Origin of the sequence: Pseudomonas sp. RIT-PI-r, assembly GCF_001297015.1 — a bacterium.
Classification (GTDB): Bacteria; Pseudomonadota; Gammaproteobacteria; order Pseudomonadales; family Pseudomonadaceae; genus Aquipseudomonas.
In genome coordinates, this window is record NZ_LIGE01000015.1 from 57672 (window position 1) to 112859 (window position 55188).

Below are 55188 nucleotides of genomic sequence, written 5' to 3' on the forward strand. Positions count from 1 at the left end.
TCGGTGTGCTGACCCGTGCCGGTCCCATGGCATTCGATCTGCAACTGCTGATGGGCGCCCTCGCCTGCCTGCTGGCGACCACTTGCTACGGCTTTGCCGGGTTCCTCGCACGGCGCTGGCTGGATCAGGTCGGCGGCCTCGACCCACGCCTGTCGGCACTGGGCAGCATGCTCGGGGCGACGTTGTTCCTGTTGCCGCTGTTCGCCTTCAGCATCATCAGCGCGCCACCGCTCAGTTGGGGTGGCTGGAATGTCTGGCTGTCGCTGCTCGGTCTGGGCCTGGGGTGCACGGCATTTGCGTACATCATTTACTTCCGCCTGCTCAGTTCGATCGGTCCGGTGAAATCAATGACCGTGACCTTCATGATTCCGCCGTTCGGCGTGTTGTGGGGGGCGTTGCTGCTGGATGAGCCGTTGTCGATGGCGCATGTGTATGGCGGGGTGCTGATTGCGGCGGCGTTGTGGCTGGTGTTGAAGCCTGCTGCGCTAAAACCTGTTGAAGTGAATACCCGGTAGGAGCTGCCGCAGGCTGCGATCTTTTGATCCTGTCTTTAAAAACAAGATCAAAAGATCGCAGTCTGCGGCAGCTCCTACCGGGGTTCGCGTTATCGGGATTTACGGAATACGAATGCCAGGCCGATGACGATCAACAGCATGCCCAGCACACTCAACGCCGCCAGGCGATTGCCGAAAATCAGATAGTCCATCACCGCCGTCACCGCCGGCACCAGATAAAACAGACTGGTGACATTCACCAGATTGCCCCGCGCGATGAGCCGATACAGCAACAGCGTTGCCAGCACAGAGACCACCAGCCCCATCCACAACACCGGCACGATAAAACCTGTGCTGTGCTCAAAGTGGAATGGCTGAAACGGCACGAAAATCCCACATAACAACAGACCGGCCAAGTACTGCACCGGCAGCGTGCCGAGGGGATTGTCGGTGATGCACTTCTGCATGATCGAGCCCAGGGTCATGCTCGCCAGCGCCAGCAGACCAAACAGCATCCCCGCCCAGGACATCCCGGCCAGACCGATGCCTTGGTAAACCACCATGATCAGCCCGGCCAGCCCCAGCGCCAGACCGAACAGGCGACTCGCCGAGCGCTGCCGCTCCATCAAGACCACGGTGAGAATCGGCTGCACGCCCATGATGGTCGCCATCACGCCCGGAGTGACCTTGGTGTTCAGCGCCAACAGATAGAAAATCTGATACGCCCCCAACAACCCCAAGCCCGTGGCAATTGCGTACAGCATCGGCTTGCCACCCTTGGGCAGCTTCAATTTGAGCAGCGGCGCCAGCAGCACCAGCCCGCACAAGGCAATCGCGAAGCGAATCAGCAGAAAGGCAAACGGCGAAGCGTGGGCCAGCCCCCATTTGGAGAAGATCGCCCCGCTGCTCCACAGCAGAACGAACAGGCTCGTGGACGTCGCCGCGAGCGCGGATTTTTTCGACAGGACAAACATGAATACCACCTGTAGTCAGGCAAGAAGCCAACTCAGCCGAAGCTGAAATTCAGTAGTTTTTTCTGGCGGGCGCAGGGGGCAGCAGAAACTGCCGATCAGCCCGAAACGCCAACGCCCGGCGGTGATACGACTGCGCACACCGGGGTGCTACTGACAGGTGGGGGGTAATGACTGATCTGCCTGGGCTGCTGATTCCCGCACGGCACGACGCCAGCGTTGACCGCTGAATCGACTACCGCGTTGATGAGGGATGCAGGCATTGGCGCAGATCTTTTTTGAAGGGGTGGAGCGTGAGCGGTACGGCTCACGAGCGCCGACTATAACCAGCGTGGGACATGTATTGCAATGAGTTGGGCAAAGCGCCAGCAGGGACAGTTGGCTGCAAGGTGAATAGGCTGGATCGCAATTGCGACACCCCACCATGGAGGACAAGGAATGCACGGGATCACATGCCAAGGGAACGGACGTATTTGCGCTACCAAGTGTATAAATCACAGGCCAGGAAACAGGCTGGGGTTACTTTCGCAAAGCTGCACAAAGACTTGTTGCAGCAAGGGATAGTGGATGTTGATCACTCCAGAGTTCGTTTCGAAGCAATCGATGCTCAAGCGCTGAGTGCCTATGAAGAATGGTTCGATCCTCATTTCTCTTGGCAAGATGTAGTCAGGTGGAAGGCCAAAGAACCACTTGGCTTCGATTTGGCAATCTGGTTTGATCAGGAGTTATGCGGACTTTGCTTTGCAAACCCTAATCAGAGCCGGTTGCGAGTGAAAATTGTGCGTCTGGAAGGAAAGCCCGATAACGACCACCCTCTCAAAAGCCGAGTTGCGACATTTGCCTTGACCGCCGTGACTCACTTCGCGCGAATCATCGGTAGTACCCAAATTGAAATACAGGAACCTCTCCCTGGAGTGATTTCCCTGTACCGGCAACTGGGTTTTGAATTCGATTCGGAGGGTAGGCTTGTGAAGCTGATTTGGTAAGACTAGTATCGAGCAACTGCTCATTTAATGATCAACGCCGGAGGCACCATGAAGGCTGCCGTTGAAAAAAAGGCGCCAGGCGCCAGATCGATAAAAGCTGATAGAAAACGCTCTTCCGGGAAGTTGTCTGAACGGGAGTTGCACCGAATCAGAGAAGCATTGGTGAATCCAGCCGCGGAAGAGCCAGGAGGCGTCCTCGCTGGCGCTTCGTTCACCTTCTCTTCATAAAAAAACCGCTCACAAGGAGCGGTTTTTTATTGTCTGATCCAGCTTCAGCCGAACAACCAATACCCCAACAACGTCAACACCAGCACCGCCAGCACCGGACGCATCACGCGGTAGGCTTTCGGATGACGGCGTTTCCACTGTTTGACCACGCCACTGAACTTGTCGCTGAAGTTCTTGCTCCAGGCGTAGGCCTGGTTGATCCCGCCGACGCGTTCGTCATCAAGGTTCTGCGGTGCGGTGGCACGGCCGAGCCAGGCGCTGATCGCGCGGTTGATGCGGGTCATGAGGCGGTTGCTCAGCGGACGCTCGACGTCGCAGAACAGAATCACGCGGGTTTGGTCGGTTTCGTTCTTGACCCAATGCACGTAGGTCTCGTCGAACATCACGTCTTCGCCATCACGCCAGGCGTACACCTGACCGTCGACGAAGATCCGGCAATCATCGGAGTTTGGCGTCGACAAACCGAGGTGATAGCGCAGTGAGCCGGCAAACGGATCGCGGTGCGGGTTCAGGTGACTGCCACCCGGCAGCAAGGCAAACATCGCGCCTTTGACATTGGGGATGGCACTGACCAGCGCCACGGTTTTCGGGCACAGGGTTTCGGCCGAGGGCAGCGGCTTGTCGTACCACTTGAGGTAGAAACGCTTCCAGCCCTTTTTGAAGAACGAGCCAAAACCGGCGTCGTTGTTCTTCTCGGCGGCGCGAATGTAGCCTTCGTCGAACAGATGCAATGCTTCGTCGCGAATGGTTTCCCAGTTATCGCGCAGCACATCCAGCTCCGGAAACTTGCTGCGATCCAGGTACGGCTTGGACGGCACGCCAGAAAACAGGTACATCAAGGCGTTGTACGGGGCAAACAACGCCGAGTGGTTGACGAACTGACGCAGTACCGGCAAACGCGCCTTGCCGCGCAAATGCACATAGAGCGTGCTGCCCAGAAACAGCAACAGCACAAACGCCTTGGCGGCAAACGAAACGGTCATCAACAACTCCTTGAATAAAGACAACGCTGCGCAATGCCCTTTACCCGGCATGGCAGCCGGCCATGATAAACACTACCGGCCTCGGGAAAAACCCGCTCAACCCAAGAATCAGTGTTAAGAATTGCGCAACAAAGCATTTATTAACATAACGATCCTGAACCCTGGCTGACCTGAATCAAATGGATCTACTGCTGAGTTTCCTGCTCGGTAAACAGATCACTGAACAGCATGCTCGATAGATAACGCTCACCGGAGTCCGGCAGAATCACCACAATGGTCTTGCCCTGCATCTCCGGGGTTTCCGCCAAACGCACCGCGACGGCCATCGCGGCGCCGCAGGAGATACCGCAGAGAATCCCTTCTTCCTGCATCAGACGCAGGGCCATGGCTTTGGATTCTTCGTCGGTGACCTGCTCAACCCGGTCCACCATCGACAGATCGAGGTTTTTGGGAACGAAACCGGCGCCAATACCCTGGATCTTGTGCGGACTTGGCTTGATCTCTTCACCGGCCAATGCCTGAGTAATCACAGGTGAAGACACCGGTTCCACGGCCACCGATAGAATAGGTTTGCCCTGGGTATTCTTGATATACCGCGAAACGCCGGTGATGGTTCCGCCGGTGCCGACACCCGCTACCAGCACATCGACCGCACCATCGGTATCGTTCCAGATTTCCGGGCCGGTAGTCTTTTCGTGAATGGCCGGGTTGGCCGGGTTATCGAACTGCGCCGGCATGAAGTATTTGTCGGCATCACTGGCGACGATCTCGGCCGCCTTCTCGATGGCGCCTTTCATGCCTTTCGCCGGTTCAGTCAATACCAGTTCTGCGCCCAACGCCTTGAGGACCTTACGCCGTTCAATGCTCATGGACGCTGGCATCGTCAGCATCAATTTGTAACCACGGGCGGCGGCGACGAACGCCAGACCGATACCGGTGTTGCCCGAGGTTGGCTCAACGATGGTCATGCCGGGCTTGAGTTTGCCGCTGCTTTCGGCATCCCAGATCATGTTTGCGCCGATCCGGCACTTGACCGAATACCCGGGGTTGCGCCCTTCGATCTTGGCCAGGATGGTCACGCCACGCGGCGCAATGCGGTTGATCTGCACCAGCGGCGTATTACCGATGGAATGGGCGTTGTCAGCGAAAATGCGGCTCATGGCTGGGTCCTTATGCAGCGTTGAATTCAGCCTTCAAAGGTATGCCTGTTGCCTGGCGCAGTCCAGTCGGGTCGAACGACTGCGCGGCGTAATAGTCAATCGCTTACATCGTCAGGGAATTGCCGTCATGAAGCGTCGCTACAGTTGGCCACTAGGGATTTTCGCCGTCGTCGTTGTGTTGCTGATAGCGCTGCACATCGCCCTGCCCTACATGGTGCGCGACTATCTGAACGGCAAACTGGCGGACATGGGTGACTATCGGGGCCAGATCACTGATGTCGACCTGGCCCTATGGCGCGGCGCCTACAAGATCAACGGTCTGAAAATCGTCAAGGTCGACGGCAAGGTGCCGGTGCCGTTCGTCAACGCGCCGCTGATCGATCTGGCGGTCAGCTGGCATTCGCTGTGGTATGACCATGCCGTGGTGGCACAGGTCCAGTTCTTCGAGCCCGAAGTCAATTTCGTCGATGGTGGCGCCAACAAACAGAACTCCCAAACCGGTCAAGGTACCGACTGGCGCGCGCAATTGGGCAAGTTGCTGCCGATTACCCTCGACGAAGTGCAGATCAATCAGGGCAAGATCAGCTTCCGCAATTTCAACTCAAAACCGCCGGTCAACATGAACGCCAGCAATGTCGACGCGAGCATCTACAACCTGACCAATGTGGTCGACCAACAGGGCAAACGCGACGCCCGCTTCGAAGGCAAAGCCCTGCTGCTCGGCCACGCACCGTTGGAAACCACCGCAACATTCGACCCTCTGAGCAATTTCGAAGACTTTGAATTCCGCCTGCGCGCCAAAGACATCGAACTCAAAAGCATGAACGACTTCGCCTCGGCCTATGGCAAATTCGATTTCAATGCCGGCCACGGTGACGTCGTAATCGAAGCCAAAGCCAAAAAAGCCCAGGTCAACGGCTACATCAAACCGCTGCTGCGCGACGTCGAAGTGTTCAACTGGCAACAGGACGTGGAAAACCAGAACAAAAGCATCTTCCGCTCAGTCTGGGAGGCACTGGTGGGCGGCACGGAAACCGTGCTGAAGAACCAGGCCAAAAACCAGTTCGCCACCAAGGTTGAGCTCAGTGGCAACGTACATCAGCAAAATATCAGCGCGTTCGAAGCGTTTTTGCAGATTTTGCGTAATGGTTTCGTACAGGCATTCAATGCGCGGTATGAGCGGCCGAAGCCTGATGCGGGTTAGGTTTTGCGGTTGACGATATAGCGACCCGACTCCTCTGCAGCCATAGTTGAGTTTTGTTGCAGTGAATCCCAGCCCAGGCAAGCCAGCGCCAGAGAACGAGGCACTGCCTCACGCCCATTGCTGTAGCGACTGATGCTGCGGGCGCTGACTCCCAGTGCCTCGGCAGCCTGATTAAGAGACAGCCCCGTTCGGGCGCGCCAATCAATAAAAATACGAGTGTTCTCATCGGTTGCGTTTTGAGCCAGCGCATCCATATAAAGCGTGTCTGAGCCAATCTGTATATCAGGTTCAAGCCATTCGACAGTCCAGCCGTCGTCGTCCATTGTCGCAGTGGCAAACACTTCGGGATCGAGCAAAGGTTGCAGACCTGGATAAGCGTGAATATCCCCGCCGAGCTCAAGTGTCAGTTCCTGACCATCAATAAAGGTCAGTGCCAATCGAAAATCTGACAGTGCTTGCACAGCCGACAGACGAGGCCTTTTCATGGGTAACATCGTTTCCAGTCCTCCAACAGTTGCACCTGATGAGCCGCAACCCACGCCAGCCCTTCCTTGATAATCAGCGGCGGCGCCTTGCCCGGCATCACCTCAACGGTTTCAAGGCTCAGCATCACTTCCACGCCGCCACCGATAAGGTGAACATGGGGCGGCGGGTGATCCTTCTCGCGCAACTGAATGCGGTATTTGTCGCAAAATCGGTATTTAGTAGTCATGCCCGAGAGGCTATCGCCAAATCGGCGATACCTGAATACTGGCCATCGGCCGAGACTGAGTCAACATGTGACGCCCCATTCAGAGACTGAATAAGCCGTCTGCGTTCACAGTCGACCGGCCTGCGCGTTATAGTCGGGCATCCGATTATTTCGCCCCCGCCCTGCCCGTTCAGGTCGGCGTCACCGTTCGAGGATTAGCAGATGAAGTTCGAAGGCACCCAGGCCTACGTCGCCACCGATGACCTGAAGCTGGCGGTCAACGCCGCCATCACCCTGGAGCGACCGCTGCTGGTCAAGGGCGAGCCGGGCACCGGCAAGACCATGCTCGCCGAGCAACTGGCCGAGTCGTTCGGCGCCAAGCTGATCACCTGGCACATCAAGTCCACCACCAAGGCTCATCAGGGCCTGTACGAGTACGATGCGGTCAGCCGTTTGCGCGACTCGCAACTGGGCAACGAAAAAGTCCACGACGTGCGCAACTACCTGAAGAAGGGCAAGCTCTGGGAGGCTTTCGAGTCTGAAGAGCGGGTCATTCTGCTGATCGACGAGATCGACAAGGCCGACATCGAGTTCCCTAACGACTTGCTGCAAGAACTCGACAAGATGGAGTTCTACGTTTACGAGATCGACGAGACCATCAAGGCCAAGAAGCGCCCGATCATCATCATTACCTCCAACAATGAAAAAGAGCTGCCGGACGCCTTCCTGCGCCGTTGCTTCTTCCATTACATCGCGTTCCCGGATCGCCCGACCCTGCAGAAAATCGTCGACGTGCATTACCCGGACATCAAAAAGGATCTGGTCAGCGAAGCGCTGGACGTGTTCTTCGACGTGCGCAAAGTGCCGGGCCTGAAGAAGAAGCCGTCGACTTCCGAGCTGGTCGACTGGCTGAAGCTGCTGATGGCCGACAACATCGGTGAAGCGGTGCTGCGCGAACGTGATCCGACCAAAGCCATCCCGCCGCTGGCCGGTGCCTTGGTGAAGAACGAACAGGACGTGCAACTGCTTGAGCGTCTGGCGTTCATGAGCCGTCGCGGTTCTCGCTAAGAGGCTGATGCCATGTTGCTCAACCTGTTCAATGAAATGCGTGCGGCCAAGGTGCCGGTGTCGGTGCGCGAGCTGCTCGACCTGATCAACGCGCTGAAACAGCGCGTGACCTTCGCCGACATGGACGAGTTCTATTACTTGTCGCGGGCGATTCTGGTGAAGGACGAACGCCATTTCGACAAGTTCGACCGTGCGTTCGGCGCCTACTTCAATGGCCTCGAAAAGCTCGACGATCACTTGCAGGCGCTGATTCCCGAAGACTGGCTGCGCAAGGAATTCGAGCGCTCGCTGACTGACGAAGAACGCGCACAGATCCAGTCCCTTGGCGGTCTGGACAAGCTGATCGAAGAATTCAAAAAGCGTCTGGAAGAACAGAAGGAACGCCACGCCGGCGGCAATAAGTGGATTGGCACCGGCGGCACCAGCCCGTTCGGTTCCGGTGGTTTCAACCCGGAAGGCATTCGGGTTGGTGATGCCGGCAAGCGCCAGGGCAAAGCGGTGAAAGTCTGGGATCAGCGCGAGTACAAAAACCTCGATGATTCGGTGGAACTGGGCACGCGCAACATCAAGGTTGCCCTGCGTCGTCTGCGTAAGTTCGCTCGCCAGGGCGCGGCGGAAGAACTCGACATCGACGGCACCATCGACCACACCGCCAAGGACGCCGGGCTACTCAACATCCAGATGCGCCCGGAGCGGCGCAATACGGTGAAGCTGTTGTTGCTGTTCGACATCGGCGGTTCGATGGACGCGCACGTGAAGATCTGCGAGGAGCTGTTCTCGGCCTGCAAGACTGAGTTCAAGCATCTGGAGTACTTCTACTTCCACAACTTCGTTTACGAATCGGTGTGGAAGAACAACATGCGCCGCACTTCGGAGCGCACTTCGACCCAGGATCTGCTGCACAAGTACGGCGCTGACTATAAGGTGATTTTCATCGGTGACGCCGCCATGGCGCCGTATGAAATCACCCAGGCCGGCGGCAGTGTCGAGCATTGGAATGAAGAGCCGGGTTATGTGTGGATGCAGCGTTTCATGGAGAAATACAAGAAGCTCATCTGGATCAATCCGTATCCGAAAGATACGTGGGGGTATACCTCTTCCACGAACATCGTCAGGGATTTGATTGAGGATCAGATGTATCCGTTAACGTTGCGCGGGCTTGAGGAAGGGATGCGGTTTTTGTCCAAATAAAAGCAAAAGATCGCAGCCTTCGGCAGCTCCTACAGTGAAATTCGCATTCCCCTGTAGGAGCTGCCGCAGGCTGCGATCTTTTGATCTTCAGCCAAATCTCTGCAGATATTTGATGTGCTCACGGTGCGCGACGTCCTGCACTACAGGCCGCAATCGCACCTGCGCCCCCGGCAAGCACTGCGCCAACCGAGCCAACGCCAACGGCGTCAATGCGCCCAATCGCGGATAGCCGCCAATCGTCTGCCGATCATTGAGCAATACAATCGGCTGGCCGTCCGGCGGTACTTGCACCGCGCCCAACGGAATGCCCTCGGAAATCATCGGCTGGCCCTGATATTCCAACGCCTTGCCCAGCAAACGAATGCCCATGCGATCCGCGCGACTGTCCAGTGTCCAGGCACTGTTGAACACATCGAACACGCTCTGCCCGCTGAACTGGCCGATCTGTGCGCCAAGCACCAGATCCAGAGGTGCTGTCGATTTCAAATCCGGCCGCAGCGCCAAGGGCAGTTCCCGCACCCACTGCGATCCCCCGTGATAACTCAGCGCCGAACCCTTGGCCAACGGCAACCCCATGCCATCCAGGCCACCGAGTTGTTCGCGCACCACCGTGGCGCTACTGCCCAGCACCTTCGGCGCCACAAAGCCACCGGGCGCCGCCAGGTAGGCCCGAGCCCCAAGCAACGGCTGCTTGAACTGCAATGTCTGCCCTTTGCCCAACTTGAAACTGCGCCACGGCGCCAACGGCTGACCGTCGACCTGCGCACCGAGATCCGCCCCGGCCAGTGCCAGCAAACAATCCTCGTCAGCCACCACAGCAAACCCACCCAGGGTGATTTCGACGACCGGCACATCCAGACCATTGCCCAACAGCCAGTTGGCCCAACTCATCGCGTTCCAATCCGCCGCGCCGCCCTGGGTCACGCCCAGATGCCGCACGCCAAATCGCCCGGCGTCCTGCAACAGGCACAGCGGCGTACTTGCCTCAATCGTCAGTCGGCTCATGCCTGCGCCTCCAGTGGCGTGTCGTCGCCGCCCAGTCGGATGAATTCGGCGTGGCTGACTGCTTCAAAACGCACGGTATCGCCGGGTTGCATCAGGCTGTAGCCATCGCGATGACGATCAAACAGTTTCGCCGACGTGCGACCGATCAGGTTCCAGCCACCGGGGGACACGACGGGATAGGCAGCGGTCTGGCGTTCAGCAATGCCGACGCTGCCGGCCGCGACTTTCTTGCGCGGCGTGTTCAAACGAGGCGCCGCCAGCATCTCTTCGACCAAACCCATAAAGGCAAAACCAGGCGCGAAACCCAGGGCGAACACCTGATATTCGCGACCACTGTGGCGACGAATCACCTCCTCGATCGCCAGCCCGCTGCGCTCGGCCAGCAAGCTCAATTCAGGCCCGACACTGAGGTCATACCAGACCGGCAGTACATGACATTGGCCAGCGGTTCGCGCATTCGGCGACAAGTCGATCAACGCTTCAGCGATCAATGCCCGCGCCTGGTTCGGGTTCAACACCGTCAGATCGTAATGCACCATCAACGTCGTATACGACGGCACCAGATCGATCAGTTGCCCGCCAAATACCGCACGCAAGCGCTCACTGGCGGCGAGCATCCACGGCATGTTGGTTTCGGCGATTTCATCGAACAAACGCAACATCAGGCAATCCAGTGCCACCACTTCAATCCTTGGGTTCATGACGCGCTCTGCTGATTCAAGGCTTCGCGAATGCGTTGCACGGCGGCCACCGAACTGGCGTTGTCGCCGTGCACACAGAGCGTATTGGCTTGCAGATGCAAGGCGCTACCATCGTTGGCGGTCAGGTTGTCGCCACGGGCGATGGTCAATGCTTGCTCGATGATGATCTCGGGATCGTGATGCACCGCGCCCGGCAATTGTCGCGAGACCAGTTTGCCGGCGCTGTCGTAGGCACGGTCGGCGAAGGCTTCGAACCACAGGGTCACGCCGTACTCATCGCCGATTTGCTGCGCGGCAGAATTGTCGCGAGTGGCCATCAGCATCAGCGGCAAGCTGCGGTCGTAAGCGGCCACAGCCTGGATCACCGCACGCAATTGCGCCGGGTTGGCCATCATGTCGTTGTACATCGCGCCGTGGGGTTTGACATAACTGACCCGTCCGCCCTGCGCCTTGCAAATACCGTCGAGGGCGCCGATCTGGTAATGCAGGATGTCTTGCAGCTCTTGCGCGGAATACGCCATGGAGCGGCGACCGAAACCGACCAGATCCTGATAGGCCGGATGCGCACCAATTTTTACGCCGTGGCTCAAGGCCAGGCTGACGGTCTTGCGCATGATGCTCGGGTCACCGGCATGGAAGCCGCAGGCGACGTTGGCGCAATCGATGAAGGGCATGACCTCGGCATCCAGACCCATGGTCCAGCTGCCGAAGCTCTCGCCGATGTCGCAATTCAATAGCAGGCGGCTCACGGTGAACACTCCTGTAGGGCTTGTCTTTTTATCTGTAGGACTTTACGACGCAGGTTATCAGTTACTGCGCATCGAGTTGCTTGCCACGGGTTTCCGGCAGGCTCAACGCCGCGATGATCACCACGCCGTAAGACACCGCCGCAAATGCGCCAATGCCGACGCTCAACGGTACTTTCTGGCTAAGCAGACCGATCAGCAGTGGAAACAATGCCGCCAGCGCCCGACCGATGTTGTAGCAAAAGCCCTGCCCGGAACCGCGAATCCGCGTGGGGAACAGCTCAGTGAGAAACGCGCCCATGCCGCTGAAAATCCCCGAAGCGAAGAAACCCAGCGGGAAGCCCAGCCACAACATCACGCCGTTGCTCACCGGCAGTTGCGTATAGAGCAGAACGATGGTGAAGGAGCCGACCGCGAAGAGAATGAAGTTCTTTTTGCGGCCGAGCAGATCGGTCAGGTAGGCGCTGATCACATAGCCGACGTAAGAGCCGACAATCACCATCGCCAGATAACCGCCGGTGCCGAGTACGCTCAAACCGCGCTCGTTTTTCAGGAAGGTTGGCAGCCAGGAAGTAATTGCGTAGTAACCACCCAGCGCACCCGTGGTCAGCAGCGAAGCGCGGAACGTAGTGAAGAGCATGCCGGGCGCGAAGATTTCGTAGAACTTTGATTGGTTCTCTGGCGTTTGCTGAGCCTTGGCCTCGCGATAAATCTCTGGATCCTTCACCAGTCGACGCACGAAAATCACGAAAATCGCCGGCACGATGCCGAGGATGAACAGCGCGCGCCAGGCATCTTCCGGCGGCAACACCGAGAACAGCAGCGCATACAGAATCGCCGTCAGCCCCCACCCCAGCGCCCACCCGGATTGCACCCTGCCCGCCGCCTTGCCACGGCCCTTGGCACGAACCCCCCCGCCGATCAGCACCGCGCCAGCCGTCCATTCACCGCCGAAACCGAAGCCCATCAAGGTGCGGGCGATCAGCAGTTGTTCGTAGTTTTGCGCGAAGCCGCAGAGGAAGGTGAAGAAGGCAAACCACAACACCGTGAGTTGCAGGGTGCGCACGCGACCGATACGGTCAGAGAGAATCCCGGCGACCCAACCGCCAATCGCTGAAGCGATCAACGTGCTGGTGTGAATCAGCCCCGCTTCGCCGGTGGTGATGCCCCACATCGCGATCAGTGTCGGCACGACGAAGCTGAGCATCTGCGTGTCCATGCCGTCCAGACCGTAGCCGATCTTGCAGCTCCAGAACGTGCGACGCTCCTGCTGGTTGATGTTGCGATACCAGTCGAACGGCCCCGGACGCGCCGTTGCCGTGGATGCTTCTAGGGTTTCGGGAGCACTCATGGCCTATCTCCGCAGGTTCTTATTGGTCTTGTTCGTAGCCCCGCCGACGCCTATCGTGGGGACCGGATGCGTCGATTTTTCGTCGCGCGGCCCTGCCGCGTCCAACGAATAAAAACCCGCCTTAGCCATAAGAAAAATTTGTCACCCGAGCCTTGCCCATGAACCTGAAGTTTCTCGAGACCTTTGTCTGGGTCGCCCGCCTGAAGAGCTTTCGCCTGACCGCTGACAAGCTGTTCACCACTCAGGCATCGATTTCCAGCCGCATTGCGGTGCTGGAGGGCGAGTTGGGGGTGAAGCTGTTTCTGCGCGATTCGCGCGGTGTCAGCCTGACGCCCGAAGGTCTCAAAGTGCTGGAATATGCCGAACAGATGCTCGACACCATGTCGGCACTCAGGCAGTCGATCGAGACCCGTTCGAGCAAGGTCGGTCGGGTGCGCATTGGCGTGATGGACACGGTGATCCACACCTGGCTAAGCCCGCTGGTGGCGCAGATGACCGATCTGTATCCACGGGTGGAAATCGAACTGGTGGCGGATACCTCGCTGAACCTCTGCGATCAGCTGCAAAAAGGCTTTCTCGATATCGTTCTGCAAACCGATCTGGTGCGCCATGAAAGCGTACGCAGTCTGGAGCTGGCCAGCCATCCGCTGGGCTGGATTGTCGCCAGTAATTCGATCTACAACCGCGACTACGCCGACCTCACCGAACTGGCGCAGGAACGCATCATCACCTACTCGAAAAACTCCCGACCGCATCAGGATCTGCTGGCGTTGATGCAGGCGAATGGCGTGTTGGCGCCGCGCTTGAACTGCGTGAATTCGGTGTCGGCGATTACCCGGTTATTGCGTGATGGATTCGGGATTGGTGTGCTGCCACCGGTGCTGGTAGCGGAGGAATTGGCGCGGGGGGAATTGACCTTGCTGGCGATTGATCAACGGCCACCGAACTTGCAGGTGGTGGTGTCGTGGCGGGTGGGCGTTGAGTGGGTCGAGGAGATTGTGACGTTGTGTCAGCAGGTGCTGGAAGGGTATGCGCACAAGGTGGGCAAGGACTACATCGCGTTAAGTTGATCGTTCCTACGCTCCGCGTGGGAATGCAGCCCGGGACGCTCCGCGTCCCTCGAAAGCCGAACGCGGAGCGTCCGATGAGGCATTCCCACGCAGAGCGTGGGAACGATCCTTACTGCGCTGATCTTAGAGGCCGCGCACGTCGCGGTCTTCGATCGGCCGGCTCTGACGCAACCGCTTGCCACCGAGTACCACCCAGTCGATCAGGCGGAACAGGCATTCAATGCCGAACGACAGCAGCAACGCACCGCTCATGCCCCAGATCATCGCTTCCGGGGTCAGCAGAATCTGATAGCTGTATCCGTTCCAGGTTTCCTTGCGGATATCCGGATCAGCCGCCAGCACCACTTGCAGGAAGCGGATGTACCACGGGCCCTGCATCGCCTGGAACTGCTTGTCCAACGCGATCTGCCGATCGAGCAAAGTGCTCAGGCTATCGGCATCACTGCGAAAAACCGGGTCTTCGCTGGCGCGGTAATGCGCCACCAGTGCCTGGATGTCGCCTTTGAAGAACTGCTCGGCGGTGCCCTGAAACCCGCGCAAACCGGTCTGCGCTTCGATCAGGTGCGCCTCGACCCGTTTCGCGTAATCGTTGATGAAACCCGGCACCTGGACACCGATCAACAGGCCCGCCGCAAACAACACCAGCCGTAGATAACTGAGCAACATGGGGTGCAAATCCTTATTCGGTCTTGCCTTGACTTACGCATTCGCCGCGTCGCCACAGGCTCCATTGGCCCGGTTCGTAGCGGGTCCAGGTTTCATTTTCGGTCAACGGTTCGGTAGCGATCACCGTCACCACGTCGTTGGGGGTGGTTTCGGCCTGGAAATCGACAATCACATCGACATCCTTCAGCCGCGCCGGGCCGAACGGTGCACGCCGGGTGATCTGTGCGAGTTTGGTCGAGCAATAGCAGAACAGCCAGTCGCCATCGCTGAGCAGGCAGTTGAACACGCCTTTGCTGCGGTATTCGGCGCACGCGGCGACCAGATCCGGCAGCAGTTCCTCTATTTCGACCGGCTCCGGGAATGCTGCACGCACGCGGTTGAGCAAATCGCAGAACGCCGCCTCGCTGTCGGTATCGCCGACCGGGCGGTAGAAGCTTTTGATCGGGGTGAAATCGGCGAGCTGGCCGTTGTGCGCGAAGCACCAGTTGCGGCCCCACAGTTCGCGCACGAACGGGTGGGTGTTGGACAGGCAGACCTTGCCGACGTTGGCCTGACGGATGTGGCCGATGACCACTTCGCTCTTGATCGGATAACGCTGCACCAGATTGGCGACTTCCGACTCACTGCTCGCTGCCGGGTCCTGAAACAGACGCAAACCACGGCCTTCATAGAAGGCGATGCCCCAACCGTCGCGGTGCGGGCCGGTGCGGCCGCCGCGCTGCATCAGACCGGTGAAGCTGAAGACGATATCGGTCGGCACGTTGGCACTCATGCCCAGTAATTCACACATGTGCGGACTCTCGGGATTACAGACGCGGCTCGACCCGCATGCGCTGCGGATTGTTCGGAACCGGTGGGCGCCCGTAGCGGTCATCACCAGCAGCGCCGAACGGTTGATCGTCGTTGCGGTCATCGGCACGGGCTGCGGCTTTGGCAGCCTCGGCCTGCTCTCGGCGCGCACGCGATGCACGTTCAATCGGGAAGCGGATCAGCACGAAGATCAGATAGAGGCCAAAAGCGATCATGCCGTACATGAACAGGTCGGAGACCGCGCGCCAGGCGTTGTTGCCGACCTTGAAGGCCAGATCCAGTGCAGTGATGGCAATGGACGGCGCAACCTTGGCCTTCACCGGATCAATGATGGTCGGGCTGAACAGCAACACGGCCATCAGTACGCGCAACGGCTCGCGCAACCAGCGCCACATCCAGGTAGTCAGGCGCATCCATACCAACAGGCAGCCCACAGCGGCAAAGGCGTAGAGGCCCCAGGCGATCAGATAGTCGTTCTCGGTCATGGTGTCCATGGCAAGGCAGGCAAAGAGGCGCTTATAGTAACGACTTTTCGCCCGCCAGGCTTGTCCCAATAGACATGCGACCTGTGGGAGTGAGCTTGCTCGCGATGACGGACAGCCTGACAACATTGATGTTGAATGTGCCGGCCTTATCGCGAGCAGGCTCACTCCTACACGGTCTGCGGCGGTTTCAAGCGCTGCGAAAAACCCTATTCCGAACATTGTCCGAGAGCCTTTCATGCCCGAATCCGCCAACGTCATCAGTGCCCCGATTGCCCGCAAGGCCGCCGGTGCCGACCCGTATGCCTGGCTGCAGGAGCGCGACACCGACGCGGTGCTCGATTACCTCAAGGCCGAAAACTCATACCAAGAGGCGCAAACCGCCGATCAGGCCGAGTTGCGCGAAACGCTGTTCGAAGAGATCAAGGGCCGGATTCTTGAAACCGACCTGTCCCTGCCCTCGCCTTGGGGCCCGTACCTGTATTACACGCGCACTACCGCCGGTGACGAATACGCCCGGCATTACCGCTGCCCGCGTCCGGCCGATGACAGCCTGACCCTCGACGAAAGCCGCGAACAACTGCTGCTTGACCCGAACGTGCTGGCCAACGGCGGGTTCTTCTCGCTGGGTGCGTTCAGCATCAGCCCGGACCATCAACGTCTGGCCTACAGCGTCGACGCCTCGGGCGATGAGATTTACACGCTGTTCGTCAAGGAACTGTCCAACGACAAGGTCAGCGAACTGGAATTCGAAGACTGCGACGGCAGCATGACCTGGGCCAATGACAGCCTGACCCTGTTTTTCGGCGTACTCGACGACACGCACCGCCCACACAAGCTGTTGCGCTATCGCCTCGACGGCACCGCTGCCGAAGAAGTTTTCCATGAGCCGGACGGGCGCTTCTTCCTGCATTGCTACCGTTCAAGTTCCGAACAGCAACTGCTGCTGTCGCTGGGCAGCAAGACCACCAGCGAAGTCTGGGCGCTCGACGCCAATCAACCGCACCAGCCCTTCACCTGCCTGGCGCCACGGGTCGAAGATCACGAATACGACGTCGATCACGGCCTGCTCGATGGCGTGTGGACGTGGTTTATCCGTACCAATCGCGACGGCATCAACTACGCCCTGTATCAGGCCCCGGACACCGGCACCGCGCCGACCGAAGCCGACTGGCAAAATCTGATCCCGCACAGCGACACGGTGATGCTCGATGGCGTCAGCCTCAACACCGAGGCCATGACCCTGAGCCTGCGCGAAGGTGGCCTGCCGATCATCGAAGTTCATCCCCATGGCCTGGCGCCGTATCGCGTGCAATTGCCGGACGCGGCCTACAGTCTCTATGTGCAAAACAGCCTGGAGTTCGAGAGCGATCGCATTCGTCTGCGCTATGAAGCGTTGAACCGCCCGGCGCAGGTGCGCCAGTTGATCCTCGCCACCGGCGAGCAGACGATACTCAAAGAAACCCCGGTGCTCGGTCCGTTCGACGCCGACGCTTACGTCAGCCAGCGTCTGTGGGCCACTGCGCCAGACGGCACGCAAGTGCCGATCAGCCTGGTGATGAAACGCGAAATGGTCGGCCAAGCGGTGCCGCTGTATCTGTATGGTTACGGCGCTTACGGCTCGAGCCTTGATCCGTGGTTCTCCCACGCCCGTCTGAGCCTCTTGGATCGCGGCATGGCCTTCGCCATCGCCCATGTGCGCGGCGGCGGTGAACTGGGCGAAGCCTGGTATCGCGCCGGCAAGCAGGAACACAAACACAACACCTTCAGCGACTTCATTGCCTGCGCCGAGTTCTTGATCCTCAACGGCATCACTACTGCCGATAAACTGGCAATCAGCGGTGGCAGCGCCGGTGGTTTGTTGATCGGTGCCGTGCTCAACCAGCGTCCGGATCTGTTCGGTGTGGCGATTGCCGAAGTGCCGTTCGTCGACGTGCTCAACACCATGCTCGACCCCGACCTGCCGCTGACCGTCACCGAATATGACGAATGGGGCAACCCTGAAGAGCCGGACGTTTACGAGCGGATCAAGGCGTATGCACCGTACGAAAACGTCACCGCGCAGGATTATCCGGCGACGCTGGTAATCGCCGGCTACAACGACAGCCGCGTGCAGTACTGGGAAGCGGCCAAATGGGTGGCGAAACTGCGCGCGACCAAGACCGACAACAATGTGCTGCTGCTCAAGACTGAACTGGGCGCAGGGCATGGCGGGATGAGCGGGCGTTATCAGGGATTACGTGACGTAGCGCTCGAATACGCATTTGTTTTCAAGGTTTTGGGCCTGGTCTGAGGAACTCCGTCGGTCACTTGGGTCTTAATTGCAGACCCAAGAGGCCGATACCCACAGATCTCCTGTAGGAGCTGCCGAAGGCTGCGATCTTTTGATTTTGATTTTTTCAAAGGCAAGATCAACAGATCGCAGCCTGCGGCAGCTCCTACACGGGCCGTGTGAAGCCTGAAACAGTAAAAACAAAAAGACCGTGACGACATGTCAGAACCGACCTTCCTGAACAACGAAATCCGCGACTGGCTGATGGACTGTGGCCTGTTCGATCAATTGCAACTGGCCGACTTTGCGGCCGCTTCCGGCTATTTCAGCATCAGCACCGTGGCCGAAGGCGAAGCGATTTTCCGCGAGGGCGATGCCGGCAGTTTCATGTGCATCCTCCACACCGGCCAGGTCGCCGTGCAGAAAACCGGGCCCGATGGCCAGGTCATCACCATGGCCACCCTGCGCAGCGGGCGTGCCTTTGGCGAAATGGCCGTGCTCGACGGTGAGCGACGCTCGGCAACGTGCGTGGCGGCGACGAACTGTCAGCTATTGAACCTGGGCAAGGACTCGCTGGAAAAAATGCTCAACGACGCGCCGAAGATCGCCGCGAAGATCATCCGCGCCCTCGCCGTTTCGCTGTCGAAACGCCTGCGCATGGCCGACGGTCAACTGGCGGCGCAACAGGTTTAACCGCCGGGGGATTTCGCCTTGGTGCCGCTCGGTTCGATACCGGGCAGCGGTTGATCCTTGCTCGGCGGGCTGGGCATCTCGATCGGCACCAGCGGTGGGCTGCCACTGCCGGCGCCGGACTTGGGAATGTTGATCGGCGTGATCTGCGGATACGGCGTCGGTGTCGCGGTGCCGGGCGAGCCGGGTTGCGGCGCGGGGCTGAGCGGAATCGTCTGCTGCGCCTGCACTGCAGTAATCGAGAGCACGGCCAGGGCAATGACCGTTAGAATGGTGCGCTTCATCAAGGGCTCCGTTTGGCCTCTAGTCTGCGCTCAGGCTACTCCCAACGGGCCTGCTTGCCTTCCCCCTTGTAGAGATTTCCATGAAACGTTTCGTTCTGCTCGACACTACCCCGATCCCTGAAAGCGGCGGTGCCCTGTGCCTGTTCGAGTATGGCGAGGATTTTGTCATCAAGATCCAGGGCGGCGACGGCGGACAATTGATGAACACGCGCATGCACGGTTCCGAAGACGCATTGGCGGAAATTCCGTGCCGCAAAGTCGCTGGCCGGCCGGACTCGCGAGTGCTGATCGGCGGTTTGGGCATGGGCTTCACCCTCGCCTCGGCGCTCAAGCACCTGGGCAAGAGCGCTGAAGTTGTGGTCGCTGAGCTGGTGCCCGGCGTGGTCGAGTGGAACCGTGGCCCGCTCGGGGAAAAATCCGGTCGCCCGTTGCTTGATCCACGCACGGTGATCCGTCAGGAAGACGTGGCCAAGGTGCTGCAAAGCGAGCCGAACGGCTTCGACGCGATCATGCTCGACGTCGACAACGGCCCTGAAGGCCTGACCCAGAAGGCCAATAGCTGGTTGTACTCGGCCGCCGGTCTGAACGCGTGCGCCAAGGCCCTGCGGCCCAAAGGTGTGCTCGCCGTGTGGTCAGCCAGTGCTGATCGGCTGTTTTCCGACAAATTGAAGAAGGCCGGTTTCAAGGCCGAAGAAGTTCAGGTCTTTGCCCATGGCAACAAGGGCACGCGCCACACGATCTGGATTGCCGAGAAGCTCAAGGGCTGAGCTAAACTCTGCACATAACCGTCATTAGTCTTTTGCAAAGGTGAACCCATGAGTTCGTCCACCCCCACCAACACGTCGAAGCTGGATCGCATCCTCGCCGACAACCAGCGCGACAAGGAAATGGGCTACCGCGACAAGGCCCTGAAGATGTACCCGCACGTCTGTGGCCGCTGCACCCGTGAGTTTTCCGGCAAGCGCCTGAGCGAACTGACCGTGCATCACCGCGATCACAACCACGACAACAACCCGCAGGACGGCTCGAACTGGGAATTGTTGTGCCTGTATTGCCACGATAACGAACATTCGCGTTATACCGATCAGCAGTATTTCAGCGAAGGCTCGCTGAGCACGCCGAAGATTGCCAAGGCAACGCATAACCCGTTTGCCGCCCTCGCCGGGCTGATGAAAAAAGAAGATTAATGATATTCATCGCCTGAACTGGCCCCATCGCTGGCAAGCCAGCTCCCACAGTGATCAGGCTCGTTCACAAATTTTGTGTGTATCCAGGAAACCTGTGGGAGCTGGCTTGCCAGCGATGAGGCCGGGCCAGACACCGCAGATCTCGAATCTGCCCGCCCTCCCCCAATCCCCGTATAATCGCGCTCTTTTTCCCGAAGGCACCCCGCTCGTGGCAGACAAACGGTACAGCTGCATTGGTTTGTATAACCCCAAATCACCGGAGAACGTCGGTTCGGTGATGCGCGCCGCAGGCTGCTATGGCGTGGCGTCAGTGTTCTACACCGGCAAGCGCTATGAACGCGCCGCCGACTTCGTCACCGACACCAAACGCGTGCACTATGACATCCCGCTGATCGGCATCGACGATCTGAAAAAGATTCTCCCGCTCAACTGCGTACCCGTCGCCGTGGAACTGGTCGAAGGCGCCCGCCCGTTGCCGGAATACACCCACCCGGATCGCGCCCTGTACATCTTCGGTCCCGAAGACGGTTCGCTGGATAAAGAGATCCGCGACTGGTGCGAAGACGTCGTGTACATCCCGACCACCGGCTGCATGAACCTCGCCGCCACGGTCAACGTCGTGCTCTACGACCGCATGGCCAAGGGCCTGAACACCCGCTCCGGGCCGAAATTCCGCTGAAACAGCGCATATTCGATGGAACGAGCTGACCGCTCCGGCAGTCAGCTTGTTTATCGATTACTCATTGCCTGGAGAAAGATCATGACCGAGCTCAAACGTGTCGAACGCATCGAATCCACCCCGTTCCAGAGCCATTCCGAGCAGAACGTCGAAGGCTGGGAGCGCATCGGCTCACTCGCGGGCGGCGTGATCATGGTCGGCAAAGGCCTGCGCCGTGGCGGTGTGTTTGGTTTGATTCAGGTGGCGATTGGCGGCGTGGCCATGGCGCGCGGGATTACCGGGCACAGCTCGATGAAAAGCCTGATCGAGAAGAGTCGTCAGGACATGAACAACGTGCGCGCGAAGATCGAGCGGGCCGGGGAAGAGTTGAGCAAGCTGAAGGCGAATGCCGAGGCGGCGACCAGCACCGCCACGGTGACCGGCAATGATTCGGTGAAGTCGCCGAAAGCCGGGGTTTGATGGCTTAAAGCAAAAGATCGCAGCCTTAGGCAGCTCCTACAGGGAAAACGCATTCCACAAGTAGGAGCTGCCGAAGGCTGCGATCTTTTGATCTTTACTGTAGCAACGCGGTATCAAGGACTTTGGACGACTCGCCCAGAACGCTCTCGGCCAGTTGCACAAACGCCTTGGTACTCACCGTGCCCAGATGCATCGCCCCACGCAACACATCATCCAGCGAACGCTTGTTGCGCGTCTGCAAGCGAATCTCGCGATCCAGCTCCTGCAACAAAATTACTGCTTTTGCGACCTGCGCCGGGCTGATCTGTGCGCCGCGCAGGGTCGTGACCTTCTGGCTGTCCTTGGCCAGTTTCGCCTGCAACGCCTGATAACGCTCATCGCTCATGCCACCGGCACGGCGTACCAATTCAATGGCGTAATACTCGGCAAACCCCTCGCTGATCCAGGCGCTGCGCTGCTCATCGTTGATCCGCCCAAACACCTGCGCCAACTCGCGCACCAACGCACTGCTGCCGCTCTCGCTGACCAGCGGCAATCGTGTGTTCAGATAAATCGATTCATGCGCGCCGAGACTGCCGCGCCACATCGGGTCGTTGACCCCCACGATCAATAGCTTGGCCGGATGGCGTGGATAAACGGCCTGCACCTGCGGCCAGACGAACGTCAGCAAGGTCAGCACATCCATGCGGCGCATGCCCTGCCCTTGTGGCGAAGCCACTGTGACTTCGGTTTCGCCCAGCCGTGTGCGGCGGCTGCCGAGATGGCCGGCGAGCATCCAGCCGGTCGGGCGGTCGAACAGGCGTGATGGATTATCGATGCGGAATTTGTTCTTGCCGATGCGTGGCCAAGCGGTCTCGATACTCTTCCAGCCCTCGGGCAATTCGAATTGCAGACGCGCGACCAGTTCGATGCCGTCCTGCTGATCGAGTTTGGCCGGCGGCACCAGTTCGTCGCCACGCATCAACGCCCAGGTCGGGGTCATGCGCGTGTCGAAGCTGCCGTTCTTGCGGCCGTGGCTGATGCGTACACGGTATGTCAGGCTGGACTTTTCGCTGGCGGGGCGCCAGACCCCGCGCGCCTGTTTGCCCGGGCTCAGCAGCCACTGGCCGTCAGCCTTGAAGTCGCTGTAATGGCTGCCGTCGCCAAGGTCGAAGTCGAGACTGCGCACCGCTTCGCCCTTGGCGAGGGTCAGGCGCACTTCAGCCTGATCGCTCTGCGGCAACAGGCGCACGTGGTAATCCAGGTCCACTTTCTTCGCTGCCCACACCGGTGCGCTCAGCGCCAGCAGTGCAACCAGCAGCGATCGCTGCAATCCCACAGCCATACACACTCCTTTGTGAAACTTGAACTCTGCGGTTGATTCAGCCCGCGCGGAAAATCAGGTGATCTTCCCAGTCATCTTCCGGCACGCTGCCCTCGGCGAGCATGCGCCCGGATTGGGAGATCCGCTCGTGATGCACTGCATCGCGGTCACCGCTCACCAGGTGGTGCCACGGTGGCAGGTCTTTGCCTTCGCTGACCAGGCGATAACCGCAGGTCGGCGGCAGCCACTTGAATTCTTCGGCCTGGCCCGGGGTGAGCTGGATGCAGTCCGGGACAAACTTGATGCGGTTCGGGTAATCGCTGCACTGACAGGTTTTCAGATCAAGCAGTTTGCAGGCGATGCGCGTGTAATAGACGCTATTGTCTTCTTCATCCTCAAGTTTTTGCAGGCAGCACAGACCACAACCGTCGCACAGAGATTCCCACTCCTCCAGATCGAGTTGATCGAGGGTTTTGCGTTTCCAGAACGGTTCGACTTTGGCGACCATGGCTCAAGCATCAACATCAGGTAGTGAAAAGGCCGCCAGTCTAGTGCCCAAGGCCTTGTGGGCCAAGCGTTGGCGACTGCCGGTAAATCGCACTTGTCAGCCCAATCGCCGCCAAGTAGGGTTTTGCCTCGAATTCATGACTCAAACTTAGCAAGGAATCTCTCGATGAGTGCCAACCCTCGCGTTGCCGATTACGCCATTCACCCGCAATTCACCGACCGCTGGTCACCACGCGCCTTCACCGGTGAAGCGATCGCCGAAGAAACCTTGCTGAGTTTCTTCGAAGCCGCACGCTGGGCACCGTCGGCGTACAACTCGCAGCCATGGCGTTTCCTTTATGCGCGTCGCGATACGCCGAACTGGCAGCGTTACCTGGGTCTGCTCAATGAATTCAACCGCAACTGGGCGCAGCATGCGTCGGCGCTGGTGATCGTGATTTCGAAAACCACCTTCACCGCACCGGGTGCCAGCGAAGAAACTCCAGCGCTGTGGCACACGTTTGATACCGGTTCGGCATGGGGCCATCTGGCGCTGCAGGCGAGCATCAGCGGCTGGCACACTCACGGTATGGCTGGTTTCGATCAGGAACTGACCCGCAAGGAGCTGAACATTCCAGAAGGTTATGCGCTGCATGCTGCCGTGGCCGTTGGCAAACTGGGCGACAAGGCAACGCTGGCTGAATACCTGCAAGCCCGTGAAGAGCCAAGCCCGCGCCGTCCGCTGAACGAGCTGGCGGCCGAAGGCGACTTCACCCTCTGAGCCACAGCGCAAAACCACTGTAGGAGTGAGCCTGCTCGCGATGAGGCCGTGTCAGTCAACATTAATGCTGTCTGATACACCGCTATCGCGAGCAGGCTCACTCCTACATTTTTTACCGCCGTGTCAGTAGCCGCGATTGAAATCCACTTCCCCGCGCAACGCTTCACCCGCCTGATACGCCTTCAGGTTCTCGACAAACAGCTGCACCATCAACGCCGGTGACGTCGGTGCCGAGCTGTGCCCGGTCAGCAGCAAGCCCCACGCCGTCCAGAACGGATGCCGTTGCGGCAGTGGTTCCTGACGGCAGACATCGATCACCGCGCCGGCCAGATGCCCTTCTTTCAGCGCGTCTACCAGATCCGCATCGACCACCGCGACACCGCGCCCGGCATTGATGAACAACCCGGTCGGTTTGAATTGCTTGAACAGCGCTGCGTCGTAGATATCGTGGGTGTGCTCGGTGTTCGGCAGCAGATTGACCACGTAATCCACCTCGCCGACCAGTCGTGGCAGATCCGCCATCGAACCGACCTCGACAAACGGCGCCTGCTCGCGGGCACTGCTGGCGATGCCGTACAGCTCAACGCCGAACGGTCGCAGGAATTGCGCCACGCTCTGGCCGATGTCGCCCGTACCGACGATCAGCACTTTGCGCCCGACCAGACTCTGGCCGCTGCGGTTGTCCCATTTACGCTCGACCTGACTGACCAGCCGCGCCAGTACTTCGCGCTCATGGCCAAGGATGTAAGTGAGGACGTATTCAGCCATGACCTGACCAAAAATCCCCACCGCCCGGGTCAAGCGATAATCACGGCGCAAGCCATCGGCGAGCAGCGGCGTGATGCCGGCCCAGGTCGACTGCAGCCATTGCGGTTGATGGCCCTGACGCAGCAGGGTCGCCAGTAGATCCGGCTGCCCCAGCCACACTGGGCAGTCGGCCGCCTGACGGGCCAGTTCGGCAGAGTCGCCACTGGTCAGCACTTCGAGTTCCGGCACTGCCTGACGCAGCAGTCGGGCGTATATCGCGTGGTCGTGTTCAGCAATCAGAACGCGCATCTTCAAACCTTTCGCAAACCGTGCAGACGGCCACCGGATTCAGGGCGGCCATCGCGGTAAAAACAGTTCCAGGGTTAACCAAGGCCCAGAACAGGGCCTTGCAGATCAGACCGGATCGTTGCGTCGCAGCAACTCTTCGGGCAAGTGTTCGATGTACTCGTCCTCGGCGGGCGGCATTTGCAGGTGATAACCCTGCTTGTCAAGGTTTTCGAGGACCACGACGATGTCTTCGCTGGCCAGTTTGCGCTCGGGCGAAAGCACCAGATCGAACGAATGTTTCGGTTTGCCGAAGGCCAGCATCAGCGCTTCCGGCACGCGTTCCAGCGCGTCACTTTTGAGCACGTAAAGGTACATGCCGCTGCGCTTGGAGCTTTGGTAGATGGAGCAAATACGTTTCAAGGCTGTTCTCCGGCGGTGGCCAGGCTGTCGAGCAGCTTCTGACCCATGAGTTCGCGGCGCCAGCCACGCAACGACTCAGGCAATTGGTAAGGACCCTCGGGGTAGCCGCTTTTGACCAGGGCTTCGAGGGTTTTCTTGCGCAGCATCAGCTCCGGCGCGATGTCGAGTCGCTCAGCTTCGGCCTGACCGAGGGCGCGCAGTTGTTTGATCAACGCGGCGGCTTCGATCGGCAATGGCTCCGGCACGGCAGGCGGCCATTGATCAGGCCCCACACTGCCAGAGCGCTTGATCAGATCAAGCAGAAACTGGCCGTCCTGACGCACGGTACGCGGGTGCATGTCTTCGATTTTGCCCAGTGCAGCAATGTTGTCCGGTTGCGTGCGCGCCAACGGCCACAGCGAATGTTCGCGGACGATACGGTTGCGCGGCAGATCACGGGCGCGTGCTTCGGTTTCACGCCAGGCGCACAGTTCACGCAGGACGGCGAGTTGCGCACGAGAGAGTTTCCACGCCAGTTTGGCCTCGCGGTAAACCTCGTACGGATCGGTTTCGCGGCGCAGGTTGGCGACCAGTTCGGCGCCGTCCTCCAGCACCCAGGCAAATTTGTCGTCGGACAGTTTCGGACGCAGTTGTACGAAAACTTCCGCCAGATGCACGGCATCTTCAGCGGCGTAGCTGATTTGCGTCTCGGACAACGGCCGCTGCAACCAGTCGGAACGGGTTTCGCCTTTCGGCAGTTCGATGCCGAGTACATTTTGTACCAGCCGTGAATAACCCATCGAAAAACCGAGGTTGAGATAGGCGGCGGCCAGTTGCGTATCAAACAGCGGCGCCGGCAAGCTGCCGGTCAGGCGCAACAGCACTTCGAGGTCTTCGCTGCAGGCGTGCAGGACTTTGAGCACCGCCGGGTTTTCCAGCAACGCGGCCAATGGCTGCCAGGCGTTGATGGTCAGCGGATCGATCAGGTAAGCGCGTTTGCCGTCGCCGACCTGCAGCAGGCCGGCAATCGGGTAGAAGGTGTCGACCCGCATGAATTCGGTGTCGAGGGCAACGAAAGGCAACTGCTGCCACTCGGCGCAAAACTGCGCGAGGCTATCGTTGTCGCGAATCCAGTGAATATCGATGGCCACACGGCTCTCCCTTGAAGAATGGCGCGCAGTATATATCGCCGTTGGCGATTTACGCGCCTGCGAAGGGCAAGAGCTGTAACGAAATGTCCTGCCAATTGGCAAGAATAGTCTGACAAAGCAAACAGATGTGCCCGTCATCTGTGGGAGGGTGACGGTCAGTCTTTGGCCAGGACGCCGTCGATCACGGCGCCACGGCAGCCGGCGAACATGTCCAGACCCGGCTGATACACCGAGCTTTTCACTTCCAGCAGACCGAGCATCGAGTGGAACAGGTTGTCCTGACTCAGCGGCTTGTCGCGACTCATTTGCAGGCAATGGGTATCGACTGAGTAAGCCTTTTGATAGTTGTCAGAGAACCACGCCAGCATCGCTACGTGTTTCTGTTGCTCCGGCGCCAGCATATAAGGCGTGCCATGCAGGAACAGGTTGTACTCACCCAGCGATTCGCCGTGATCCGACAGGTACAGCATGGCGGTATCGACTTTGTCCTGATTGCTGCGCAAGACATCTATCAGGCTCGACAGCACTTGGTCGGTATAGACCAGCGTGTTGTCGTAACCGTTGACGATACTTTCGCGGCTGCAATTGTTCAGTGCATTACTTTCACAAACCGGCGTGAAGTGCTCGTACTCCTTGGGATAGCGCTTGAAGTATTCCGGGCCGTGACTGCCCATCTGGTGCAGAACCAGAACGGTGTCCTTGTCCAGGTGATCGATAAAGCTTTGCAGGCCCTGCAAGAGGATCTCGTCGCGGCATTCGCTGTTGGCGCACAGTGTCGGATCCTTCAAGTTGCTGACATCCTGAACCGTCACACGATCACAGGTGCCTTTACAGCCGGACTGGTTGTCACGCCAGATCACGTCAATACCCGCACGTTTGAGCACATCCAGCAGGCCTTCTTCGTTCTTCGCCTTGCTGGCGTCGTAATCCTTGCGGCCCATGTTGGAAAACATGCACGGCACCGATACGGCCGTTTCAGTGCCGCAGGAGTGCACATCGGTAAAGGCAATCAGCCCGGCTTCCTTGTCGAGTTTGGGCGTGGTATCGCGGTCGTAACCGAGGATGCCGAAGTTCTCGGCACGGGCACTTTCGCCCACCACCAATACAGTCAGGGATTTGCGCGGCTGAAGTTTCACAGCGGCATTGCGCTGTGCGTCTTCACCGATCTTGACGAAGGGTTGCTGCGCCGAGACCACCTGCTCACGCAGATAACCGACCGAGGCGCCGATGTAATTGCTCGGCACCAACATCAAACGAATTTCGTGGTGATTGCGAAACAATGAAGACAGGCCCTGATAGTTAGCCAATGCCACGCCACCCATCACCGCTGCCGACGCCACACTCACGATAACTTTACTGAACAACTCGCGGTGCCAGCGACGGTAGTTGACCGGCATCTTCCAAAGCAACAACGACGGCAAAACACCTAACAATAAAATATAAGCAAACAACTTTAACGACAGCAGATCGCGGACTTCCGTCGCATTGGTTTCGGCAAAGTTACGAAACATGCCCGCATCAATCATCACGCCATATTGGCTCATGAAATAAGCCACGCCGGCGCTGATCATGAATATCAGCATCAAGACCGGTTTAAGCAGCGGACGGAACGCCAGAAACGTCAGCACAATGTTAAAAGCCGCGAAGATCATCACCCCAAAAGCCACGCGCATGGCGACGCCGTTGCCATCGGCTGCGGTGATGTCAAACAGGTGCTGCCAGAGCACGGCATTGAAGCCGGTCAAAAGAAAGGCACTGGCAATCAACGTCACCCATTCCGGGCGCACGGCTTTTAACTTCAACATAGAGAAGGGCAATTCCTGAAGAGAACAACCTTGGGTAATTATGAAAATTTCGTTTGTGAAAAAATCATTAACTAAGGCATGACAAACTTTAGGCAGGCAATCATCAATTTTTTGTGAAAAAGACGCCAACGATTAGTTGGCTTGCGGGAACTCCGTGAAACTTTGGAAGTATTTGAGAATGGTTCAGCTTTTATTCAGAAAATTTCCTCTGTGGGAGCGAGCCTGCTCGCGAAAGCGTCAGGTCAGTCGATATTTGCGGTGGCTGATACGCCGCTTTCGCGAGCAGGCTCGCTCCCACAGGTGTCTTGTTGGGTTATCGAGTTTTTAAATACTGCTCTGGATTTTCCGGTTTGCCCGCCACAAGTAGATCCGCGCCTAATCTCCAGCCCCTCGCTCAAAGGTCTGAAGATGGAAAACTCCCGCGCCACCGCCCGCCCTGCCGTCTGGCTGATGCTTGTCATCGTTCTAGTCGCACTCAACCTGCGCCCTTCGATGGCGGCAGTCGGGCCGCTGCTGTCGGCGATTCGCGACGATATCCCATTGAGTTTCAGTCTCGCGTCATTGCTGACGATGCTGCCGGTGATGGCAATGGGACTGGCGATGTTTTACGGCATCGCTATCAGTCGGCGACTGGGCGAGCAGAGAACCGTCCTGCTGTCGCTGCTGATCATTGGATTGGCGACGTTATCGCGGCTGTTCATCGACTCTGCTGCCGAGCTGATTGTCAGCGCGGTGCTGGCCGGAATAGGCATCGCGCTGATTCAGGCGTTGATGCCGGCGCTGATCAAATCGCGTTTCCCGAATCACATGGCGGTGTGCATGGGGCTGTATGTCACGTCGATCATGGGCGGCGCAGCGCTTGCCGCGTCGTTCGCTCCGATGGTGATGGGGGTAACCGGAAATTGGCGCAGCGGTCTGGCCATCTGGGCGGTGCTCGCGTCGCTTGCGCTGGTGTTCTGGTGGTCGCAACGCCGCAGTCTGTCAGCAACTGCTGCAACAACGACAAGAAAAGATTCGTTCTACAACAATTCCCGCGCCTGGTTACTCGCGATCTTCTTCGGATTGGGCACGGCGTCCTACACCTGTGTGCTCGCCTGGCTCGCGCCGTACTACGTGGAAAAAGGCTGGAGCGAACAAAGCGCCGGGCTGTTGTTAGGATTTCTGACTGCCATGGAGGTGATTTCCGGTCTGGTGGTGCCCGCCATCGCCAATCGCAGCCGCGACCGGCGCTCCGTACTGACGGTGCTACTCGGCCTGATCATCGCCGGTTTCTGTGGGCTGATTCTGAGCCCGCAACACCTCAGCCTCTTCTGGCCATGCTTGTTGGGTCTAGGCATTGGCGGGCTGTTTCCAATGAGCCTGATCGTCTCGCTCGATCATCTCGATAACCCGCAGCGTGCCGGGGGCCTGACGGCTTTCGTGCAAGGCATCGGCTATATGATTGCCGGCCTCTCGCCGTTGATGGCCGGGATTGTTCGCGACCAACTGGGCAGTTTCGAATGGGCGTGGTGGTCGCTGACGGCGGTGATGGTGATCATGCTACTGATGGTGAGGCGCTTCGATCCCCGACATTACGCGCGACACTTTGGCTGATCTGACTGGAGGCTTCTGGCCATGTTTTAGCGCTTTGAAGGCAGACGTCGTGTTGCTAAAACTTTCTGTCCCACAACTGTCCGTGAAATGTCCTACAGGGCTTTGTCCTGGCACCATCGTTCCGTTAGGATCATTCGCACACGTTTGCGCGGATTCGGCGCAAGGAGCACAGCGAGACAGAACGGATGCTGAACAGTAACTTGCTACGAAAGCTCGACATGCAGGATCTCATGGTGTTTATCGCCGTGTATGAACAAAGCAGCGTCACCGATGTGTCGGAAACGCTATTTGTCAGCCAGTCGACCGTCAGTTACTGCCTGAAGAAACTGCGCACCAGTTTTGAAGACGAGTTGTTCATCAATACGCGTACAGGCATGCGCCCCACCTACAAGGCCAGCAGCATGTATGGCCATGTTCAGAAGATCCTCGAGAGCATCAACCTGTGCCACGCCGGCGCGCCGGCCTTCGATCCGACGCTTCAAGCTGTCACGTTCAATATCTGTGCACCGGAATACTTCGAGCAATTGATCTTGCCGCGTCTGTTGAAACGTTTCGACTTCGACGATTTGCCGGTGATGGTCAACATGCACAAGTTTGAAACCGACGTGCCGGCCGACGAGTTGCGCGATGGCAGCCTTGATCTGGTGATCAGCTTCGGGCCGAACTTCCATCGCAATCACACCGATCTCAAGTCACGCATGCTGCTTGAGGACGATCTGGTCTGTGTGTTCGACAAGCGCGCCACCCCACTGGAGCCGCGCCTGAGCCTGCAGGCGTTCACCGAACGCCGACATGTGTTCCCGACGCCGTGGACATCGACCACCAACATGGTCGATGGCTGGTTGGCGCGACAGGCGCAGAAGCGCCAGATCGTCGCGCGTTCGAACAGCTACAGCGCGGCGTTGAAAATGATCACCGGCACCGACTTCATCCTCACCCTCCCCCGGCGCATCCAGCGTCTACTGACCAACGAAGCGGTGTTTAACCATTGTGAGGCGCCGAACGGCTTGCCGGGGTTCACGCTCGACATGCAATGGAGCCAGAACGCCGATCAGGACAGCGCCAACGTCTGGCTGCGCGAGCAGGTGATCAAGGTGTGCAGCGAACTGCAAGACGCCTGAGTCCTACACGCTGATCGCGGCTTTGCTGTAGGACTCGCGATCAATGTCGACCAATTCGACACACAACTGCACTTCGACCCCGGCCGGCCACTCGCACAGATCCTGCAACACCGCCAGCAAGCTTTGCGACAGTTGCTTTTTGGTCTCCGGCGAACGCCCGCTGAGCAGCGCCAGCTTCACGTAAATGAAGGCGCGTTCGCTCATGGCGGTGCCAACCTTGAAGGTCTCGACCTTGACTGCGCGGCTTTTGATATCGAACTCCGCTGCAAACTGACCGGATCCCACCAATGTATTGTTGAGCCGGATCAACGCAACATCGGCGTTCAACTGCGGCAGGTTGGCGGTGTATTCCATGTGCAGGTGTGGCATCGGGAGGCTCCAGTCAGTCAGCGTAAAGTTCGTACATATACCACAAGCGGCTCAGCGCATATCCCCGTAGAAGCTGTCGAGTGAAACGAGGCTGCGATCTTTTGATCTTGAGATTCAAAGATCAAAAGATCGCAGCGTGCCGCAGCTCCTACAGAGGGTGTTGATCAGGACGGGGTCACCGGTCGTTCGCTCATGAACTGCTCCAGCCTTGAGCGCAACCAACGCTCGGCCGGATCGCTATCGACATGACTGAGCCAGACCATCGACAAGTCCAGCGTCGGCGTCTTGAACGGAAACGGTTCCTTGAACAGCAACCCGGAAGTCGCCATGGCCGCTGCGGTGTAATCCGGCAGGCTGGCGATCAAGTCAGTGCCAGCCAGCAGCGCCGGCAATGCGCTGTATTGCGGGACTGACAGGACAACCTGGCGGGCGCGCCCCAACTCCGCCAGCCACTCGTCAGCGAAACCGCTGACATTCGCCGTGTGCGAAACCAGCACGTGTGGCCGTGCGCAATATTCATCAAGGGTCAACGGTGTATCGGACGCATCCGCGCGCAGGATGCTCGGCTGAATGTGCCGCAGCAGTTTGCGTTTGGCATTGGCCGGCAGGCCACGGGTCTGGCTGATGCCGACAGTAATGTCACCAGCGGCGAGCAAATCGGGAATCCGCCAGTAATCGACATGCTGCACCACAAACACCACGTTTGGCGCTTCCTGGCGCAACGCGCGCAACAGCGGCGGCAGCAAACCGAATTCGACGTCATCGGACAGACCGATGCGAAAAGTCATGGTGCTGACGGCCGGATCGAAATCGCGGGTCAGGCTCAGCGCCACTGACAGGGAGTCCAGCGCGGGCTTGAGGTGGCGGAAGATATCTTCGGCCCGGGCGGTCGGCTCCATGCGATGGCCGACGCGGATGAACAGCGGATCGTTGAGCATCGTGCGCAAGCGGTTGAGCGCCGAACTGATGGTCGGCTGCCCGAGAAACAACTTCTCCGCCGCCCGGGTCACGTTGCGCTCTAGCATCAAGGTCTCGAACACCACCATCAGGTTGATGTCGGCCTTGCGTAGTTCATTGCGGTTCATCCATTGCCCCCCGATCCCCTGACTGAAGGGCAGTGTAGAAAGGTCCGCCGACAACGTCTATGCGGACACGGCTCAGTTGATCGACATTGCCTTCAGGCCGATCGCGAGTTGCCGGCGATCCTGGCCGACGCCCAACTGCTCAGGGCTGATCGCATCGGCGAACTGCAGTTGCACACGCAGCAAACCCTCTTGTGTGATGCGTTGGCGGACAGCCGGAGTGAGCTGCAATTCAAGACTGTTACCTTCCGGCTTGTCCAGAGTGGTCGCCAGCGCTTCGATGCCGTTGAGCTTGATCACCACGCGCTGACGCAAATGCCCCGGCGCCAGGAACGCCGTGGTCTCAAGATGCAGGGTGCGGGCCGAATCGTTCACTCGCATGGCCATTTCCGCTTCGGCACCGCTGGACCAGACGCCCCAGGTTTCAGCATCCGACCAGCCTCGCGCGAGATAGTCCTTGCCCACAGCGCCATAGCTGAACTGCGCTGTTTCTCCAGAGACGAACTCAGGCACCAGCTGTTGTGGCGTCTGGTCGACTGGCACCTGCACGCATTCACGGCAATTTTTCCAGCCCGGCGCCAGCACTGTGAATCCGTCGATACGGGTGAACAGATCCGCTTCGGTATTGACGGTCGAAACCGCCTGCAGCAACGCCCGATCACCGAGCAGGTACAACGAATCCGCATCATATTGACCCGAAGCCAACATCGTGCGGCTGTGCTCATCAGCAATCTCCCACTGATCCTTGCCCATCCGTCCCAGATAGACAGCATCGGTCGCCAGCCCATGTGTTGCAGCGAATGCGGCGACATTCATCCACTCCGGCGACAGGTTCTGAGGAAGGATCCAACGGATCTTCTGATAATGCGCCGCAGCATTTTTCCAGAACGGGTCGACAAAAGGTGTCTTCCATTGGGTGCTTGACTCGACCATCAACTGCTTGCGCACCAAAGACCAGCCGCTGTGCGTATCCGCGACTTGAACCGTCAGCGCCACAGCCATCAGCAAGGTTGCCACACGCGGTTTATTGGCGCGTACCACCAGAAAAATGATCAACAGAATGAACGCATAATAAACCGGCCAGAACATTCGTCCCGAGGCTCGAAAGATATTGGCGATGGCTATTATCTTTTCCGGTAAGGGATAGCTGAAATTCGCGCCAGCAAAGGCAATGTTGTTGGAAACCGCAAATACCGTCAGCCCGGCAAGCGCGATCAGCAGTAGCCAGTGTCGACGCAATGACCGCTCCAACCCGGTTTGCCCCTGCAGCCACCCGACCCACCCACAGACGGCCAGCAATAACAGCCCCAGTCCGAGATAACTGAACCCTTCCGTATCCCCCAGACCGCCGGGTAGATCCTTGAGGATGTATGACCAATGATTGGGGCTGAACAGTGTCAACACATTGGCTCGGTACAAGCCGAATCCGTCGGAGATCGCATCGGAGCCATTGACGGAAAAATACCCCGCTTGCCAGCAGCAAAAACTCACCAGAGCAAACAACAAAACCAGTTCAACGCCTACTTCGCGCAAGCTGATTCTGGCTTTGAAATGACGGGCGATCAGATCGGCCAGCCAAAGCAGCGCGACCATGGCCAGGAAATACGCATGAATCAACGCGGTGCACGCCAGCAAAGCCCCCCAGGCCAACCGTCGCCGCTGGTCCTCAGGGCGCAAGGCCAGGTATAAGGCGGCCAGAATCAGGAAGTGTCCGGCCAGCGACAAATGTGTCGGCATGCGGATGATCATCGGCGGAGCAAACAGGAAAAGTGCACAACCCAATGCCCGCAAAGCGACGTTGGAGGTGATAAGCCCCAATAATTTCCAGCCAAACCACGCTTGCAGGACAAAACAGGCGAGGAACCAGATTCCGAAATACTGAAATGTCTGCGGAAGCAACGCAGCAAGTGGCTTGAACAACAATGCCAGCAGCGGATTGGAGTCGGAAAAGATCAGGCCGTTGCTCAGTTCAAGTCCGTATGTCGGGTTCAGGCCGACCGGAAACGTCCACGGCGCCTGACGGAAAAACGCCCATCCCAGATAGTGCGTCGCCGGATCGCCCTGCCCCAGCCAGGCAATGTTCTGCGGGTCGAGCGCTCGAGGGCCAACGACGATAAAGAAAGCCAATACGCCGATCATCAACGGCAAAAGAGTGACAGCCAGGCGCCTTGTGAAATCCTTCATCGATACGTCCAGAAATTATGCAAGACAAAGGTGAAGGCCGGGATAGTCAGTGCCACCGCGACAATCCCCAACAGGTAATTCAATCCGGCCATCTGGGCCGCCCAGGCAACAAACATTGCCAATAGAAAGCCGCACGTCGACACCAGCAGAAAACGCAGCAAGGTTTTGCCATGCAACCGAGCCGAGAAACTCCAGGTGGTATTGATCAGATAGGACACGACGGTCGCCACGGCGAACGCCACGCCGTTGGCAATCGGTGGCTGCGGACTGATGAAGTTGATGAACAGCACCGCGACCAGCGCGTGCAAAGCCGTGACGAACAAACCGGTCACGGCAAAGCGCAAACCGCGCTGGATCAGCACTGATTTTTCGGTTGAGGTCACGGTTTTTGCGCCAGCACGAACACACTCAAACCGGCCAGACGGTTCCTGCCCATCAACGGCAGTTCAAGGCGGCACAAGGTTTTCAGTGTGCGGTTCACCAGCGGGTGATGACGCTTGAGTTGCGAGCGCGGCGCTTGCGTTTGCGAGCCCTGTGGCAACAACCGTAACGCCGCTGCGATCGGGAACACCGCACCAAAATAATAAGCGCCGCGTTGCACCGTCAGACCGGCAGCGCGGGCCAGTGTTTCGAATTGCGCCAAGGTGTAGCGGCGCTTGTGTTCAAGGAAGTCGTCATGCCCGCTCCAGAGGAACTGGAACGCCGGCACCGTCATCAGAAAACGGCTGCCGGAAGGCACTTTATCGACGTACATCTTGAGTAGGCCGCGGTCATCGTCAACATGCTCCAGCACGTCCATCAGCAGCACCAGATCGGCATCTATTGTTTCTATCCCGCGGCGGTAGTGCACCGGTTTGCCAGCGGTTGTCGCGCTTGAATCGGCCGGATAGCTGATATCGACGCACCATGCCTCCTGCGCGTCGGTATGTGTCAGCAGATGGTGGGAGAAAAACCCGGAGCCGGCACCCACGTCGAGAATTCGCCTGATCGGCACACTCCCCAGCAGACGCGTGGTTGCCGCCGCTTTGGAGCAGTAATACCAATGCTCGTTGATGCTGTCGCCGAGGATGTCGGTTTCCTTGAGATCCATGTTTCAGTCCTTCGGGTCGTAGACGCGACGTACCAGAAAAACCGGTCGGCGTTTCGCTTCAATGTAAGTACGGCCCAGATATTCACCGAGCACGCCAATGCCGATCAATTGCAAACCTCCGAGAAACGTCACGGCGACCATCAGTGAGGCGTAACCGGGCAAATCGATGCCCGAGACCAACGTGCGCACGACAATGAAAATCGCAAAGGCAAACGACACCAGCGAGACCAGCGCGCCCACATACGTCCAGACTCGCAGCGGTTCAGTACTGAAACTGGTGATGCCTTCCAAAGCGAAGTTCCACAGCCGCCAGCCGTTGAATTTGCTCTGCCCGGCCACGCGCTCGGGGCGCTCGTAATCGACATGAGTGGTGCGAAAGCCGACCCAGGCAAACAGGCCTTTCATGAAGCGCCGGGATTCGGGCAAGGTCAGCAACGCATCGACCACGCAGCGATCCATCAGGCGGAAGTCGCCGACATTTTCCGGCAGAGGCTGTTCGGCAATTCTGTTGTGCAGGCGATAGAACCAGTGGGCGGACTTCTGTTTGGCCCAAGTGTCGCTGCGGCGGCTGACGCGGTGGCCGAGTACGACTTCATAGCCTTCACGCCAGCGGTCGATCATCTGCAGGATGACTTCCGGCGGATCCTGCAGATCCGCATCGATCGGCACGACGATCTGCCCGGTCGCCATCTGCAAACCGGCGGAGAGTGCCGCCTCTTTACCGAAATTGCGGCTCAGATCGACGATACGCAGGCGCGCATCGTGCTGCTGATGCTCAAGCAAAAGCTCAAGCGTGGCATCGGTGCTGCCGTCGTTGACGAATACCAGCTCAAGACCGATCAGCGTCTGCTTTCGAAAGACTTCATCGATGCGCAGCAGAAACGTTTTCAGGCTGTCTTCTTCGTTAAAAACGGGGACCACCAGCGATAACGTCACCTGCCCGGCCTGTTGCGTTCCGTGCTCAGTCAAAGGAGTGCTCTTTTTATAGTGTTTGTTCGGTCATCGAACTATTTCCGATGCCATGAGCCGTCCCGTATTAAGCAGTAGCGTCGCCGGTGTTGCAAGCGTCAGGCGGCGTCATATTGGCCAATCCAGAGGCCTATTGCTGCGCTCTAGCTCGCGGCTCTCGGAAACAATTGCCAACGATTGGATACAAATGTCCGATAGCCAAAAAAACCGCCTGCGCTAGGCTTGCGTCGATGCGCCAAACAGGCGGTCGCACTAATAAATCGCATGGAGCGAACTGAATGTATTTCGAGATTTACAGACAATCCAGAGGCACCCCCAGCACTGGCAAGGGGCAATGGCGATGGAGGCTGCGCGCGGGCAATCACGAGACCATCGCCAGTGGCGAGTCATATGTGAACAAGGCGGATTGCATGCATGTGATCGAGTTGATCAGAGCCGTGCACGGCGATACCCCGGTGAAGGAAATTTAATCGCGTGAGCCGATGCGGAGCTGCGTCCTACAGCCATGTCCTTTTTTTCAGCGAACGACTGACGAGCCATTTCTTCGCGCCTACGCTCATCGACGTATGGGGCGATTCAGCCCTGTTTCGCCGCATCAATTGAACTAAAAAGGAGCCACAGAAATGGCGAGAGACAAAGCGAAAGACGACAAGCACTTCAACTGCACGCAAGAACACGAAGCTGATTATGTCGCCAGCCTCTACCCGCACGCCAAGGACGAAGTGAAAAACTTCCTGGCTACCGCTTGCATGGACAAGTCGCTGCATGACTCGACACATAAGGATGTGTATGAATTGATCAAACTGAAGTTGGGGCACTCGCAGCCGTGAATGCCTAGGGCGCGAGGTGATGTAGCCTTGCGCAAATGAAGAGGCCCCACGGCTAAAGGCCCGTGGGGCTTTTGCTTGTGTCAGGTCAGGATCGAGATGGCTGGCTGGCACATGCCTTTCGAGCTCTAAAAACTCATGGAATCCCAGAAACGAAAAAGCCCCGTAGATTTTCATCTACGGGGCTTTTTCTATGTAATGGCGGAGAGATAGGGATTCGAACCCTAGGTACCGGTGAAGGTACAACGGATTTCGAATCCGTCCCATTCGGCCACTCTGGCATCTCTCCAACGGCGCGCATCATAACAACACTTTTACCGAAAGCAAACCCTCTTTCGAAAATTTCTCCGTGCTATCAGATGCTTGCGTCGATTAAAGCGGTACGCCCAGACGATTGGCGACTTCTTCGTAGGCTTCGATAACGTCACCGAGGCCTTGGCGGAAGCGGTCTTTGTCCATCTTCTTCTTGGTGTCCTTGTCCCACAGACGGCAGCCGTCCGGGCTGAACTCGTCGCCGAGGACGATGGAACCGTCGCTGAACACGCCGAATTCAAGCTTGAAGTCGACCAGCAGCAAGCCAGCATCGTCGAACAGCTTGGTCAGGACTTCGTTGACCTTGAGCGACAGTTCTTTCATGCGAACCAGTTGCTCGGCGGTGCCCCAACCGAATGCCACGACGTGGGATTCGTTGATGAACGGGTCGCCCTTGGCGTCGTCTTTCAGGAACAGCTCGAAGGTGTAGGGGTTGAGCTTCAGACCTTCTTCGACGCCCAGACGCTTGACCAGGCTACCGGCGGCGTAGTTACGCACGACGCACTCGACCGGGATCATGTCGAGCTTCTTGACCAGGACTTCGTTGTCGGCCAGCAGTTTGTCGAATTGGGTCGGTACGCCGGCCGCTTCGAGTTTCTGCATGATGAAGGCGTTGAACTTGTTGTTGACCATGCCTTTGCGGTCGAGCTGCTCGATGCGCTTGCCGTCGAACGCCGAGGTGTCGTTGCGAAACAGCAGGATCAAGCGGTCAGCGTCGTCGGTCTTGTAAACCGATTTGGCTTTGCCGCGGTAGAGTTCTTCACGTTTTTCCATGATGGGCTCCGCTTGCTAAGTAGGTGGGCTAGGCGATGTGGCGCCAGTCGAGCCCTGAATCTTGATCGGCCAGTTGCAGCCAGTCCGGGTCGCACCCGAGGGTGTCGACAAAACATTGCCGGGCCAGCTGCGGCATGTTGTTCTTGCTGCTCAGATGAGCCAGGACAAGGTGTTGCAAGCCCTGCCAGCCCAACTCGGACACCAGGAATGCCGCCTGATGGTTGTTCAAATGTCCCAGCTCGCCGCCCACCCGCTGCTTGAGAAAGTACGGGTAGTGCCCACGGGCCAGCATGTCGCGACAATGGTTGGACTCGATCATCAACGCATCGAGGTCCCGATAACCGTCCAGCACCCGCTCGCAGTAAGAACCCAGGTCGGTCAGCAGGCCGAAGCGCCGCTGCTCTTGATCACTGAAGACATACTGAGTCGGTTCCTGCGCATCATGGGCCACGGCAATGACCCCGACGCTCAGAGCACCGATCTGCAGTTGCTCGCCGCCGGCCAGAAAGCCTGCGGGTTCAATCGGTTTGCGCATCCCGCGCAGAGTGCCGCGACTGAGGTAGACCGGTAGATTGTAGCGCCGAGACAGCAAACCCACGCCATGCACGTGGTCGGCATGTTCGTGGGTTACGAGTATCGCGCTCAATTGCGCCGGGTTCACACCCAGGCGCAACAGGCGTTTTTCGGTTTCCCGCAGGGAAAAACCACAATCCACCAGCACATACGTATCAGCACTGGCGATCAGCGTGCCGTTCCCTTGGCTACCGCTGCCGAGAACGGCAAAACGCATGGTTGATCAGCCCAGGTTGTCCTGAATCACGCTCAGCACTTTGCGCGCCACTTCAGCCGGCGCAACGGTGTTGATGTTTTTCTCGACGGTGACCTGAATGTTCTCGCCAACCTTGCTCAGGCGAACCTGATAACGCTCGGCACGGGATTCAACTTCTTCCTTGGTCGGCGCACTGCCGAACAGGCTGCTGAAGAAACCAGGCTTGTCGTCTTTCTTCTCGGCTTTTTCGGCCAGGTTGATGTAGTACAGGCCCAGGCTGCGGTTGATGTCTTCAACGCGCCATTCGCCTTGTTCCAGTGCACGGCCAACGCTCGACCAGGCACGGTCCAGATCGGTACCGACGTTCAACACCGGGTTACCGCTACCGTCTTCGCTGAGGCTGACACGGCTCGGCGTATCGAAATCACGCGAAGCCAACATCGACACCGAACCACCCTTCTCGGAGATACGGCTCATGCTCGCGAGCATGTCGTCGACCAGCGCTGCGTCCAGGCCAGTGTTGACCGAACGGTTGGTGAAATCGACATCGGCGGTGCTGCCGGCAGGACGCTCGGCGCTGACCACGTAGATTTCACTGGTGTTGCGCTGCACGCCTGGCTCGATACGCACACGGACGCGGGTTTCGCTGTCGCTGGCGATACCGGCTGCGCTCAGGCGCTTGGCCATGGACGCGGACAGTTCGTCGGAATGCTGCCAGGTGGTGGTGAATTCACCGGTCTGCGGGCGCTGTTCGTCCAGACGGAAACCGTTGTCCTGGAAGAACTGCACCGCCACTGGCCAGACTTCGGCCGGTGGATGCTGGGCCACGACCCAACGCGAATCACCGCTCTTTTGCAGCGAGTAATCGCTGGCATCGGCAACGGCCGACAGCGGCTGAGGACGCGGCACAATGTATTCGCCCTTGGCGGTGTCATCAGCGACGTTGCGCGGGATCGGCAGCAGCGGATCCAGACGCTTGGAAGTGTTGACATCCGGTGGCAGTTGCATCGGTGCAGTCTGTTGCGCTTCCAGGTAATCGCTACCACGGTCACGGAAATAACCTTCCGGGCCCCAGACCCATCCGCAGCCACTGGTGCTGGAGATAATCAAGGCAAGTGCGGAAAGTCCGGCCATTCGCTTCATGCGTTGTACTTCCTCAATTAAACCAGGACGCTGCACTGGCGCAGGGCCGAGCGCAGCGTTTCATGACAAGGTGTGCTCAGCCAGGTCAGCGGCAAGCGGATGCCTTCGTGCATCAGGCCCATTTCAACCAGAGCCCACTTCACCGGAATCGGGTTGGCTTCGATGAACAGGTCTTTGTGCAGCGGCATCAGTTTTTCGTTGATTGCCCGTGCGGTGTCGGCGTCGCCCTTGAGAGCGGCCTCGCACAGGTCGGCCATTTCGCGCGGGGCGACGTTGGCAGTCACGGAGATGTTGCCTTTGCCGCCCAGCAGGATCAGTTCAACGGCGGTCGGATCATCGCCGGACAACACGATGAAATCCTTGCTCACACCATCGATGATCGCTTTGGCGCGCTTCAGGTCGCCAGTGGCTTCCTTGATGCCGATGATGTTCGGCACGGTGGACAGGCGAATCACGGTCTCGGCCTGCATGTCGCACGACGTGCGGCCAGGAACGTTGTAGAGAATCTGTGGAATGTCGACCGCTTCAGCGATGTGCTTGAAGTGCTGGTACAAGCCTTCCTGAGTCGGCTTGTTGTAGTACGGAACCACCAGCAGGCAGGCATCGGCACCGGCTTCTTTGGCGTTGCGGGTCAGCTCGACGGCTTCGCGGGTCGAGTTGGCGCCAGTACCGGCGATGACCGGGATGCGCCCGCCAACCTGTTTGACCACGGCTTTGATGACGGCGATGTGTTCTTCTACATCAAGGGTTGCCGACTCGCCGGTAGTACCGACCGCGACAATGGCATGGGTGCCGTTCTTGAGATGGAAGTCCACGAGTTTGCTGAGGCTGTCCCAGTCAAGACGCCCTTGTGCATCCATGGGAGTGACCAGTGCCACCATACTGCCCGCAATCATGAAACCGCTCCTGCCGGAAAAAGAGAGCGGTAATGGTACTGGCGCCAAGATGCTTGCACAAGCGAAGTACTGCGCTGCCGCCATTCCCCTTGGCGCCGCTTTTCGCTACCCTTCAGACTTTGATCGGTACCGATCAGCTTGTACGTCGGGTTCCAGCCTCCCTTTTCGGCCTCCCAGACCCCGTTCCTGCGTCGCATCGACGCGCTCCCGCTATAGTGGAGCGAGCCGCGAGCGCTTGCCGGGTCTATCGCAATGGACAGCCAGAACAGGCAGGCCCCGGCCGCCAGCGTCCGTAACCTACCGACCGCTCATCGCTTTAGGAATGCTGCATGTCCACCCCCACAGTTCGCGAACAATTCCTTGTCATCAGTGCCCTCGGCGCCAACCCCATGGAGCTGACTAACGTCCTGTGCCGCGCCAGCCATGAAAACCGCTGCGCCGTAGTCACTTCACGCCTGACCCGCCACGGCGAGTGCAGCGCGCTGATTCTTGAGGTTTCCGGCAGCTGGGACGCCCTCGCCCGCCTGGAAGGCAGTCTGCCAAGCCTCTCCAAGAAGCACGCGTTCACTGTCAACGTAGTGCGCAGCGCGCCGCTGGAGAATCGTCCACAAGCGTTGCCATATGTGGCTTACGTCAGCTCGGCGTATCGCCCGGACATCATCAATGAGCTGTGCCAGTTTTTCATGGACCACAACGTCGAACTGGAAAACCTGACCTGCGACACGTATCAGGCACCACAGACCGGCGGCACCATGCTCAACGCCACGTTCACCGTGACCCTGCCGGCCGGTACCCAGATCAGCTGGCTGCGCGATCAGTTCCTCGACTTCTCCGACGCGATGAACCTGGACGCACTGATCGAGCCTTGGCGCCCACAGAACCCAATGTAAGGAAGCTTTCATGGCCGTTGTCATCGACCAACCGGTTGCCGATTTCGAAGCGCCTGCCACCAGCGGGCAGACCGTCAGTCTGTCTGCCCTGAAGGGCAAGCAAGTGGTGATCTACTTCTATCCGAAGGACAGCACGCCGGGCTGCACCACCGAAGGCCAGGGCTTTCGTGATCAGTACGCGGCGTTCCAGGCTGCCAACACGGAAATCTTCGGTATTTCGCGGGACAGCCTGAAGTCCCACGAGAACTTCAAGTGCAAGCAAGAGTTTCCGTTCGAGTTGATCAGTGACAAGGACGAAGCTGTTTGTCAGTTGTTCGACGTGATCAAATTGAAGAAGCTGTACGGCAAGGAATACCTGGGCGTTGATCGCAGCACCTTTCTGATCGACAAGAATGGTGTGCTGCGTCAGGAGTGGCGTGGCGTGAAAGTGCCGGGGCATGTAGATGCTGTTCTGGCTGCTGCGCAGAATTTGAACAAGGCCTGATGTTTCTCTGGCGTCTTCTCTGACGCCATCGCTGGCAAGCCAGCTCCCACAGGTTTTGTGTGCACCGAAAACCCTGTGGGAGCTGGCTTGCCAGCGATGAGGCCTTAAGCCGCACCGAACAATCTGGATCAACTACTACAGCAACGGCGCCACCGCCGGCTCCTTGCGCGGCCACGCATCCAGCACCGCCTTGAACAGCGTCGCCAGCGGAATCGCGAAGAACACCCCCCAGAACCCCCACAACCCGCCAAACAACAGCACCGCGCAGATAATGGCGACCGGGTGCAGGTTGACCGCCTCCGAGAACAGCAACGGCACCAACACGTTGCCATCCAGTGTCTGGATGATCCCGTAGACCGCCATCAGATAGATGAACTGATCACTCCAGCCCCACTGGAACAATGCGATCAACAGCACCGGCACGGTCACCACCACAGCACCGACATACGGCACCACCACCGACACGCCCACCAACAACGCCAGCAGCGCCGCATAGTTCAATCCAAGCGCCACAAAAGCGATGTAGGTCACGCCACCACAAATAACGATTTCAATGACCTTGCCGCGAATGTAGTTGGCAATCTGCCGGTTCATTTCCTGCGCGACCCGCGTAATCAGAGCGCGTTCACGCGGCAGATAACCGCGCACCCATTCGCCAATCATCAGCCGATCCTTGAGGAAGAAGAACACCAGAATCGGCACCAGTACCAGATAGATCATGATGTTGACCAGCAACGGCAGACTCGACAACGAGAACGTCAGCGCCCATTGGCCGAATTTGCCAATCTCGCCGCGCGCCGCCTCGATGGCTTGCAGCACTTGCTCGTCAGAGACCAGGTGCGGGTAGCGCTCCGGCAACAGCAACAGCAACGATTGCCACTTGGCGAGCATGCCCGGCAGCTCATTGAACAGCGTGATCAATTGATGCCAAAGCAACGGCACGACCACGACGATGAACACCATCAGCACGCCCATGAACAGCGCAAACACCAGCCCCACCGCCGCGCCACCCGGCACACGCAAGCGCTCCAGCGTGACCACCAGCCCTTGCATCAGGTACGCCAGCACCATCCCAGCCAGCACCGGCGCGAGCATGCCGCCGAGGGTGAGCACCGCCGTGAAGGCGAGGAACAGCAGCACCGCCAGCACCACGGCTTCTTCATCGGAGAAGTAGCGCTGAATCCAGTCGCGTAACACTTTGAACATCAATAATCCTTAGGTCTTTTACGCTGTGGGTTCAGGCCTTTTTCAACCAGTAACGGTAAACGCCTGCTTCGTCTTCTTCGCGCAGCAGCGTATGACCGGCCAACTTGGCAAAGGTGCGAAAGTCGCGCTGCGAGCCTGCGTCGGTAGCGATCACCTTGAGGACGGCGCCACTCTCGAGCTTGTTGAGTTCCATTTTTGCCTTGAGCAACGGCAACGGGCAATTGAGGCCACTGGCGTCCAGTTCCACGTCATGGGCTACAGCGTCGGTCATTGCGTCACTCCGGTTCGGGTCGTCGAGCTGCCTAGAATATCTGGTCGCAGCTCCGGTGTCCGGCTACAGTAAGGTCTTTGTCTTCTAAGGCTTTGTGCATGACTTTTCTGCGCCCTACCCTGCTGACGCTCGCTTGCCTGCTCGCCTCACCAGGCTTTGCCGACGATCTGCCGTCACTCGGCGACGCCAGTTCTGCCATTGTCTCGCCGCAACAGGAATACCAGCTCGGTCGCGCCTGGCTGGCCATGCTGCGCAGCCAGGTTTCACAGCTCAACGACCCCCAGCTCAAGGACTACGTCGAATCCAGCGTTTACAAGCTGGTGGAAACCAGTCAGGTCACTGACCGACGCCTCGAATTCATCCTGATCAACAGCCCGCAGCTCAACGCTTTCGCTGCGCCGGGCGGTGTGGTCGGCGTTAACGGCGGCCTGTTCCTCAATGCGCAGACCGAGGGCGAATACGCTTCGGTACTGGCGCACGAATTGGCTCACTTGTCGCAACGCCACTTCGCTCGCGGCGTCGAAGCTTCGCAGCGCATGCAGGTGCCGATGATGGCCGCTCTGCTCGCCGGCATCGTCATTGCAGCAGCCGGTGGCGGTGATGCAGGGATCGCGACCATTGCCGGTACGCAAGCAGCGGCGATTCAGTCACAACGCACCTTCTCCCGACAGAACGAACAGGAAGCCGACCGCATCGGTATCCTCAATCTGGAAAAGGCCGGGTATGACCCGCGCTCGATGCCGACCATGTTCGAACGCTTGATGCGTCAATATCGTTTCGACGCCAAGCCCCCGGAATTCCTGCTGACTCACCCGGTCACCGAATCGCGTATTGCTGACACCCGCAACCGCGCCGAACAGGCCAAACCGGGCGGCATCGAAGACTCCAAGCGCTATCAACTGATTCGCGCACGCGTGCAGCTGATTTATGAAGAAACCCCGGGCCTGGGCGCCAAGCGCTTCCGTGCACAACTGGATGAAAACCCGAAAAATGACGTGGCGCGCTACGGACTCGCGATCGCGCAGATCAAGGGCGGACAGTTGAATGAAGCTCGCGAGAACCTTAAGCAATTACTGGCGACCTCACCGAACGAAATCATCTACAACCTGGCGCAGGTCGATCTCGACATCACCAACAATCGCCTGCCGGATGCGCAATCGCGGGTGGACCGGATGCTCGCGCAGTACCCCGGCAACTATCCACTGAATCAGGTGCGCGTCGATCTGTTGCTCAAACAGAATCGCGCTCCCGATGCCGAGAAAGCGCTGGAAGGTTTGCTCAAATCACGCCCGGATGATCCGGACGTCTGGTATCAGGTCGCCGAGACGCGGGGTCTGTCGGGTAATATCATCGGCCTGCATCAGGCGCGCGCCGAATACTTCGCGCTGGTTGGCGATTACCGCCAGGCGATCCAGCAACTGGACTTCGCCAAGCGCAAGGCCGGCAACAACTTCCCGCTGTCCTCGCGGATCGATGCCCGTCAGCGTGAGCTGATGGAGCAGGAACGCATGATCAAGGACATGATGGGCTAACTTTATCGCTGTGACATAAAAGCTTCAGGCATAAAAAAACCGCCTCTTTCGAGGCGGTTTCTTTTTACCCTACCGCTGGATTATTCAGCCAGTTTGAAGGTGATGAAGCTGGCACGACCTTGGCGCAAGACACGCATCGATACCGAACGGTTCTTCGGCAGCGCCTTGGCAATTTCACCGAACTCTTTGCTGGAGCCGATGGCCTGGTTGTTCAGGTGCGTGATGACGTCACCCGGTTGCAGACCGATCAGGGCAGCAGGGCCGTCCTGCACTTCCTTGATCACCACACCACCTTTGAGGTCGTAGGTTTTCTTCTGCTCGGCGGTCAGCTCGCCCACCGAAACACCGAGGCGGTTGCTGGTACTTTCAGCGCCGGACTTCGGCAGTGCATCCAGCTCCTTGTCTTCGTCCGGGATCGCGCCAACGGTCAGATCGACGTTCTTGCGCTTGCCCTCACGAATCACTTCCAGGCTGGCTTTGGCGCCAGCCTTGAGTGCGCCGACCAGATGCGGCAGGTCAGCGGACATCACGATCGGCTGGCCGTTCATGCTCAGAATCACGTCGCCGACTTGCAGACCGCCCTTGGCAGCAGGGCCGTCATCCTGAATCTGCGCAACCAGCGCACCGGCCGGCTTATCCAGACCGAACGACTCGGCCAGATCCTTGTTCACTTCCTGGATGACCACACCCAGCCAGCCACGGCTGACTTTGCCGCCGCTTTTCAGCTGATTGGAAACATCCATCGCCACGTCGATCGGAATCGCGAACGACACGCCCATGAAGCCGCCGGAACGGGTGTAGATCTGCGAGTTGATCCCGACCACTTCACCGTTCAGGTTGAACAGCGGGCCACCGGAGTTACCCGGGTTGATCGGCACGTCAGTCTGGATGAATGGTACATAGTTTTCGTTCGGCAGGCTGCGACCAACAGCGCTGACGATGCCTTGGGTCACAGTATGGTCAAAGCCGAATGGCGAACCGATCGCGACGACCCACTGGCCGGCTTTCAGATCCTGGGATTTGCCCAGCTTGAGCACTGGCAGGTCTTTGCCTTCGATTTTCAGCAAGGCCACGTCAGAGCGCGGGTCGGTGCCGATCAGCTTGGCTTTCATTTCGCTGCGATCGGCTAGACGCACGAGAATTTCATCGGCATCGGCAATCACATGGTTGTTGGTGAGGATGTAACCGTCTGGGGAAATGATGAAACCCGAACCCAGCGATTGCGCTTCACGCTGACGACCACCACCGCCCGGCGAACGCTGCTGAGGCGGCATGCCACGCTCGAAGAACTCGCGCAGCATCGGCGGCAGACCTTCCAGGTCAGGCATCTGCTGGTTCACTTTGCGATCCGGCAGTTTCTGCGTGGTACTGATGTTCACCACAGCTGGCGAAGCTTGTTCGACCAATTGGGTGAAGTCAGGCAGATCGGCCGCTTGCGCAGCAGGGACCACCTGACCGAGCAACAGCACAGTGGCGAAAATGGAGAGATAAGATTTCAAACTTGGTATCGACATACAGCTCCCGTTACGACGAGCAGGGTTAAGCGATATGGAGCAAGGAACACCGTAAACCACCGACCGGCATTTTTGTTCCGGCAACAACAAACAAGGCCAGAGCCGTGAGGCTCTGACCTATAAAAAATTTTCGGGGTATTTGCAAATGAAAATGCTCAGCAAACATTTCATCTACGTCTCGACGAAGAAGTGGTAATGACTGAATCAGCTCACTGCTTGCTGGTGGCAGTGCCATCAGTGTTACGCATCGACAGAGCAATTCGTTCGGCGGTGCCAATCGGGATTTCGCCGACCACCGTGACCATCATTTCGCCGTCGGGGGTAGTCAGGCGACGAGAAACGGCAACGGTCGGGCCCAGTTGAGTCCGCGTATCGGTCACTGTTGCACCGTTCAAAGGCTCAAGGAACACCGAGAACCGCGCCAGACCATCGTCATACAGCAAGCTGTTGACCTGTGTCTTGGTTTCCGGATCTTTGTGCGAGGTGCTGCTGGTCAATTCAAAACCGGGCGGCAGCCATTCAGAGTGCCAGACCTGCGCGGTCTTGACGGCCGAAGCCTTGTCGCTGTCGAGCGTAATCGCTTTACAGTCGGCATCGGCCTGTAAATCTTTGTCCGAAGGGACTTCGTCAGTATCGAGGCTGGTGAACTGGAAGCGTTCGAGCAACTGCCCTTTGTCATTCAGTAGCAACGACTTCAGCGGCAAGCCCGTTTTCTTGTCCAAATGCAGCTCAAACCCGTAACGATGCTGATCGCGAGGCGTCAGCGATACGATCACTGCGTCTCGCCCAGCCACGCGCGACTTGCCGATGACGGCAAGTTCATACCAGTTTTTCAGCTTTTGCGGATCGAGAGGACGAGCGGCTGAGTTCGGAGAATCCCCCAGCCCGGCAATCAGAGTGCCGCTGACGCATTGAGTATGTCCATCAACGCGCACGACTTCCTGCGCCGAGCCGTCGAGCTGGAGTAAACGCTCGCGGACTTGGCCATTCTGGACGCGATGCCAGATGTTATGGGTAGAAAAACTACCGTTACGCTCGTAAACGAATGTGCCGTGAAAGCTTTGCTGCTGCTCGGCCTGGCCCAGACGGGTCAACCAGTCCTGGGCCTCATCAGCGTGGGCTGGAACAATGAACCAGCCGCTTAGCAGAAGCGAAAGTAGAGGTATGGCGCGCATGATCCTCCTTAGCGGTTTTCCAGGCTTGCAGCACGTGCGTATGGCAGCGCGCTTTCAGTGCCTTTCAGTGCAGCCTGTTGAGCATGTTGGCGCAGGTAACCTGGCAGACGCTGATCGTGCCAGCCTGGTTGACCTTGCAGTACGCCATTGGCCATAGGGCCGGTAGCTTCAGAACTCTCACTATAGCCTGCCAGAACAGCCGGGCCTTTGACCTGTGGAGTGGCCAGGGTAGGCTGATTGGATTGCTGTGCCAGTTCAACACCAGCGATTTCGTCCTGGTTGTACAGGCGCACACCGGCCAGAACGGCAACAGTCACCGAGGCAGCAACAGCCAGGCGACCGAGGTTGCGCCATGGGCTGCGAGATACTTTGGCCGGAGCCGTTTCGTCTTCCAGTGCAGCAGATACTGCCGCAGCGATGTCCAGACGTGGCAGCAGCAGATCCTTGTGCATGGCTGCCCGAGCGATCTGGTAACGAGCCCAGGTCTCACGGGTTTCGACGTCATCAAGTGCATTAATCACTCGACGCAATTCCAGTTCGTCCGCTTCGTTATCCATCACTGCGGACAGCGATTCCTGCAGGGCTTCACGACTCATGGCGTTCCTCTCTTGGCTATCGCCGCTGTCTCAGTTTTCCTGCAACAACGGCTGCAGGGCTTTATCGATGGCCTCCCGAGCGCGGAAAATCCGGGAGCGCACGGTACCCACCGGACATTGCATGACGCTCGCAATGTCCTCGTAACTCAGACCATCGAATTCACGTAAAGTTAACGCCGTACGCAAATCCTCTGGCAGTTGCTGGATGGTTCGATGGACGGTGCCTTCGATCTCATCCCGCAGCAGTGCACGTTCTGGTGACTCGAGATCCTTGAGGCCATGATCGCCATCGTAGAACTCTGCATCTTCGGAACTTACATCGCTATCCGGCGGCCGACGGCCGCGTGAAACCAGGTAATTCTTCGCCGTGTTAATGGCAATACGGTACAGCCACGTATAAAACGCACTGTCGCCGCGAAAGTTTCCAAGTGCTCGATACGCCTTGATAAAGGCTTCCTGAGCCACGTCCTGGGCTTCATGGGTGTCGTGCACAAAACGCACGATCAACCCGAGAATCTTGTGCTGATACTTCAGCACCAACAGATCGAAAGCTCGCTTGTCGCCGCGTTGAACGCGCTCGACCAGCTGCTGATCCTCTTCCTGGGTTAGCATGAACACTCCTCGATAAGCCCGAAGGAGACTTGCATAACTAAACGACCAGACTTGCAAACATAGACTCGGGCTTTTCGCAAAAGTTCTCCCCCTCCAGGCAAGTTTCCTGCGGGCTCTGATTTGGCACGCACGAAAAACGCAGCGCGGGATAAACCGGCTGCGCGAATAATCTTGTTATCGGTTTCGCCGGGCTGGAATCCAACCGCAGATTCCGCACTGAAGCCGACACGTCCCTTGTTTCTGGCACCGACTATTGATCTTGGGCCTTTGGCAAAAGTTCCAATTATTTATAGTCGCACCGCCCAGACATTGGGCAACCCTGGGCAGAAAAATCCTGTTTCAGCGCCGATACAGTCGTGTTCTCCCCAAAAGGGTGAAAAAAACTTCCGACGAAGCACGCGGTTTTTTCCTTCACAGTAGTTTCACAATGCCATATCGGCGCGGCTATTGTGCCGTCCCACCCCTCTATATACTAGTGGGCTGTGTGGCTGTCTTGACTCGCCGATCCAGCGGTCTTGCGCCACCCCCGACCCGGGTCGCTTTGAGCGGAATCCTGTAATGAGCCAACAATTCCAACATGATGTTCTGGTCATAGGCAGCGGTGCTGCCGGTTTGAGTCTCGCGCTGACCTTGCCGGGTCATTTGCGCATTGCCGTATTGAGCAAAGGCGATCTCGCCAACGGTTCGACCTTCTGGGCCCAGGGTGGCGTCGCCGCCGTGCTTGATGACACTGATACTGTCGAATCCCATGTTGATGACACCCTGAACGCCGGTGGCGGTCTGTGCCATGAAGACGCCGTGCGCTTTACCGTCGAGCACAGTCGTGAAGCCATCCAGTGGCTGATCGACCAGGGCGTACCGTTCACCCGCGACGATCAATCCGGCACTGAAGATGGCGGATTCGAATTTCATCTGACCCGCGAAGGCGGTCACAGCCACCGTCGTATCATCCATGCGGCCGATGCTACCGGCGCGGCAATCTTCAAAACTTTGCTGGCTCAGGCCAAAGAGCGTTCGAACATCGAGTTGCTGGAGCAGCGGGTTGCCGTTGATCTGATTACCGAACGCCGTTTGGGCATGGAAGGCGAGCGCTGCCTCGGCGCCTACGTACTCAATCGCAAAACCGGCGAAGTCGATACATACGGCGCACGCTTTGTGATTCTGGCCTCGGGCGGCGCGGCCAAGGTTTACCTCTATACCAGCAACCCCGACGGCGCCTGTGGTGATGGCATCGCCATGGCCTGGCGCTCCGGCTGCCGGGTGGCGAACCTGGAATTCAACCAGTTCCACCCGACCTGCCTGTACCACCCACAAGCGAAAAGCTTCCTTATTACCGAAGCCCTGCGCGGCGAAGGCGCACATTTGAAGCTGCCGAACGGCGAGCGCTTCATGTATCGCTTCGACAAACGCGCCGAACTGGCACCGCGCGACATCGTCGCTCGGGCCATCGACCATGAAATGAAGCGTCTGGGTGTCGACTGCGTCTATCTCGACATCAGCCACAAGCCCGAAGACTTCATCAAGACGCACTTTCCTACCGTATATGAGCGCTGCCTCGGTTTCGGTATCGACATCACCAAGCAGCCGATCCCGGTCGTACCCGCTGCGCACTACACCTGCGGTGGCGTGATGGTCGATCAACAAGGTCGCACCGATGTGCCGGGCTTGTATGCCATCGGCGAAACCAGCTTCACCGGCCTGCACGGCGCCAACCGCATGGCCAGCAACTCGCTGCTGGAATGTTTCGTCTATGCGCGTTCGGCCGCGGCGGACATCCTCGCGCAACTGGACGATGTCGCCGCGCCAAGCGCCCTGCCCGCGTGGGACGCCAGCCAGGTGACCGACTCGGACGAAGACGTGATCATTGCGCACAACTGGGATGAGCTGCGCCGATTCATGTGGGACTACGTCGGCATCGTGCGCACCAACAAGCGCCTGCAACGGGCGCAACACCGCGTACGCCTGCTGCTGGACGAGATCGACGAGTTCTACAGCAACTACCGAGTAAGCAGAGACCTTATTGAGTTGAGGAACCTTGCTCAGGTAGCTGAACTGATGATCCAGTCAGCGATGGAACGCAAGGAATCTCGGGGTCTGCACTACACGCTGGACTATCCAGAGATGCTGCCAGAGGCGAAGGATACGATCCTTACACCGACCAGATGAGGCACGTTAGGACCCTTAGCGTAGCACCATAAGCCCCCGATCTGTAACAGCTTTGGCACATATTTGTCCTAACGCTGGGGTCCTTATCGCTTGCCCGCAAGGGTCCTTAACGTGCGCCCGAATGAGCGTGCAAGGGCCCACGGGGGTAAGCGCGCAGGTTAGTAGTTACAGGTGGTCATTCAGATTTTCGTGTCATTTCCTCATCTCCCCTCAGGCTCTCGCTTAGTCGCCTTTGAGTCAGCAACAAGTCAGCCCAGCAGGGCTCAGGCGATACGGGGACTTTCAGAAGGAGACCTCTCTTAAACAGCCTTAGCAAGACCCCTCAGCGGGCCCCATTACGGCCTCAATGGGTAACTGACAAAAGAAGCTCCTTACGTTGGCGAACTCTCCGTGTTCCTCAAGGATTGCCTCATAGGCAGCACGACACATTGCGTTGAGCTGCGAGCTGTCATGGTCATCGGCCAGCATGAAACTTTTACCCAGGCCGTAGCCTTCTACACAGCCAGACACACGGCCAGTCTTTGCGTTGATGTAGACCCCTTTAGGCAGGAAGCGGGAACGACCTGGAGTGTTCTGTGCGTTCTGGCGATTGGTGCAGGCCCTTAGGTTGCTGGTCTTGTTATTCCCGGGGTTCCCGTCGCGGTGGTCGATGTAGAGCCCTTGAGGGTCCTTGCCGGTGACCAGTGCGTACACGACCCGGTGAACTGCCAGCCCTTGAAATGACCAATAGCCATCGGGACGCTGGTTGCCTACGGGTTGACCTTCAAGGGTCGCAAGGCCCGAAGGGCTCTTAGGGTCGGCCTTGTAGGAAGCGGAAAGGTTCTTAACGTCGATCTGAATGTTTTGCATGGTAGATGTCCCCTTATTGCGTGGTGGTGGTTCTCCTTAGTGACCCATGGTGCAGGTCTTAGAGGTGCGCGCAGGTCCTGGGCGGCTGCTCAGTGGTCTCTTAAGGGTTGCTCAGTGGTGCTTTCAATCAGTGGTCGGTAGACCCAGGCACTAAGCTCAGAGGGTCTTAAAGGTCTCTGAGAGGTGGGATTGCTTATCAGCAAATAATCCCCGTCACAAAGGAAGGGTCATTTAGGGATGGCTTTAGTCTTGTGTCCTCATTGAGTCAGTGCCTCTTAGAGGTCGGTACTTAGGGTTCTTTATCTTGTGTCCGCATTAAATGGCGAACGCATCAGTTCCCAGGTCCAGACGTAGCTGTGCCATCTGGTTGGGTGTCGATTGAATGGCCGGGATGGTCTCGCGCTGGTGACATTCAAGGTCTCCCATAGCAGCCCTCAGCCACTTAGGCCGGGACCTCATAAGCGGTTGCAAGGCGACCTCAAGGGCACTGAGATAGCGGCGAGCCATCCGGGAGGACAGACCCAGGTGTGCCCCGATGGTCTCCGTAGAGAAAACCTCAAGGGCCTCAAGCAATTCATAGAGGGTCTTAACCGGGAGCTGTTTGGCTCCGCCGTGGTCCAGCCTTGCGACTCCTGAAAGGATGTCCTCAGACCATCGGTCATACCGGTCCTGAAAATCCAGTTGACCACAGAAAGGGTTATCAATGATTGTCGGCACGGTTCCTCGCTTGGGTTTATTAGGCACAAGGCGAAGACCTGTCAGGTAGTCGGCCCGGTCGAAGTCATGGGCCAGGGTTTGAAATAGAACGGTAGAGAAATGGGTCATGTGGCGGGTCTCCTTGGTAGCGGTGGTCTCCGTTGGTTGCGAGGGGATTTGGATGGGCTCGGTGGTCCCTGTTTGGGTGAGGGGTTTTAAGTGGGGAGTTCCGAGGTTGTAACCGTCATCCATGCGTAGATTGGGATTTAAGCCCAATTGGCTCGACTAAGGTTTACGAGAGTGGGCCCGGAGGTATTAGTCCTGTGGCCTTAGTGAGGGTCTTTACGGACAAATCTAAATGGGCATCAGAAGAAACTATTCGTATCTTCCATTGTAAGTAAGGGTTTATTCCAACCTACCCGGCAGAATCTCAGAAGGACAAAGCCCTCTGTCCCTTAGGTGGGGCCTCATCAGCATTTGCACGGCGACCTTAAGGCTTGCAGGTAACGGCGGGCCATCCGAGAAATGGGCACATACGTGACACGATGGTCTCCATAGAGAACATCTCAAGAGCTTTAAGTAATTCGTAGCGGATCTTAACGAGCAGCTACTTGGTTCCGTTATAGTTCAGCCCTACGCCCTGCAAAATCCTCAGACCATCGGGCGAAACCCACCTGTAAATTCAAGAAACTGTAAGGATGGGGGGGGCGGAACCAACGAATATCGGCACGATGCCTTATTGGCATAAAGTGATTATTTCTGGCAGAGTCTTAAGCAAGGGCAGTCAAGAATTTGGCACATAGGGATCGAGCGATGAAGAAAGTAATTCACCTAAAAGAAAAGCCTGCCGGTTACTGCACGAACGCTGCGAGAGCTGGAGAACCCGCACTTATCCAGTACCGAGGGGTTTCTCTATCGTCAAGCGGTAGAGATTTCATTCGTAAGGTTGAAGCTTTCCCTAACCAAATTTTAGAAATGGCGTACGCGGACTTCCACGCCTCAACGGTTAAGCGCTTCGTCGCCATAATTCACGGAAATCTTGAGACAGAAGTACATCTAAATGACTTCGACATATATGCTGAAGCATTGGTAACCAGAAGCGTTGAAGCTGGTGACGCAGTAAGAAAAAGTGACCTCCACCACTTCGACAAGATGATATTAGAAGGTATAGAATTCCCCAAGGATTGTGGCTATGTAATCATACTAAACAATGGATGGGAGAGAATTCTATTCTGGGATTTCGGCCCTCTATTAGAAAATGAAAATTACGCACCTATAGACTACGACGTAGGTCGCCTTATAGCTACTGGATTTTCGGCTTCGGTTTTTCCAGAGATATTTGATTTAAATGACGACGAGTGGCGTAAAATCATTGCTTCCGGTTGGTTCCCGTTCTCTTATCTTGATTACGAGCAACAACTAAACCTGCTTAATTATTTAAAGCTCGACTGGGACACTCAGGAAATAGAGCAAAGCATCGACCAAAAGTTATGTGACGACAGTAACAATTGGCTATCCAAAATAAGCAACAACGAGAAAATAAAACCACATTACGCCCTCATTGAAAAATCAATGAAGTACCATCTGAATGAGGATTATGACGCATCAATACACATATTATACCCAAGGATTGAGGCACTTCTCCGAGAGGACTTCATCCGAGCAAACCCTCAAAAACAAGGAAGACAACAGAGCGCGCTATCTTCTCACATATCCACCAATGTAACAAA

Annotated in this window: 59 protein-coding genes and 1 tRNA gene (2 of these 60 running past the window's edge); 22 read left to right on the forward strand and 38 right to left on the reverse strand. The window is 58.0% G+C overall.

The window, feature by feature from the left end:
* Window positions 1–515, forward strand: the 3' portion of a protein-coding gene (locus tag AK821_RS04305; RefSeq protein ID WP_064388376.1) for a DMT family transporter. Its footprint begins 394 nt before the window's first position; the window shows 515 of its 909 coding nt (coding positions 395–909); its start codon lies off the left edge, out of view; it ends in the stop codon at window positions 513–515.
* A gap of 89 nt (window positions 516–604) precedes the next feature.
* On the opposite strand, the gene AK821_RS04310 is transcribed toward AK821_RS04305, so the two are convergent.
* Window positions 605–1468 carry a DMT family transporter gene (locus AK821_RS04310; RefSeq protein WP_064388378.1) on the reverse strand — a complete coding sequence of 288 codons (864 nt, stop codon included), beginning with the start codon at window positions 1466–1468 and terminating at the stop codon, window positions 605–607.
* A 449-nt stretch (window positions 1469–1917) separates the two neighbouring features.
* Between AK821_RS04310 and AK821_RS04315 the strand changes: the two genes are divergently transcribed.
* A complete protein-coding gene (locus AK821_RS04315; protein WP_064388380.1) occupies window positions 1918–2451 on the forward strand; it encodes a hypothetical protein in 534 nt (177 codons plus the stop codon).
* 272 nt (window positions 2452–2723) lie between these two features.
* Here the strand turns inward: AK821_RS04315 and AK821_RS04320 are convergent, their stop codons facing one another.
* Together AK821_RS04320 and cysK are read right to left on the reverse strand one after the other, a co-directional pair.
* Window positions 2724–3662, reverse strand: coding sequence for an aspartyl/asparaginyl beta-hydroxylase domain-containing protein (locus tag AK821_RS04320; protein WP_064388381.1), 939 nt, complete (start codon window positions 3660–3662; stop codon window positions 2724–2726).
* Between the two features lie 185 nt (window positions 3663–3847).
* Window positions 3848–4822, reverse strand: a complete 975-nt coding sequence (gene cysK, locus AK821_RS04325; protein WP_064388383.1) for a cysteine synthase A — start codon at window positions 4820–4822, stop codon at window positions 3848–3850.
* A 127-nt stretch (window positions 4823–4949) separates the two neighbouring features.
* Between cysK and AK821_RS04330 the strand changes: the two genes are divergently transcribed.
* The gene (locus AK821_RS04330) at window positions 4950–6026 is read left to right on the forward strand and encodes a DUF748 domain-containing protein (protein ID WP_064388385.1); all 1077 of its coding nucleotides are present in this window, start codon (window positions 4950–4952) and stop codon (window positions 6024–6026) included.
* On the opposite strand, the gene AK821_RS04335 is transcribed toward AK821_RS04330, so the two are convergent.
* Both AK821_RS04335 and AK821_RS04340 read right to left on the reverse strand, forming a co-directional pair.
* Window positions 6023–6520, reverse strand: a complete 498-nt coding sequence (locus tag AK821_RS04335) for a helix-turn-helix domain-containing protein (RefSeq protein ID WP_064388387.1) — start codon at window positions 6518–6520, stop codon at window positions 6023–6025. The two genes, AK821_RS04330 and AK821_RS04335, sit on opposite strands and share 4 nt — an antisense overlap.
* Complete coding sequence (locus tag AK821_RS04340) at window positions 6508–6738, reverse strand: DUF4160 domain-containing protein (protein WP_064388388.1); 231 nt, start codon at window positions 6736–6738, stop codon at window positions 6508–6510. The genes AK821_RS04335 and AK821_RS04340 overlap by 13 nt, the downstream gene beginning before the upstream one ends.
* 201 nt (window positions 6739–6939) lie before the next feature.
* Between AK821_RS04340 and AK821_RS04345 the strand changes: the two genes are divergently transcribed.
* Both AK821_RS04345 and AK821_RS04350 read left to right on the forward strand, forming a co-directional pair.
* Window positions 6940–7785 (forward strand): AAA family ATPase, encoded by an 846-nt coding sequence (locus tag AK821_RS04345; RefSeq protein WP_064388391.1) that lies wholly within the window; start codon window positions 6940–6942, stop codon window positions 7783–7785.
* A gap of 12 nt (window positions 7786–7797) precedes the next feature.
* Entirely contained in the window at window positions 7798–8976 is a 1179-nt protein-coding gene (locus AK821_RS04350; RefSeq protein ID WP_064388394.1) for a vWA domain-containing protein, read from the forward strand.
* Window positions 8977–9063: 87 nt separating this feature from the next.
* On the opposite strand, the gene AK821_RS04355 is transcribed toward AK821_RS04350, so the two are convergent.
* The 4 genes from AK821_RS04355 to AK821_RS04370 all read right to left on the reverse strand — a co-directional run bounded on the left by AK821_RS04355 (window position 9064) and on the right by AK821_RS04370 (window position 12779).
* Window positions 9064–9981, reverse strand: a complete 918-nt coding sequence (locus AK821_RS04355) for a biotin-dependent carboxyltransferase family protein (RefSeq protein ID WP_064388397.1) — start codon at window positions 9979–9981, stop codon at window positions 9064–9066.
* Complete coding sequence (locus AK821_RS04360) at window positions 9978–10682, reverse strand: 5-oxoprolinase subunit B family protein (protein WP_064388399.1); 705 nt, start codon at window positions 10680–10682, stop codon at window positions 9978–9980. The genes AK821_RS04355 and AK821_RS04360 overlap by 4 nt, the downstream gene beginning before the upstream one ends.
* On the reverse strand, window positions 10679–11431 hold the full coding sequence (locus AK821_RS04365; RefSeq protein WP_064388402.1) for a 5-oxoprolinase subunit PxpA: 753 nt from the start codon (window positions 11429–11431) through the stop codon (window positions 10679–10681). The genes AK821_RS04360 and AK821_RS04365 overlap by 4 nt, the downstream gene beginning before the upstream one ends.
* 61 nt (window positions 11432–11492) lie before the next feature.
* Window positions 11493–12779, reverse strand: a complete 1287-nt coding sequence (locus AK821_RS04370; protein WP_064388403.1) for an MFS transporter — start codon at window positions 12777–12779, stop codon at window positions 11493–11495.
* A 158-nt stretch (window positions 12780–12937) separates the two neighbouring features.
* Between AK821_RS04370 and AK821_RS04375 the strand changes: the two genes are divergently transcribed.
* Window positions 12938–13849, forward strand: a complete 912-nt coding sequence (locus AK821_RS04375) for a LysR family transcriptional regulator (RefSeq protein ID WP_064388405.1) — start codon at window positions 12938–12940, stop codon at window positions 13847–13849.
* A 123-nt stretch (window positions 13850–13972) separates the two neighbouring features.
* On the opposite strand, the gene AK821_RS04380 is transcribed toward AK821_RS04375, so the two are convergent.
* From AK821_RS04380 to AK821_RS04390, 3 genes are read right to left on the reverse strand one after another with little or no spacing between them, the layout of a single operon-like run.
* On the reverse strand, window positions 13973–14515 hold the full coding sequence (locus AK821_RS04380; RefSeq protein WP_064388407.1) for a DUF2937 family protein: 543 nt from the start codon (window positions 14513–14515) through the stop codon (window positions 13973–13975).
* Window positions 14516–14528: 13 nt separating this feature from the next.
* A complete protein-coding gene (locus tag AK821_RS04385) occupies window positions 14529–15305 on the reverse strand; it encodes a class II glutamine amidotransferase (protein WP_064388409.1) in 777 nt (258 codons plus the stop codon).
* A 16-nt stretch (window positions 15306–15321) separates the two neighbouring features.
* Entirely contained in the window at window positions 15322–15819 is a 498-nt protein-coding gene (locus AK821_RS04390; RefSeq protein ID WP_064388410.1) for a hypothetical protein, read from the reverse strand.
* Between the two features lie 226 nt (window positions 15820–16045).
* Here AK821_RS04390 and AK821_RS04395 point away from each other — a divergent pair, with 226 nt between their 5' ends.
* Both AK821_RS04395 and AK821_RS04400 read left to right on the forward strand, forming a co-directional pair.
* Entirely contained in the window at window positions 16046–18100 is a 2055-nt protein-coding gene (locus tag AK821_RS04395) for a S9 family peptidase (protein ID WP_064388412.1), read from the forward strand.
* A gap of 198 nt (window positions 18101–18298) precedes the next feature.
* The gene (locus AK821_RS04400; protein WP_034153174.1) at window positions 18299–18772 is read left to right on the forward strand and encodes a cyclic nucleotide-binding domain-containing protein; all 474 of its coding nucleotides are present in this window, start codon (window positions 18299–18301) and stop codon (window positions 18770–18772) included.
* Here the strand turns inward: AK821_RS04400 and AK821_RS04405 are convergent.
* Window positions 18769–19053, reverse strand: coding sequence for a hypothetical protein (locus AK821_RS04405; RefSeq protein ID WP_064388414.1), 285 nt, complete (start codon window positions 19051–19053; stop codon window positions 18769–18771). The genes AK821_RS04400 and AK821_RS04405 overlap by 4 nt on opposite strands.
* A gap of 80 nt (window positions 19054–19133) precedes the next feature.
* Here AK821_RS04405 and AK821_RS04410 point away from each other — a divergent pair, with 80 nt between their 5' ends.
* The 4 genes from AK821_RS04410 to AK821_RS04425 all read left to right on the forward strand — a co-directional run bounded on the left by AK821_RS04410 (window position 19134) and on the right by AK821_RS04425 (window position 21378).
* Window positions 19134–19820 (forward strand): spermidine synthase, encoded by a 687-nt coding sequence (locus AK821_RS04410; protein WP_064388416.1) that lies wholly within the window; start codon window positions 19134–19136, stop codon window positions 19818–19820.
* A 48-nt stretch (window positions 19821–19868) separates the two neighbouring features.
* Entirely contained in the window at window positions 19869–20240 is a 372-nt protein-coding gene (locus tag AK821_RS04415) for a YajD family HNH nuclease (protein WP_007911336.1), read from the forward strand.
* A 208-nt stretch (window positions 20241–20448) separates the two neighbouring features.
* Complete coding sequence (locus tag AK821_RS04420) at window positions 20449–20919, forward strand: RNA methyltransferase (protein ID WP_007911337.1); 471 nt, start codon at window positions 20449–20451, stop codon at window positions 20917–20919.
* Window positions 20920–21000: 81 nt separating this feature from the next.
* A complete protein-coding gene (locus AK821_RS04425) occupies window positions 21001–21378 on the forward strand; it encodes a YgaP family membrane protein (RefSeq protein ID WP_064388419.1) in 378 nt (125 codons plus the stop codon).
* A gap of 94 nt (window positions 21379–21472) precedes the next feature.
* Here AK821_RS04425 and AK821_RS04430 read toward each other — a convergent pair whose 3' ends face one another.
* Together AK821_RS04430 and AK821_RS04435 are read right to left on the reverse strand one after the other, a co-directional pair.
* Entirely contained in the window at window positions 21473–22702 is a 1230-nt protein-coding gene (locus AK821_RS04430) for a hypothetical protein (protein WP_064388421.1), read from the reverse strand.
* Between the two features lie 37 nt (window positions 22703–22739).
* Entirely contained in the window at window positions 22740–23189 is a 450-nt protein-coding gene (locus AK821_RS04435) for a YcgN family cysteine cluster protein (RefSeq protein WP_064388423.1), read from the reverse strand.
* Window positions 23190–23354: 165 nt separating this feature from the next.
* Between AK821_RS04435 and AK821_RS04440 the strand changes: the two genes are divergently transcribed.
* Complete coding sequence (locus tag AK821_RS04440; RefSeq protein ID WP_064388425.1) at window positions 23355–23948, forward strand: nitroreductase family protein; 594 nt, start codon at window positions 23355–23357, stop codon at window positions 23946–23948.
* Window positions 23949–24071: 123 nt separating this feature from the next.
* Here AK821_RS04440 and AK821_RS04445 read toward each other — a convergent pair whose 3' ends face one another.
* The 4 genes from AK821_RS04445 to AK821_RS04460 form a co-directional block, all read right to left on the reverse strand.
* Window positions 24072–25004 carry a D-2-hydroxyacid dehydrogenase gene (locus AK821_RS04445; RefSeq protein WP_064388427.1) on the reverse strand — a complete coding sequence of 311 codons (933 nt, stop codon included), beginning with the start codon at window positions 25002–25004 and terminating at the stop codon, window positions 24072–24074.
* Window positions 25005–25109: 105 nt separating this feature from the next.
* Complete coding sequence (locus tag AK821_RS04450; RefSeq protein ID WP_007911350.1) at window positions 25110–25403, reverse strand: YcgL domain-containing protein; 294 nt, start codon at window positions 25401–25403, stop codon at window positions 25110–25112.
* Window positions 25400–26533: a ribonuclease D gene (gene rnd, locus AK821_RS04455; protein WP_064388429.1), complete on the reverse strand. Its 1134-nt coding sequence runs from the start codon at window positions 26531–26533 to the stop codon at window positions 25400–25402. Before rnd ends, AK821_RS04450 begins: the two co-directional genes overlap by 4 nt.
* 155 nt (window positions 26534–26688) lie before the next feature.
* Window positions 26689–28338 carry a phosphoethanolamine transferase gene (locus tag AK821_RS04460; RefSeq protein ID WP_064388430.1) on the reverse strand — a complete coding sequence of 550 codons (1650 nt, stop codon included), beginning with the start codon at window positions 28336–28338 and terminating at the stop codon, window positions 26689–26691.
* A 408-nt stretch (window positions 28339–28746) separates the two neighbouring features.
* Between AK821_RS04460 and AK821_RS04465 the strand changes: the two genes are divergently transcribed.
* Window positions 28747–29931, forward strand: coding sequence for a CynX/NimT family MFS transporter (locus AK821_RS04465; protein WP_064388433.1), 1185 nt, complete (start codon window positions 28747–28749; stop codon window positions 29929–29931).
* Window positions 29932–30116: 185 nt separating this feature from the next.
* Window positions 30117–31052, forward strand: a complete 936-nt coding sequence (locus AK821_RS04470; RefSeq protein WP_064388435.1) for a LysR family transcriptional regulator — start codon at window positions 30117–30119, stop codon at window positions 31050–31052.
* A gap of 3 nt (window positions 31053–31055) precedes the next feature.
* On the opposite strand, the gene AK821_RS04475 is transcribed toward AK821_RS04470, so the two are convergent.
* The 6 genes from AK821_RS04475 to AK821_RS04500 form a co-directional block, all read right to left on the reverse strand.
* The gene (locus AK821_RS04475; RefSeq protein WP_064388437.1) at window positions 31056–31421 is read right to left on the reverse strand and encodes a 5-carboxymethyl-2-hydroxymuconate Delta-isomerase; all 366 of its coding nucleotides are present in this window, start codon (window positions 31419–31421) and stop codon (window positions 31056–31058) included.
* A 164-nt stretch (window positions 31422–31585) separates the two neighbouring features.
* Complete coding sequence (locus tag AK821_RS04480; protein ID WP_064388439.1) at window positions 31586–32506, reverse strand: LysR substrate-binding domain-containing protein; 921 nt, start codon at window positions 32504–32506, stop codon at window positions 31586–31588.
* A 72-nt stretch (window positions 32507–32578) separates the two neighbouring features.
* Window positions 32579–34687, reverse strand: coding sequence for a DUF6311 domain-containing protein (locus AK821_RS04485; protein WP_064388441.1), 2109 nt, complete (start codon window positions 34685–34687; stop codon window positions 32579–32581).
* Window positions 34684–35070 carry a GtrA family protein gene (locus AK821_RS04490; RefSeq protein WP_064388443.1) on the reverse strand — a complete coding sequence of 129 codons (387 nt, stop codon included), beginning with the start codon at window positions 35068–35070 and terminating at the stop codon, window positions 34684–34686. Before AK821_RS04490 ends, AK821_RS04485 begins: the two co-directional genes overlap by 4 nt.
* Window positions 35067–35777 (reverse strand): class I SAM-dependent methyltransferase, encoded by a 711-nt coding sequence (locus tag AK821_RS04495; protein ID WP_064388444.1) that lies wholly within the window; start codon window positions 35775–35777, stop codon window positions 35067–35069. Before AK821_RS04495 ends, AK821_RS04490 begins: the two co-directional genes overlap by 4 nt.
* 3 nt (window positions 35778–35780) lie before the next feature.
* Complete coding sequence (locus tag AK821_RS04500; protein WP_064388446.1) at window positions 35781–36746, reverse strand: glycosyltransferase family 2 protein; 966 nt, start codon at window positions 36744–36746, stop codon at window positions 35781–35783.
* Window positions 36747–37024: 278 nt separating this feature from the next.
* On the opposite strand from AK821_RS04500, the gene AK821_RS04505 reads away from it, so the two are divergent.
* Window positions 37025–37216, forward strand: coding sequence for a YegP family protein (locus tag AK821_RS04505; protein ID WP_064388447.1), 192 nt, complete (start codon window positions 37025–37027; stop codon window positions 37214–37216).
* Window positions 37217–37369: 153 nt separating this feature from the next.
* The gene (locus AK821_RS04510) at window positions 37370–37576 is read left to right on the forward strand and encodes a hypothetical protein (protein ID WP_064388448.1); all 207 of its coding nucleotides are present in this window, start codon (window positions 37370–37372) and stop codon (window positions 37574–37576) included.
* 196 nt (window positions 37577–37772) lie between these two features.
* On the opposite strand, the gene AK821_RS04515 is transcribed toward AK821_RS04510, so the two are convergent.
* The 5 genes from AK821_RS04515 to dapA form a co-directional block, all read right to left on the reverse strand.
* A tRNA-Ser gene (locus AK821_RS04515) sits at window positions 37773–37862 on the reverse strand.
* 83 nt (window positions 37863–37945) lie between these two features.
* Window positions 37946–38659 carry a phosphoribosylaminoimidazolesuccinocarboxamide synthase gene (gene purC, locus AK821_RS04520; protein WP_007911389.1) on the reverse strand — a complete coding sequence of 238 codons (714 nt, stop codon included), beginning with the start codon at window positions 38657–38659 and terminating at the stop codon, window positions 37946–37948.
* 28 nt (window positions 38660–38687) lie between these two features.
* Window positions 38688–39449 (reverse strand): MBL fold metallo-hydrolase, encoded by a 762-nt coding sequence (locus AK821_RS04525; protein WP_064388450.1) that lies wholly within the window; start codon window positions 39447–39449, stop codon window positions 38688–38690.
* A 6-nt stretch (window positions 39450–39455) separates the two neighbouring features.
* On the reverse strand, window positions 39456–40571 hold the full coding sequence (gene bamC / locus AK821_RS04530; protein ID WP_008077818.1) for an outer membrane protein assembly factor BamC: 1116 nt from the start codon (window positions 40569–40571) through the stop codon (window positions 39456–39458).
* 17 nt (window positions 40572–40588) lie between these two features.
* On the reverse strand, window positions 40589–41467 hold the full coding sequence (gene dapA, locus AK821_RS04535) for a 4-hydroxy-tetrahydrodipicolinate synthase (RefSeq protein WP_038358365.1): 879 nt from the start codon (window positions 41465–41467) through the stop codon (window positions 40589–40591).
* Window positions 41468–41796: 329 nt separating this feature from the next.
* Here dapA and AK821_RS04540 point away from each other — a divergent pair, with 329 nt between their 5' ends.
* Entirely contained in the window at window positions 41797–42357 is a 561-nt protein-coding gene (locus tag AK821_RS04540) for a glycine cleavage system protein R (RefSeq protein WP_008077813.1), read from the forward strand.
* A 10-nt stretch (window positions 42358–42367) separates the two neighbouring features.
* Window positions 42368–42841, forward strand: a complete 474-nt coding sequence (locus AK821_RS04545; protein WP_064388451.1) for a peroxiredoxin — start codon at window positions 42368–42370, stop codon at window positions 42839–42841.
* A gap of 135 nt (window positions 42842–42976) precedes the next feature.
* On the opposite strand, the gene AK821_RS04550 is transcribed toward AK821_RS04545, so the two are convergent.
* On the reverse strand, window positions 42977–44047 hold the full coding sequence (locus AK821_RS04550) for an AI-2E family transporter (RefSeq protein WP_064388453.1): 1071 nt from the start codon (window positions 44045–44047) through the stop codon (window positions 42977–42979).
* 31 nt (window positions 44048–44078) lie between these two features.
* Window positions 44079–44318 carry a sulfurtransferase TusA family protein gene (locus AK821_RS04555; protein WP_064388455.1) on the reverse strand — a complete coding sequence of 80 codons (240 nt, stop codon included), beginning with the start codon at window positions 44316–44318 and terminating at the stop codon, window positions 44079–44081.
* 98 nt (window positions 44319–44416) lie between these two features.
* On the opposite strand from AK821_RS04555, the gene AK821_RS04560 reads away from it, so the two are divergent.
* Window positions 44417–45850: a M48 family metalloprotease gene (locus tag AK821_RS04560; RefSeq protein ID WP_064388458.1), complete on the forward strand. Its 1434-nt coding sequence runs from the start codon at window positions 44417–44419 to the stop codon at window positions 45848–45850.
* A gap of 80 nt (window positions 45851–45930) precedes the next feature.
* On the opposite strand, the gene AK821_RS04565 is transcribed toward AK821_RS04560, so the two are convergent.
* The 4 genes from AK821_RS04565 to rpoE form a co-directional block, all read right to left on the reverse strand.
* Window positions 45931–47364 carry a DegQ family serine endoprotease gene (locus AK821_RS04565; RefSeq protein WP_064388460.1) on the reverse strand — a complete coding sequence of 478 codons (1434 nt, stop codon included), beginning with the start codon at window positions 47362–47364 and terminating at the stop codon, window positions 45931–45933.
* Between the two features lie 209 nt (window positions 47365–47573).
* Window positions 47574–48539: a MucB/RseB C-terminal domain-containing protein gene (locus AK821_RS04570; protein WP_064388461.1), complete on the reverse strand. Its 966-nt coding sequence runs from the start codon at window positions 48537–48539 to the stop codon at window positions 47574–47576.
* A gap of 8 nt (window positions 48540–48547) precedes the next feature.
* On the reverse strand, window positions 48548–49135 hold the full coding sequence (locus AK821_RS04575) for a sigma-E factor negative regulatory protein (protein ID WP_064388462.1): 588 nt from the start codon (window positions 49133–49135) through the stop codon (window positions 48548–48550).
* A 30-nt stretch (window positions 49136–49165) separates the two neighbouring features.
* Window positions 49166–49747 (reverse strand): RNA polymerase sigma factor RpoE, encoded by a 582-nt coding sequence (rpoE, locus tag AK821_RS04580; protein ID WP_003172477.1) that lies wholly within the window; start codon window positions 49745–49747, stop codon window positions 49166–49168.
* A gap of 558 nt (window positions 49748–50305) precedes the next feature.
* Between rpoE and nadB the strand changes: the two genes are divergently transcribed.
* Window positions 50306–51913 (forward strand): L-aspartate oxidase, encoded by a 1608-nt coding sequence (gene nadB / locus AK821_RS04585; RefSeq protein ID WP_064388464.1) that lies wholly within the window; start codon window positions 50306–50308, stop codon window positions 51911–51913.
* A gap of 309 nt (window positions 51914–52222) precedes the next feature.
* Here nadB and AK821_RS04590 read toward each other — a convergent pair whose 3' ends face one another.
* Entirely contained in the window at window positions 52223–52762 is a 540-nt protein-coding gene (locus AK821_RS04590) for an HNH endonuclease (protein ID WP_064388465.1), read from the reverse strand.
* A gap of 315 nt (window positions 52763–53077) precedes the next feature.
* Window positions 53078–53587 carry a hypothetical protein gene (locus tag AK821_RS04595; protein WP_064388467.1) on the reverse strand — a complete coding sequence of 170 codons (510 nt, stop codon included), beginning with the start codon at window positions 53585–53587 and terminating at the stop codon, window positions 53078–53080.
* 684 nt (window positions 53588–54271) lie between these two features.
* Between AK821_RS04595 and AK821_RS04600 the strand changes: the two genes are divergently transcribed.
* Window positions 54272–55188, forward strand: the 5' portion of a protein-coding gene (locus AK821_RS04600) for a hypothetical protein (RefSeq protein ID WP_064388468.1). 331 nt of this gene lie beyond the right edge of the window; the window shows 917 of its 1248 coding nt (coding positions 1–917); the start codon lies at window positions 54272–54274; the stop codon falls past the right edge of the window.

Bases quoted from the DNA above. Each gene is read 5' to 3' on its own strand.
- AK821_RS04310 (WP_064388378.1), bottom strand. From the start codon at position 1,468: ATGTTTGTCCTGTCGAAAAAATCCGCGCTCGCGGCGACGTCCACGAGC.
- AK821_RS04315 (WP_064388380.1), top strand. From the start codon at position 1,918: ATGCCAAGGGAACGGACGTATTTGCGCTACCAAGTGTATAAATCACAG.
- AK821_RS04320 (WP_064388381.1), bottom strand. From the start codon at position 3,662: ATGACCGTTTCGTTTGCCGCCAAGGCGTTTGTGCTGTTGCTGTTTCTG.
- cysK (WP_064388383.1), bottom strand. From the start codon at position 4,822: ATGAGCCGCATTTTCGCTGACAACGCCCATTCCATCGGTAATACGCCG.
- AK821_RS04330 (WP_064388385.1), top strand. From the start codon at position 4,950: ATGAAGCGTCGCTACAGTTGGCCACTAGGGATTTTCGCCGTCGTCGTT.
- AK821_RS04335 (WP_064388387.1), bottom strand. From the start codon at position 6,520: ATGTTACCCATGAAAAGGCCTCGTCTGTCGGCTGTGCAAGCACTGTCA.
- AK821_RS04340 (WP_064388388.1), bottom strand. From the start codon at position 6,738: ATGACTACTAAATACCGATTTTGCGACAAATACCGCATTCAGTTGCGC.
- AK821_RS04345 (WP_064388391.1), top strand. From the start codon at position 6,940: ATGAAGTTCGAAGGCACCCAGGCCTACGTCGCCACCGATGACCTGAAG.
- AK821_RS04350 (WP_064388394.1), top strand. From the start codon at position 7,798: ATGTTGCTCAACCTGTTCAATGAAATGCGTGCGGCCAAGGTGCCGGTG.
- AK821_RS04355 (WP_064388397.1), bottom strand. From the start codon at position 9,981: ATGAGCCGACTGACGATTGAGGCAAGTACGCCGCTGTGCCTGTTGCAG.
- AK821_RS04360 (WP_064388399.1), bottom strand. From the start codon at position 10,682: ATGAACCCAAGGATTGAAGTGGTGGCACTGGATTGCCTGATGTTGCGT.
- AK821_RS04370 (WP_064388403.1), bottom strand. From the start codon at position 12,779: ATGAGTGCTCCCGAAACCCTAGAAGCATCCACGGCAACGGCGCGTCCG.
- AK821_RS04375 (WP_064388405.1), top strand. From the start codon at position 12,938: ATGAACCTGAAGTTTCTCGAGACCTTTGTCTGGGTCGCCCGCCTGAAG.
- AK821_RS04380 (WP_064388407.1), bottom strand. From the start codon at position 14,515: ATGTTGCTCAGTTATCTACGGCTGGTGTTGTTTGCGGCGGGCCTGTTG.
- AK821_RS04385 (WP_064388409.1), bottom strand. From the start codon at position 15,305: ATGTGTGAATTACTGGGCATGAGTGCCAACGTGCCGACCGATATCGTC.
- AK821_RS04390 (WP_064388410.1), bottom strand. From the start codon at position 15,819: ATGGACACCATGACCGAGAACGACTATCTGATCGCCTGGGGCCTCTAC.
- AK821_RS04395 (WP_064388412.1), top strand. From the start codon at position 16,046: ATGCCCGAATCCGCCAACGTCATCAGTGCCCCGATTGCCCGCAAGGCC.
- AK821_RS04400 (WP_034153174.1), top strand. From the start codon at position 18,299: ATGTCAGAACCGACCTTCCTGAACAACGAAATCCGCGACTGGCTGATG.
- AK821_RS04405 (WP_064388414.1), bottom strand. From the start codon at position 19,053: ATGAAGCGCACCATTCTAACGGTCATTGCCCTGGCCGTGCTCTCGATT.
- AK821_RS04410 (WP_064388416.1), top strand. From the start codon at position 19,134: ATGAAACGTTTCGTTCTGCTCGACACTACCCCGATCCCTGAAAGCGGC.
- AK821_RS04415 (WP_007911336.1), top strand. From the start codon at position 19,869: ATGAGTTCGTCCACCCCCACCAACACGTCGAAGCTGGATCGCATCCTC.
- AK821_RS04425 (WP_064388419.1), top strand. From the start codon at position 21,001: ATGACCGAGCTCAAACGTGTCGAACGCATCGAATCCACCCCGTTCCAG.
- AK821_RS04430 (WP_064388421.1), bottom strand. From the start codon at position 22,702: ATGGCTGTGGGATTGCAGCGATCGCTGCTGGTTGCACTGCTGGCGCTG.
- AK821_RS04435 (WP_064388423.1), bottom strand. From the start codon at position 23,189: ATGGTCGCCAAAGTCGAACCGTTCTGGAAACGCAAAACCCTCGATCAA.
- AK821_RS04440 (WP_064388425.1), top strand. From the start codon at position 23,355: ATGAGTGCCAACCCTCGCGTTGCCGATTACGCCATTCACCCGCAATTC.
- AK821_RS04445 (WP_064388427.1), bottom strand. From the start codon at position 25,004: ATGCGCGTTCTGATTGCTGAACACGACCACGCGATATACGCCCGACTG.
- AK821_RS04460 (WP_064388430.1), bottom strand. From the start codon at position 28,338: ATGTTGAAGTTAAAAGCCGTGCGCCCGGAATGGGTGACGTTGATTGCC.
- AK821_RS04465 (WP_064388433.1), top strand. From the start codon at position 28,747: ATGGAAAACTCCCGCGCCACCGCCCGCCCTGCCGTCTGGCTGATGCTT.
- AK821_RS04470 (WP_064388435.1), top strand. From the start codon at position 30,117: ATGCTGAACAGTAACTTGCTACGAAAGCTCGACATGCAGGATCTCATG.
- AK821_RS04475 (WP_064388437.1), bottom strand. From the start codon at position 31,421: ATGCCACACCTGCACATGGAATACACCGCCAACCTGCCGCAGTTGAAC.
- AK821_RS04480 (WP_064388439.1), bottom strand. From the start codon at position 32,506: ATGAACCGCAATGAACTACGCAAGGCCGACATCAACCTGATGGTGGTG.
- AK821_RS04485 (WP_064388441.1), bottom strand. From the start codon at position 34,687: ATGAAGGATTTCACAAGGCGCCTGGCTGTCACTCTTTTGCCGTTGATG.
- AK821_RS04495 (WP_064388444.1), bottom strand. From the start codon at position 35,777: ATGGATCTCAAGGAAACCGACATCCTCGGCGACAGCATCAACGAGCAT.
- AK821_RS04505 (WP_064388447.1), top strand. From the start codon at position 37,025: ATGTATTTCGAGATTTACAGACAATCCAGAGGCACCCCCAGCACTGGC.
- AK821_RS04510 (WP_064388448.1), top strand. From the start codon at position 37,370: ATGGCGAGAGACAAAGCGAAAGACGACAAGCACTTCAACTGCACGCAA.
- purC (WP_007911389.1), bottom strand. From the start codon at position 38,659: ATGGAAAAACGTGAAGAACTCTACCGCGGCAAAGCCAAATCGGTTTAC.
- AK821_RS04525 (WP_064388450.1), bottom strand. From the start codon at position 39,449: ATGCGTTTTGCCGTTCTCGGCAGCGGTAGCCAAGGGAACGGCACGCTG.
- bamC (WP_008077818.1), bottom strand. From the start codon at position 40,571: ATGAAGCGAATGGCCGGACTTTCCGCACTTGCCTTGATTATCTCCAGC.
- dapA (WP_038358365.1), bottom strand. From the start codon at position 41,467: ATGATTGCGGGCAGTATGGTGGCACTGGTCACTCCCATGGATGCACAA.
- AK821_RS04540 (WP_008077813.1), top strand. From the start codon at position 41,797: ATGTCCACCCCCACAGTTCGCGAACAATTCCTTGTCATCAGTGCCCTC.
- AK821_RS04545 (WP_064388451.1), top strand. From the start codon at position 42,368: ATGGCCGTTGTCATCGACCAACCGGTTGCCGATTTCGAAGCGCCTGCC.
- AK821_RS04550 (WP_064388453.1), bottom strand. From the start codon at position 44,047: ATGTTCAAAGTGTTACGCGACTGGATTCAGCGCTACTTCTCCGATGAA.
- AK821_RS04555 (WP_064388455.1), bottom strand. From the start codon at position 44,318: ATGACCGACGCTGTAGCCCATGACGTGGAACTGGACGCCAGTGGCCTC.
- AK821_RS04560 (WP_064388458.1), top strand. From the start codon at position 44,417: ATGACTTTTCTGCGCCCTACCCTGCTGACGCTCGCTTGCCTGCTCGCC.
- AK821_RS04565 (WP_064388460.1), bottom strand. From the start codon at position 47,364: ATGTCGATACCAAGTTTGAAATCTTATCTCTCCATTTTCGCCACTGTG.
- AK821_RS04570 (WP_064388461.1), bottom strand. From the start codon at position 48,539: ATGCGCGCCATACCTCTACTTTCGCTTCTGCTAAGCGGCTGGTTCATT.
- AK821_RS04575 (WP_064388462.1), bottom strand. From the start codon at position 49,135: ATGAGTCGTGAAGCCCTGCAGGAATCGCTGTCCGCAGTGATGGATAAC.
- rpoE (WP_003172477.1), bottom strand. From the start codon at position 49,747: ATGCTAACCCAGGAAGAGGATCAGCAGCTGGTCGAGCGCGTTCAACGC.
- nadB (WP_064388464.1), top strand. From the start codon at position 50,306: ATGAGCCAACAATTCCAACATGATGTTCTGGTCATAGGCAGCGGTGCT.
- AK821_RS04590 (WP_064388465.1), bottom strand. From the start codon at position 52,762: ATGCAAAACATTCAGATCGACGTTAAGAACCTTTCCGCTTCCTACAAG.
- AK821_RS04595 (WP_064388467.1), bottom strand. From the start codon at position 53,587: ATGACCCATTTCTCTACCGTTCTATTTCAAACCCTGGCCCATGACTTC.